At 43.7% G+C, this 57,671-nt stretch carries 54 protein-coding genes and 3 pseudogenes (2 of these 57 cut by a window edge); 32 read left to right on the top strand and 25 right to left on the bottom strand.

All coding sequences use genetic code 11. The features are described from left to right. Positions 1 to 875, bottom strand: the 5' portion of a protein-coding gene (locus tag F6K64_RS13420; protein ID WP_131827151.1) for a hypothetical protein. The gene continues 37 nt to the left of window position 1, outside the view; the window shows 875 of its 912 coding nt (coding positions 1-875); it begins with the start codon at positions 873 to 875; its stop codon lies off the left edge, out of view. Between the two features lie 311 nt (positions 876 to 1,186). Next, positions 1,187 to 2,716, bottom strand: a complete 1,530-nt coding sequence (locus tag F6K64_RS13425; protein WP_161603164.1) for an LbetaH domain-containing protein — start codon at positions 2,714 to 2,716, stop codon at positions 1,187 to 1,189. A 648-nt stretch (positions 2,717 to 3,364) separates the two neighbouring features. On the opposite strand from F6K64_RS13425, the gene F6K64_RS13430 reads away from it, so the two are divergent. Next, positions 3,365 to 3,985: a class I SAM-dependent methyltransferase gene (locus F6K64_RS13430; protein WP_008184241.1), complete on the top strand. Its 621-nt coding sequence runs from the start codon at positions 3,365 to 3,367 to the stop codon at positions 3,983 to 3,985. A 713-nt stretch (positions 3,986 to 4,698) separates the two neighbouring features. Here the strand turns inward: F6K64_RS13430 and F6K64_RS13435 are convergent. Next, complete coding sequence (locus tag F6K64_RS13435) at positions 4,699 to 4,899, bottom strand: hypothetical protein (RefSeq protein WP_287265577.1); 201 nt, start codon at positions 4,897 to 4,899, stop codon at positions 4,699 to 4,701. 119 nt (positions 4,900 to 5,018) lie between these two features. Here F6K64_RS13435 and F6K64_RS13440 point away from each other — a divergent pair, with 119 nt between their 5' ends. From F6K64_RS13440 to F6K64_RS13495, 12 genes are all read left to right on the top strand, one after another. Further along, positions 5,019 to 5,195, top strand: coding sequence for a hypothetical protein (locus F6K64_RS13440; RefSeq protein ID WP_008184244.1), 177 nt, complete (start codon positions 5,019 to 5,021; stop codon positions 5,193 to 5,195). A gap of 513 nt (positions 5,196 to 5,708) precedes the next feature. After that, positions 5,709 to 6,503, top strand: coding sequence for a hypothetical protein (locus tag F6K64_RS13445; protein ID WP_008184254.1), 795 nt, complete (start codon positions 5,709 to 5,711; stop codon positions 6,501 to 6,503). A gap of 974 nt (positions 6,504 to 7,477) precedes the next feature. Then, positions 7,478 to 7,657 (top strand): hypothetical protein, encoded by a 180-nt coding sequence (locus F6K64_RS13450; protein ID WP_008184255.1) that lies wholly within the window; start codon positions 7,478 to 7,480, stop codon positions 7,655 to 7,657. A 168-nt stretch (positions 7,658 to 7,825) separates the two neighbouring features. Then, positions 7,826 to 7,957, top strand: a complete 132-nt coding sequence (locus tag F6K64_RS13455) for a hypothetical protein (protein ID WP_267872029.1) — start codon at positions 7,826 to 7,828, stop codon at positions 7,955 to 7,957. A gap of 167 nt (positions 7,958 to 8,124) precedes the next feature. Next, positions 8,125 to 8,481, top strand: a complete 357-nt coding sequence (locus F6K64_RS13460; RefSeq protein WP_008184256.1) for an SH3 domain-containing protein — start codon at positions 8,125 to 8,127, stop codon at positions 8,479 to 8,481. Positions 8,482 to 8,591: 110 nt separating this feature from the next. Continuing rightward, a complete protein-coding gene (locus F6K64_RS13465) occupies positions 8,592 to 8,774 on the top strand; it encodes a hypothetical protein (protein WP_008184257.1) in 183 nt (60 codons plus the stop codon). Between the two features lie 258 nt (positions 8,775 to 9,032). Next, positions 9,033 to 9,206 carry a hypothetical protein gene (locus tag F6K64_RS13470; RefSeq protein ID WP_271968696.1) on the top strand — a complete coding sequence of 58 codons (174 nt, stop codon included), beginning with the start codon at positions 9,033 to 9,035 and terminating at the stop codon, positions 9,204 to 9,206. 349 nt (positions 9,207 to 9,555) lie between these two features. Next, the gene (locus tag F6K64_RS13475; protein WP_008184276.1) at positions 9,556 to 9,729 is read left to right on the top strand and encodes a hypothetical protein; all 174 of its coding nucleotides are present in this window, start codon (positions 9,556 to 9,558) and stop codon (positions 9,727 to 9,729) included. 254 nt (positions 9,730 to 9,983) lie between these two features. Further along, positions 9,984 to 10,157 (top strand): hypothetical protein, encoded by a 174-nt coding sequence (locus F6K64_RS13480; RefSeq protein WP_193431502.1) that lies wholly within the window; start codon positions 9,984 to 9,986, stop codon positions 10,155 to 10,157. Positions 10,158 to 10,411: 254 nt separating this feature from the next. Beyond that, a complete protein-coding gene (locus F6K64_RS13485; protein WP_193431500.1) occupies positions 10,412 to 10,585 on the top strand; it encodes a hypothetical protein in 174 nt (57 codons plus the stop codon). 651 nt (positions 10,586 to 11,236) lie between these two features. Beyond that, the gene (locus F6K64_RS13490; protein ID WP_008184279.1) at positions 11,237 to 11,983 is read left to right on the top strand and encodes a hypothetical protein; all 747 of its coding nucleotides are present in this window, start codon (positions 11,237 to 11,239) and stop codon (positions 11,981 to 11,983) included. Positions 11,984 to 12,025: 42 nt separating this feature from the next. Further along, positions 12,026 to 12,247 carry a hypothetical protein gene (locus F6K64_RS13495; protein WP_044493157.1) on the top strand — a complete coding sequence of 74 codons (222 nt, stop codon included), beginning with the start codon at positions 12,026 to 12,028 and terminating at the stop codon, positions 12,245 to 12,247. On the opposite strand, the gene F6K64_RS13500 is transcribed toward F6K64_RS13495, so the two are convergent. Then, complete coding sequence (locus F6K64_RS13500; RefSeq protein WP_008184284.1) at positions 12,244 to 13,629, bottom strand: aldehyde dehydrogenase; 1,386 nt, start codon at positions 13,627 to 13,629, stop codon at positions 12,244 to 12,246. The genes F6K64_RS13495 and F6K64_RS13500 overlap by 4 nt on opposite strands. 264 nt (positions 13,630 to 13,893) lie before the next feature. Between F6K64_RS13500 and F6K64_RS13505 the strand changes: the two genes are divergently transcribed. Both F6K64_RS13505 and F6K64_RS13510 read left to right on the top strand, forming a co-directional pair. After that, the gene (locus tag F6K64_RS13505) at positions 13,894 to 15,570 is read left to right on the top strand and encodes an ABC transporter permease (protein ID WP_287265579.1); all 1,677 of its coding nucleotides are present in this window, start codon (positions 13,894 to 13,896) and stop codon (positions 15,568 to 15,570) included. A gap of 2 nt (positions 15,571 to 15,572) precedes the next feature. Next, positions 15,573 to 15,734 (top strand): hypothetical protein, encoded by a 162-nt coding sequence (locus tag F6K64_RS13510; RefSeq protein WP_008184289.1) that lies wholly within the window; start codon positions 15,573 to 15,575, stop codon positions 15,732 to 15,734. A 207-nt stretch (positions 15,735 to 15,941) separates the two neighbouring features. Here F6K64_RS13510 and F6K64_RS13515 read toward each other — a convergent pair whose 3' ends face one another. Next, the gene (locus F6K64_RS13515) at positions 15,942 to 16,997 is read right to left on the bottom strand and encodes a Fe(3+) ABC transporter substrate-binding protein (RefSeq protein WP_287253617.1); all 1,056 of its coding nucleotides are present in this window, start codon (positions 16,995 to 16,997) and stop codon (positions 15,942 to 15,944) included. A 759-nt stretch (positions 16,998 to 17,756) separates the two neighbouring features. Then, a complete protein-coding gene (locus tag F6K64_RS13520) occupies positions 17,757 to 17,924 on the bottom strand; it encodes a hypothetical protein (protein WP_165691862.1) in 168 nt (55 codons plus the stop codon). Between the two features lie 63 nt (positions 17,925 to 17,987). Between F6K64_RS13520 and F6K64_RS13525 the strand changes: the two genes are divergently transcribed. Next, entirely contained in the window at positions 17,988 to 19,325 is a 1,338-nt protein-coding gene (locus F6K64_RS13525) for an RNA-guided endonuclease InsQ/TnpB family protein (RefSeq protein ID WP_287262986.1), read from the top strand. A 189-nt stretch (positions 19,326 to 19,514) separates the two neighbouring features. Here the strand turns inward: F6K64_RS13525 and F6K64_RS13530 are convergent. From F6K64_RS13530 to F6K64_RS13540, 3 genes and pseudogenes are all read right to left on the bottom strand, one after another. Further along, a pseudogene (locus tag F6K64_RS13530) lies at positions 19,515 to 19,847 on the bottom strand (zinc-binding dehydrogenase); the annotation flags it as partial. A 437-nt stretch (positions 19,848 to 20,284) separates the two neighbouring features. After that, positions 20,285 to 20,896, bottom strand: a pseudogene (locus F6K64_RS13535) (alcohol dehydrogenase catalytic domain-containing protein); the annotation flags it as partial. Between the two features lie 442 nt (positions 20,897 to 21,338). After that, the gene (locus F6K64_RS13540; RefSeq protein ID WP_044494259.1) at positions 21,339 to 22,238 is read right to left on the bottom strand and encodes an Npun_R2479 family HD domain-containing metalloprotein; all 900 of its coding nucleotides are present in this window, start codon (positions 22,236 to 22,238) and stop codon (positions 21,339 to 21,341) included. Between the two features lie 828 nt (positions 22,239 to 23,066). Between F6K64_RS13540 and F6K64_RS13545 the strand changes: the two genes are divergently transcribed. The 3 genes from F6K64_RS13545 (at position 23,067) to F6K64_RS13555 (ending at position 27,891) form a co-directional block, all read left to right on the top strand. Then, on the top strand, positions 23,067 to 24,482 hold the full coding sequence (locus F6K64_RS13545) for an AAA-like domain-containing protein (RefSeq protein WP_008187846.1): 1,416 nt from the start codon (positions 23,067 to 23,069) through the stop codon (positions 24,480 to 24,482). 209 nt (positions 24,483 to 24,691) lie between these two features. Further along, positions 24,692 to 24,880: a hypothetical protein gene (locus F6K64_RS13550; RefSeq protein ID WP_131827224.1), complete on the top strand. Its 189-nt coding sequence runs from the start codon at positions 24,692 to 24,694 to the stop codon at positions 24,878 to 24,880. 8 nt (positions 24,881 to 24,888) lie between these two features. Continuing rightward, positions 24,889 to 27,891 (top strand): AAA-like domain-containing protein, encoded by a 3,003-nt coding sequence (locus F6K64_RS13555; RefSeq protein ID WP_008187848.1) that lies wholly within the window; start codon positions 24,889 to 24,891, stop codon positions 27,889 to 27,891. A 212-nt stretch (positions 27,892 to 28,103) separates the two neighbouring features. On the opposite strand, the gene F6K64_RS13560 is transcribed toward F6K64_RS13555, so the two are convergent. The 5 genes from F6K64_RS13560 to F6K64_RS13580 form a co-directional block, all read right to left on the bottom strand. Next, a complete protein-coding gene (locus F6K64_RS13560) occupies positions 28,104 to 28,439 on the bottom strand; it encodes a hypothetical protein (protein WP_008187850.1) in 336 nt (111 codons plus the stop codon). Between the two features lie 105 nt (positions 28,440 to 28,544). Next, positions 28,545 to 28,748: a hypothetical protein gene (locus F6K64_RS13565; RefSeq protein WP_131827223.1), complete on the bottom strand. Its 204-nt coding sequence runs from the start codon at positions 28,746 to 28,748 to the stop codon at positions 28,545 to 28,547. Positions 28,749 to 29,229: 481 nt separating this feature from the next. Further along, entirely contained in the window at positions 29,230 to 29,559 is a 330-nt protein-coding gene (locus F6K64_RS13570; RefSeq protein WP_008187854.1) for a hypothetical protein, read from the bottom strand. A gap of 311 nt (positions 29,560 to 29,870) precedes the next feature. Further along, on the bottom strand, positions 29,871 to 30,638 hold the full coding sequence (locus tag F6K64_RS13575) for a class I SAM-dependent methyltransferase (protein WP_008187856.1): 768 nt from the start codon (positions 30,636 to 30,638) through the stop codon (positions 29,871 to 29,873). Between the two features lie 83 nt (positions 30,639 to 30,721). Continuing rightward, the gene (locus tag F6K64_RS13580) at positions 30,722 to 33,271 is read right to left on the bottom strand and encodes a penicillin-binding protein 1C (protein WP_502707912.1); all 2,550 of its coding nucleotides are present in this window, start codon (positions 33,269 to 33,271) and stop codon (positions 30,722 to 30,724) included. Between the two features lie 179 nt (positions 33,272 to 33,450). Here F6K64_RS13580 and F6K64_RS13585 point away from each other — a divergent pair, with 179 nt between their 5' ends. Then, the gene (locus tag F6K64_RS13585; protein ID WP_008187864.1) at positions 33,451 to 33,762 is read left to right on the top strand and encodes a DUF2288 domain-containing protein; all 312 of its coding nucleotides are present in this window, start codon (positions 33,451 to 33,453) and stop codon (positions 33,760 to 33,762) included. A gap of 405 nt (positions 33,763 to 34,167) precedes the next feature. Here the strand turns inward: F6K64_RS13585 and F6K64_RS13590 are convergent, their stop codons facing one another. From F6K64_RS13590 to hemW, 3 genes are all read right to left on the bottom strand, one after another. Continuing rightward, a complete protein-coding gene (locus F6K64_RS13590) occupies positions 34,168 to 34,764 on the bottom strand; it encodes a YdcF family protein (RefSeq protein ID WP_008187866.1) in 597 nt (198 codons plus the stop codon). A 218-nt stretch (positions 34,765 to 34,982) separates the two neighbouring features. Then, entirely contained in the window at positions 34,983 to 35,834 is an 852-nt protein-coding gene (gene rsmI, locus F6K64_RS13595) for a 16S rRNA (cytidine(1402)-2'-O)-methyltransferase (protein WP_008187868.1), read from the bottom strand. Positions 35,835 to 35,895: 61 nt separating this feature from the next. Then, entirely contained in the window at positions 35,896 to 37,158 is a 1,263-nt protein-coding gene (gene hemW, locus F6K64_RS13600) for a radical SAM family heme chaperone HemW (RefSeq protein ID WP_044494242.1), read from the bottom strand. A 390-nt stretch (positions 37,159 to 37,548) separates the two neighbouring features. Between hemW and F6K64_RS13605 the strand changes: the two genes are divergently transcribed. The 4 genes from F6K64_RS13605 (at position 37,549) to glyS (ending at position 44,874) form a co-directional block, all read left to right on the top strand. Next, positions 37,549 to 38,628, top strand: coding sequence for a PIN/TRAM domain-containing protein (locus F6K64_RS13605; RefSeq protein ID WP_044494244.1), 1,080 nt, complete (start codon positions 37,549 to 37,551; stop codon positions 38,626 to 38,628). Between the two features lie 325 nt (positions 38,629 to 38,953). Continuing rightward, a complete protein-coding gene (locus tag F6K64_RS13610; protein WP_008187875.1) occupies positions 38,954 to 40,126 on the top strand; it encodes a tetratricopeptide repeat protein in 1,173 nt (390 codons plus the stop codon). A gap of 1,196 nt (positions 40,127 to 41,322) precedes the next feature. After that, positions 41,323 to 42,426 (top strand): calcium-binding protein, encoded by a 1,104-nt coding sequence (locus F6K64_RS13615; protein ID WP_008187879.1) that lies wholly within the window; start codon positions 41,323 to 41,325, stop codon positions 42,424 to 42,426. Positions 42,427 to 42,711: 285 nt separating this feature from the next. Further along, complete coding sequence (gene glyS, locus F6K64_RS13620; RefSeq protein WP_044494267.1) at positions 42,712 to 44,874, top strand: glycine--tRNA ligase subunit beta; 2,163 nt, start codon at positions 42,712 to 42,714, stop codon at positions 44,872 to 44,874. 165 nt (positions 44,875 to 45,039) lie between these two features. Here the strand turns inward: glyS and F6K64_RS38220 are convergent, their stop codons facing one another. After that, positions 45,040 to 45,162, bottom strand: a complete 123-nt coding sequence (locus F6K64_RS38220; protein WP_353737184.1) for a hypothetical protein — start codon at positions 45,160 to 45,162, stop codon at positions 45,040 to 45,042. Further along, a pseudogene (locus F6K64_RS38225) lies at positions 45,123 to 45,275 on the bottom strand (hypothetical protein); the annotation flags it as partial. The gene F6K64_RS38220 and the pseudogene F6K64_RS38225, both read right to left, overlap by 40 nt. On the opposite strand from F6K64_RS38225, the gene F6K64_RS13630 reads away from it, so the two are divergent. Further along, on the top strand, positions 45,261 to 45,824 hold the full coding sequence (locus F6K64_RS13630; protein ID WP_324616702.1) for a sll1618 family protein: 564 nt from the start codon (positions 45,261 to 45,263) through the stop codon (positions 45,822 to 45,824). The pseudogene F6K64_RS38225 and the gene F6K64_RS13630 overlap by 15 nt on opposite strands. A gap of 179 nt (positions 45,825 to 46,003) precedes the next feature. On the opposite strand, the gene F6K64_RS13635 is transcribed toward F6K64_RS13630, so the two are convergent. Beyond that, positions 46,004 to 46,174: a hypothetical protein gene (locus F6K64_RS13635; RefSeq protein WP_044494246.1), complete on the bottom strand. Its 171-nt coding sequence runs from the start codon at positions 46,172 to 46,174 to the stop codon at positions 46,004 to 46,006. Here F6K64_RS13635 and sbcD point away from each other — a divergent pair. Continuing rightward, complete coding sequence (gene sbcD, locus F6K64_RS13640; RefSeq protein ID WP_008187888.1) at positions 46,167 to 47,390, top strand: exonuclease subunit SbcD; 1,224 nt, start codon at positions 46,167 to 46,169, stop codon at positions 47,388 to 47,390. The two genes, F6K64_RS13635 and sbcD, sit on opposite strands and share 8 nt — an antisense overlap. Positions 47,391 to 47,401: 11 nt before the next feature. Here sbcD and F6K64_RS13645 read toward each other — a convergent pair whose 3' ends face one another. Then, entirely contained in the window at positions 47,402 to 48,718 is a 1,317-nt protein-coding gene (locus F6K64_RS13645; RefSeq protein WP_044494271.1) for an RNA-guided endonuclease InsQ/TnpB family protein, read from the bottom strand. 408 nt (positions 48,719 to 49,126) lie between these two features. After that, complete coding sequence (locus F6K64_RS13650) at positions 49,127 to 49,558, bottom strand: helix-turn-helix domain-containing protein (protein WP_008187894.1); 432 nt, start codon at positions 49,556 to 49,558, stop codon at positions 49,127 to 49,129. Positions 49,559 to 49,993: 435 nt separating this feature from the next. On the opposite strand from F6K64_RS13650, the gene F6K64_RS13655 reads away from it, so the two are divergent. From F6K64_RS13655 to argH, 3 genes are all read left to right on the top strand, one after another. Further along, positions 49,994 to 51,454 carry a GAF domain-containing SpoIIE family protein phosphatase gene (locus F6K64_RS13655; RefSeq protein WP_287251918.1) on the top strand — a complete coding sequence of 487 codons (1,461 nt, stop codon included), beginning with the start codon at positions 49,994 to 49,996 and terminating at the stop codon, positions 51,452 to 51,454. Between the two features lie 28 nt (positions 51,455 to 51,482). Further along, positions 51,483 to 51,734: a hypothetical protein gene (locus tag F6K64_RS13660; protein WP_287251917.1), complete on the top strand. Its 252-nt coding sequence runs from the start codon at positions 51,483 to 51,485 to the stop codon at positions 51,732 to 51,734. Positions 51,735 to 52,047: 313 nt separating this feature from the next. Next, the gene (gene argH, locus F6K64_RS13665; RefSeq protein WP_287251915.1) at positions 52,048 to 53,442 is read left to right on the top strand and encodes an argininosuccinate lyase; all 1,395 of its coding nucleotides are present in this window, start codon (positions 52,048 to 52,050) and stop codon (positions 53,440 to 53,442) included. Between the two features lie 579 nt (positions 53,443 to 54,021). Here the strand turns inward: argH and F6K64_RS13670 are convergent. Beyond that, complete coding sequence (locus F6K64_RS13670) at positions 54,022 to 54,219, bottom strand: Asl3888 family RNA-binding protein (protein WP_008187899.1); 198 nt, start codon at positions 54,217 to 54,219, stop codon at positions 54,022 to 54,024. 683 nt (positions 54,220 to 54,902) lie between these two features. Then, entirely contained in the window at positions 54,903 to 55,193 is a 291-nt protein-coding gene (gene rbp, locus F6K64_RS13675) for an RNA-binding regulator (RefSeq protein ID WP_287265581.1), read from the bottom strand. 380 nt (positions 55,194 to 55,573) lie between these two features. On the opposite strand from rbp, the gene F6K64_RS13680 reads away from it, so the two are divergent. After that, positions 55,574 to 56,029, top strand: coding sequence for an NUDIX hydrolase (locus F6K64_RS13680; protein ID WP_008187901.1), 456 nt, complete (start codon positions 55,574 to 55,576; stop codon positions 56,027 to 56,029). 32 nt (positions 56,030 to 56,061) lie between these two features. On the opposite strand, the gene F6K64_RS13685 is transcribed toward F6K64_RS13680, so the two are convergent. Beyond that, on the bottom strand, positions 56,062 to 56,859 hold the full coding sequence (locus F6K64_RS13685) for a pantothenate kinase (RefSeq protein ID WP_287265582.1): 798 nt from the start codon (positions 56,857 to 56,859) through the stop codon (positions 56,062 to 56,064). A 298-nt stretch (positions 56,860 to 57,157) separates the two neighbouring features. Between F6K64_RS13685 and F6K64_RS13690 the strand changes: the two genes are divergently transcribed. Together F6K64_RS13690 and F6K64_RS13695 are read left to right on the top strand one after the other, a co-directional pair. Further along, complete coding sequence (locus F6K64_RS13690) at positions 57,158 to 57,415, top strand: hypothetical protein (RefSeq protein ID WP_287265583.1); 258 nt, start codon at positions 57,158 to 57,160, stop codon at positions 57,413 to 57,415. 24 nt (positions 57,416 to 57,439) lie between these two features. Continuing rightward, positions 57,440 to 57,671 carry the 5' end (the start) of a trifunctional serine/threonine-protein kinase/ATP-binding protein/sensor histidine kinase gene (locus F6K64_RS13695; protein WP_287265585.1) on the top strand. The gene runs 5,384 nt beyond the window's last position, so 232 of the gene's 5,616 nt are visible here — the first part of the coding sequence; the start codon lies at positions 57,440 to 57,442; its stop codon lies off the right edge, out of view.

The following is a 57,671-nucleotide window of genomic DNA, read 5'->3' on the forward strand; positions in this document are numbered from 1 at the left end:
AAATTCCATTCCAGCTGCATGTGCAAGACAGTGCCAGGAGGACGACCAGCCACCAGTGGTACAGGAACAGCACCATATAAAATATGATCCGAGTGCAGGTGAGTGATGATTGATAATAGCCTGTTACCATCAATCCCTTTCTTAGCAGCCTCAGGAGGACAGAAATTCAATTGTCTGCTAAAAACCGCATTTCCTCGACTATTGGTGACGTAAGCATTTGGTACTCCACCAAATGGTTGCGGGAATATATTGCCATCGGCAGTATACCACATCGCCCAGACCGTGTACACCCGATTCGGGATCAGATTGTTTAGTCGGACTCTGACCCTGTTGTTTCCCCTAGAATCGCAATTAATTTGCATTTGTCCAGAAGCCTTAAACCAATCCGCTACAGTAATCGGATTTGGAGATTCCGGATTAGACTGAGAGCGAGAAACTACCGGAGCATCTAATTGAAATGGCAGTGGAGTTCGTACGGAGAGATCTCCTGAAACCCAGGTATCGATTTGACGCAGAGGTACGTTGACAGCCCCAGGGTCAGTGGTTTCAAGGTCAAAAACTGGGAAAATTGTTTCCAAGAAAGGATCCACGATTGATGCCAAAACAGCATCCTTTCGTGTCGAAGCAGTCAGAGGCAGAGGCTCCTTACCATTGGGGTTGTAGATACCCATTGTTGTTGCTCCTGCCAAGTTCAGGGGAGCAGACAAGAAGTCCCACCGATATCTTGGTTTTCCAAAAAGCCGATTCCAGCCTGTTACCACCTCTGCCTCGATAGTAACGTTAGTGTTTCTCCTCCTCTGTGCTTCAGCTGGGTTAACCTGTGATAAAAAGGCAAAAAGGCTCAAAAAAAACAGAATTCCAAACTTTTTCATCACGGATTTCTTCTCCTAATTAAAAGACCTGTTGCAAACGTCAACTTTTGCCAGGTTGCTGTAGTTGCTATCCTAGTTATCAGCTTGTTTTTCAAAAGTTATGCAAAACCAGCGCTAAAAAATTAAAAATTTGCTCAGCAACCAACAAGCTGCCTTGAGGCGTTGCGTCAGTCTTTTCATGAATAGGAGTAGAGTGGGCATCCTGCCCGCCCCAAAAGATCAAGGGACAGGCAAGATGCCTATTCCACCTCACTCTTAAAATCATTCCATTATTAAGCAACGCCCGAAAAACAACATAGATCAAGGCAAAGACTTCAACCTAAAGTACTGATCTGAACCAGAGCACCAACGCCACACCCGCAGTCGCATCCAGCCGCTTGGGCACGCCCCCACTGGGATAGCATTGAATTTGAATGGGGTAGAGTAATCCGTGCGCTGCGAGACGGTGCCGATGGTGCAATCAAGAACTCATTCCCTGGTGCCACTACAATGGCATCGTCCGGGATATCTTCCGTGACCTCCACCGGTCCAAACACCAGCACCCTAGCACCAATCTTCACCCCCTTACGCACTGTCGGTCCAAACAACACAGTGCCGTTGCCAATGGTAACGTCATCCTCGATTTCCAGTGGACCATGGAGAACTACCCGATCACCGATAACGCATCTAGCTCCTACTCGGCAAGAGGTGAACGTTAGCTGATGAAGGCTTGAGTTTTTACCAATAGTGGTGCCTTTACCAACTGACACAGTGGGAGCCACATCACCGAGAATATAGCTCCCCTTACCAACCACTACTCCTGATGCCAACTGGCACCCTCCCAGGACAATAGCATCTTTATCGATCAGTTCGGGGGACTTTACCACAGGGACAACGAACCTTGCACCAGCTTCAGGACTGTTTGAGGGCGGTGCATTCAAGCCCACTCCCCCAGCATCGTCCGCTGGCGTGCTTGGAGTTGGTACTGGTGTTAGAGGTTCAAAGCGCTCAAAACCCAAGTCTCCCAGAGTCGCTTGACGTGCTGGGATGACTCCGGTCCCACGTCTATAAATACTTGGTGGAGCAACCGATAGCTTTCCAAAGGCTTGATCTAAATTAGGAAAGTCCTCCCCAGGATTGCGAGGATTGCCAGCAACATCAGAAAATGGGATGGTGCGTGCAGCGGCACGATAAAGTAAGTTGAATCCTCGGGCTAGTACTAAGTTTTCTTCATCGACATCAGCAAAGAATAGTGAAAATGGAGCAGGTACCGGAATGATATTGGGTTTAACATCAAGTTGGCTATAGATCCGTGCTCCAAACAACACTAGACTTGCTGGCGGAATCTTGATGGGTCGTCTCGGATTCTCTCCCAGAATCTGTGCTGCCAAACCAGTAAAGCTCGCGTCACCAATGTCGGCATTTTGAACGATCGCATTGATGCCCGTACCACAGGCTTGTCCGATCCGAACCCTTCCGACGAAGGTGACTCCATGGGCGGTGAAGGTTCCATCCCCCAATTCTAGGTTACCTCGACCCAAGGAGCGACCACGGAAGTTGAGCAATCGGGTATTGTCTTGCAAGTTAACAGCGTTACCAATTTTGGCAGAGGCACCCTTGAGGGTAACAAAAGCATCAATCAGGCTAGCGGCTCCCATCTTAAAGTTCCTAGTACCCACGACTGCACTGGGATGGATGAAACTGGTAAAGCCCACTGGTCCTACTGAGGATTTAGCCTGCTGTGCAGCAACTCCTTTCATCCCGCCTGGAATTACTGAGCCCACCGTGGCTGCTGTCGCACCTCCAAGTGCAGCTATCAGTAAATCCCGTCGCGAACAACTGAATCTAGTTAAATTATTGGTCATGCTACCCATGTATTAGCTTAAATCCCTGTCTTTTCAAAACTCGGGGGATGGTTGAATATAGAACACCTTTGTTCTGATCTGTTCTCATTCATGGTCACGGGTCAACTTGAATCGGTTTGACTGACGTCATTCTCAAACCGAAATCATGGTGCCCACTATGCATCCTGATCCGAATTATTGCCTGAGCTACTGACTTTTGGCGGAACTGATGTATGAGACCGGATTAATGTTAACCACACCACCAACCGCCCTTGGTCTCAGCTATGTATTAACTTTTAGCACACTTTATAAAGACACCGGTTAACGAGTTAAAATAACTTAACGTTAATCATTTTTAACAGAAAAGGTACCCTCAAGGGTACTGTCAAGCCAGGGGATGATCTGATAATTGCTACAATAGCAAAGGGAGCAGGGAGTAGGGAGCAGGGAGTAGGGAACAGGAAACAAAAATTTTCACAATTCATTTAGTAAGCCTAAATAAGGATTTGATCAAACCAAGTAATTACCCGATTTATGTGTATCCTATAGATAATAGGATTTGCAAAATTTGGGGTCAATATTTGTTGAAATATAGTAAAATAAAAAAGTAAATCAACTAGCTAATAATTATCGCTAAATAGCTAGTTATAATGTTAATAATTACCAGCTATGCTTGAAATCTTGAAAGGAATACAGAATACATGGCAAGATCTAGTCTTACCTGTAGATAAAAGAACAGATTGTTGGACAGTTAGCCAACAATTCCGTGATCATGTCAAACAATTTTTACCGAAAAAACAATATTCCTTATTAGAGGTGGGATGTTACAAGGGGCTGACGGCAAAGCACTTATCCGATCACTTTACTAAATATCTAGGTTTAGATGTTAACGATAGGTACCTCAGAGTAGCAAGATTAAACAATATTTTTAATTACCATGTCAAATTCCAAAGATTTGATGTGTATACTTCTGATTGGAATCAGTTAACCTTTCCTGCTGATGTGGTTTTAATAGATGCACGTCATAAATACGAGTATATCAAACAAGATATTGATAACTGTTTAAAGCGATTTAATAATGCATTGATAATTTTTGATGATTATGGAGCATGGGAAAGCGTCTATAGGGCAGTTAATGAAGCGATCGATGACGGTAAGTTAGAGGTAGTTAAAGAAATTGGAGTTGAGAAAGGTCAACAACTGTGGCCAGATCAAAATAATCCATACTCTTACACACATTTTGGATCAGAAGGATTGATTTGCCGTAGTAGTAGAGCGGTTTTCAATTAGGTTAGTTTTTGAGGGAGTAGGGAGTAGGGAGTAGGGAAGTCAGATTAGCTGCACCTAACATTCGACTCTAGGGTAGAGTAATATTTGTTCTCTACTTCGTTTATTCTGGTAGCGGCTTAGAGCATTGCTTTAGTGTGAGAGGGTAATGATGTGATCCCATTCCAGTTGAGATGGTAATCATGCGATCGCATTCCAGTTGAGATGGTAATCATGCGATCGCATTCCAGTTGAGATGGTAATTATGCGATCGCATTCCAGTTGAGATGGTAATTATGCGATCGCATTCCAGTTGAGATGGTAATCATGCGATCGCATTCCAGTTGAGATGGTAATCATGCGATCGCATTCCAGTTGAGATGGTAATCATGCGATCGCATTCCAGTTGAGATGGTAATCATGCGATCGCATTCCAGTTGAGATGGTAATCATGCGATCGCATTCCAGTTGAGATGGTAATTATGCGATCGCATTCCAGTTGAGATGGTAATCATGCGATCGCATTCCAGTTGAGATGGTAATCATGCGATCGCATTCCAGTTGAGATGGTAATCATGCGATCGCATTCCAGTTGAGATGGTAATCATGCGATCGCGTTACTGTTGACAGGGAAATTATGCGTTCGCGTAGCGGCTCTTTCAGAGAATCGTGTAGCAGATCCATTGGAGTTACCCCAGCCAAGCTGCGTGATCAAACCAAACGTGATTCAAGCATCTCTAACAACCTGCGAGAGCTCCTCGATTTTTGGCATTGCTGAGGGGCGGAATGAATATGAGTGGGGTGGTCATCCTGCCCGCGCGAAAATGAAACGGGCAAGATGCCCATTCCACCAAGATGCCCATTCCACCAAGATGCCCATTCCACCAAGATGCCCGTTCCACGGCAAGATGCCCGTTCCACAAAACTATTAAAATCATTCCATTATTAAGCAACGCCCAAAAAAAAAGGTACCCTCAAGGGTACTGTGAAGCCAGAGTTAGATCTGACATTCTAGAAATGTGTTGATTGAAATGAATTGCACCAAGAGGTAAAACCCATGCCTTACAAATACTATAACCCCTGTGTGTTCCAAGTTCCGATCAAATTAGAAGTACCCATTGTTCTCGACATCGCTGTCGCTGCTAAGCGTAAGTGTTTTGATAAATATGAGGAAATGGAGATCGAAGAGAACGGAGCGGCTACTGATCAGTCCCCCGAACCAGTTACCAGTTAGTCTCTTTAGGCATCTTTGAAAGGAATCTTTGACGGCTGGCTTTGAATTAGTTCATTTTTATTAATTTCTGCAATACCCCTAGGCTGATCAAGCCAGGTTTTTTTTAACAGCGTTGCTGAGTATGGGTATGATTTCGCCCCCCTAATATCAAGTCTGGTTGAATACCCATAATTAAGGAGAGGGTGGGAGGTGTGGGGAGATAGGGAGATTTTTATTAAGGGTAATTATCCTGACATGATATAACCCCCCAACTTTGGGTGGAACGAAACTCTCTTTCGTCCCCCAATTTTGGGGGATAATTGGGGCAGTAGCCAAATAATACCAAGAAATTCATACTTAAATTCAGCACCCAATTGAAAACTGCTATAATTTTTAATTATGCCCTTTGTAAGTAATCGGCATTAAATTTATCAGTATAAAAATTTGGTATTATTGAGCTTAAACATTGAGTAAAACCTATAGCATTATATATCAATATTTAGGCTATATAAAAACTATATATTAGTATTAAAAATGATACCAATTGTCCCCCCTACAGTTGAAGTATTAAAAGATATTGTCCTCGGTTTAATAGAAAATATTTATTCTAGATATGAGGTAAAAGAATGGATCATCGGCATGCAAAAAGAGCATTCTATAATCTTCCCTGGTTGCATGAGCTTCGGGATTAAAAATAGATTTGCTGAATTTGTGATGTTTGCTTTGTTCTGCATTAATGAGGTCGGGGTTGGAAAATTTGATAGTCCTGGTGAACAGTTTATTCGAGATGTAGATCTTGAAGAATATCTAGCTTGCTTAAACGAAGAAGATTGCACAGAAAGATCTGGAAATATTGTGAGACTCAGACCCCATCAGATCCAACCAGTTAAAAAAGTATACAATACTCTTGTGGGTATAGATTGTGGGAATGGGCAATTACTAAAAGATATAGGCGTTTTTCTAAATAGAGGTTATTTTCTTGATCTCAACGATTATCGAGAAGAAGCCTTAGTGGAATATTGTGGCTCACATTTTGTTTTATCTTACTCGCACAATAGAAATAACAATGATTTATATATCGAGGCCTTTGAAGGTGAAAAAGAAACTGTGGCGAAGCTATTAGTAGAACTTAATATATTACCTAATATGATTAAATGGGTCAATGACTTAATTGATAATGAAGTATGTAGATTGTGTAGGGTAGATGATAACAATAATACATTTGTTATGAAAACGTTTAGTTCTTATATTGAGGCTGAAATTGAGAGATATTCATATCAAAAAAAAGGACATAAACAAACCTATTATTTGGAGCGATATTATACCTAAAAACTTATTGGTAAACCGTTGGGATCTGGATAAAAAATACGGGCGTTGCTTAATTAAGGTCTGAAAAGATAACGATCAGGACCTGGAACATCCCAGAATCGGAGATAGTGAATCAGGAAACGAATGGAATATTTTAGCATTTCCTGGAATTTTGAAGTAAGCATTCAGCTATCAGCATTCAGCTATCAGCTTATGGGCTATGGGCACCCTTTGCGAACACCTGTTGAATAAAAGAGGTAAACATTTGTTTAATCTGAGTTAAGTCTGCTGACGGCTGACAACTGACGGCACCTCAAGCAGCGTGCGCGTAGCGCATATGCTTACATTTTCAATAACAAAGACTCTTGGGTTGTAGTCGCTCTAAATAATGTCTGATCTTTGGATTTTATCCTTCAATTATGGTCAGATAAGTCTGGCTTATTATCTAATACCCCTCATCACTAATATCAAGTCAGGTTGAATACCCATAATTAGAGGGAGGGTGGGAAGTCTGGGGAGATGGTCAGATGGTCAGATGGTCAGATGGGGGAGATTTTTATTAAGGGTAATTATCCCGACATGATATAAGTTAACTTTGCTTAAATTCTGGCCTAGGGTGGGTTAGGCGGCAAGTATTTTGAAAGCTCACCTTGTCTTGATGCAATAGCGAGTGGTTTTGGGTCTGTGTGGGTCACCTGCGGGAGCACCGCTGTTTGCCCCGTGGAAACCACGGCAGTTGCTCATGGGGGGAACCCCCTTTGGCCTCACTGCCTCCCCTTTGGCCAACTGCATCGCTTTAAGAGAGCTGTCCGCCGTAACCCACCAATAGTCAGCGACTTAAGCGGTGATTAGATTCACTCTGATAAACAGTCTCTTAGGCCATGAGCTGATCAGCTCAAAAAAAAGGTACCCTCAAGGGTACTGTGAAGCCAGAGTTAGATCTGACATTCTAGAAATGTGTTGATTGAAATGAATTGCACCAAGAGGTAAAACCCATGCCTTACAAATACTCTAACCCCTGTGTGTTCCAAGTTCCGATCAAATTAGAAGTACCCATTGTTCTCGACATCGCTGTCGCTGCTAAGCGCAAGTGCTTTGACAAATATGAGGAAATGGAGATCGAAGAGGCGGAAGGTAACGAAACTACTGAGTCACCCGCACCTCCTACCACTTAGTCCCTTTAGGCATCTTTGAAAGGAATCTTTAACGGCTGGCTTTGAATTAGTTCATAGTAATTAATCCCTGAAACCCCCCTAGGCTGATCAAGCCAGGGGATTTTTTTTGCCAGTCTCGTGCTTGCTTTTAGGGATCACGGAGGAGGGAGCAGGCAGCAGGTAGCAGCGATGCAGCGAGATCTTAGTGGTTTTCACGCCAGTTGCTCATCTCCCCATCTCCCCATCTCCCCATCTCCCCATCTCCCTACTCCCTATTCCCTATTCCCTATTCCCTATTCCCCGCCCACAAGACCACCATAGACCAGTTTCTCAACTGTCTGTACTATAAACAGTGCTAACTATGGAAAAATAAGGTTTTATTGCTGTCAGCTTTAGGACTACTTATAAAGTGGCACTGTCTCCAATCACTCCAACTGTTATTTCTATTTTACTAGTAAATAAGAAACCTTGATGATTGGAGAAAACAAATGAAAAAAGCAATCTTCTTATTAGCTACAGCTGCTGCAGTTACCGTCCCTACAACTGAGGCTTTTGCTCAGCATACTTTTCCTAGTGAGCGTTCCCACTGTCTAGCCACCCTAACTGCTAGCAACCCCGATTCTCGGATCACCTTACGTTCTGGACCAGGAACTAATTATAGAAGCTTGGGTTATGGTTTAGTGGGTGATAATGTCTACGTGCTGACAGGCACTCCTCCAGAGCCAGATTACAAAATAGACAGCTTTGGCTATGGTTGGCACAGAGTAGGTTTTCCAGTAAGTGGTGCCAAAGGATGGATTCGCGACGATTTACTCAAAGTCGAATGTGCTCCCATTAATGATTAAGTAGGTCTATAGGGAAAAAAGGTACCCTCAAGGGTACTGTAAAGCCAGGGTTAGATTTGACATTATATAAATGTGTTGATTGAAATTAATTGCACCAAGAGGTAAACCCCATGCCTTACAAATACCATAAACCCTGTGTGTTCCAAGTTCCGATCAAATTAGAAGTACCCATTGTGCTCGATCTAGCTGTAGGTGCTAAGCGTAAGTGCTTTACTAAATATGAGGAAATGGAGATCGAAGAGAACGGAGCGGGTACTGAGCCAGCCGAACCAGTTGCCACTTTGTATCCTTAGGAATCTTTGAAATGATTTTTTTACGGCTGGCTTTAAAATTCTGGGCATAAATTAATTCCTATCTCTCCTCTATATCCTCCCTCCTGAGCTCAGGAGGGAGGAGTTTTATTGTAGACCAAAACCTATATCCCCCCTAAGTTAGGCCAGACTATCATCAGTTGAAAAAAAGGTACCCTCAAGGGTACTGCCAAGCCAGGGTTAGATTTGACATTATATAAATGTGTTGATTGAAATTAATTACAGCAAGAGGTAAAACCCATGCCTTACAAATACCATAAACCCTGTGTGTTCCAAGTTCCGATCAAATTAGAGGTACCGATTGTGCTCGACCTAGCTGTAGGTGCTAAGCGTAAGTGCTTTACTAAGTATGAGGAAATGGAGATCGAAGAGAACGGAGCGGGTACTGATCCAGCCGAACCAGTTACCACTTAATCTCTTTAGCAATCTTTGACAGCTGGCTTTTAAATTCTGGGCATAAATTAAGTCCTATATCTCCTCCCTCCTGAGCTCAGGAGGGAGGAGTTTTATTGTAGACCTTAAGCGATAATCATGCCCACCAATACTGAACCAGATAAAAATCGTAGGGTGGGCATTGATCAGGAAGATTAAAATTAGTGAGCCTATAAATGAAATGGGCAATGCCCACCAATACCGAGGCTAAGTTATGGGAGACTATCATCAGCTCATAAAAGGTACCCTCAAGGGTACTGCCAAGCCAGAGTTAGATTTGACATTATATAAATGTGTTGATTGAAATTAATTAAAGCAAGAGGTAAAACCCATGCCTTACAAATACCATAAACCCTGTGTGTTCCAAGTTCCGATCAAATTAGAAGTACCGATTGTGCTCGACCTAGCTGTAGGTGCTAAGCGTAAGTGCTTTACTAAGTATGAGGAAATGGAGATCGAAGAGAACGGAGCGGGTACTGAGCCAGCCGAACCAGTTACCACTTAATCTCTTTAGCAATCTTTGACAGCTGGCTTTTAAATTCTGGGCATAAATTAATTCCTATCTCTCCTCTATATCCTCCCTCCTGAGCTCAGGAGGGAGGAGTTTTATTGTAGACCAAAACCTATATCCTCCCTAAGTTAGGCCAGACTATCATCAGTTGAAAAAAAGGTACCCTCAAGGGTACTGCCAAGCCAGGGTTAGATTTGACATTATATAAATGTGTTGATTGAAATTAATTAAAGCAAGAGGTAAAACCCATGCCTTACAAATACTCTAACCCCTGTGTGTTCCAAGTTCCGATCAAATTAGAGGTACCGATTGTGCTCGACCTAGCTGTAGGTGCTAAGCGTAAGTGCTTTACTAAGTATGAGGAAATGGAGATCGAAGAGAACGGAGCGGGTACTGAGCCAGCCGAACCAGTTACCACTTAATCTCTTTAGCAATCTTTGACAGCTGGCTTTTAAATTCTGGGCATAAATTAATTCCTATCTCTCCTCTATATCCTCCCTCCTGAGCTCAGGAGGGAGGAGTTTTATTGTAGACCAAAACCTATATCCTCCCTAAGTTAGGCCAGACTATCATCAGTTGAAAAAAAGGTACCCTCAAGGGTACTGCCAAGCCAGGGTTAGATTTGACATTATATAAATGTGTTGATTGAAATTAATTAAAGCAAGAGGTAAAACCCATGCCTTACAAATACTCTAACCCCTGTGTGTTCCAAGTTCCGATCAAATTAGAAGTACCGATTGTGCTCGACCTAGCTGTAGGTGCTAAGCGTAAGTGCTTTACTAAGTATGAGGAAATGGAGATCGAAGAGAACGGAGCGCCTACTGAGCCAGCGGAACCGGTTAGCACTTAGTCTCTTTAGCAATCTCTGACAAGAATCTTTGACGGCTGGCTTTAAATTAGTTCATAGAAATTAGTTCCTCAAATCCCCCTAGGCTTATCAAGTCAGGGGGGTTTTCTTAACCAGTCTCCTGCTAAGCTTAACGTAAGCATATGCCCTACGCGCACGCTACTTGAGGTGCCGTCAGCTGTCAGCCGTCAGCTTAAAATAAACCTCCCACGCTACTTGAGGTGCTTTCTGTAACTCAGCATTATTCGAATGCTGACCTGTTTTATTCTTAACGGTTTCCTCCTTAACCCTGCCGATAGCGCATACGGCGGTTTGCATAACTATCAGGTGCGCTTTCCGCATCTAATTATTAAATTCGCCACGGGTCGCACCTCAGGTACACAGGATTGTTTTCCCACTTCCGACTTCCGACTTCCCTGTTCTCTCTTCCCTGTTCCGGTGATCCGCTGTTCCCTGTTCCCTAAAATTCAGAAATTTGTACCTAACTGAATTGCAAACCGCTGATAGCTGATAGCTGATAGCTGATAACTGATAGCTGAATGCTTACAAGTTAACTAAAAGGTACCCTTAAGGGTACCGCAACTTGTTAGTAAATTATGAGACCATTGGGAGAGATTAAGACTACCTGCCAAACTACCTGATGGAGGGCAAATCATGCCTGACGAAAATATCCACGAATCCTCTTACAACTGTGAATTTGAGATTCCGATCAATTTTTTAGTTCCCTTCTCATTCAAGCCCACATTTGCTCCACAAAAGTGTACCTTCCAACTTTGCAATCACCCTGGTGCTAGTGCCAGTCCGCCACCCTATGGCTTGCGTCTTGATGGACTGCTCACTGGTAATGCCAGAGATATCTATACCTTTGATTTTGAGTACGAGGGCGCAGAGGTATTCCTCGACTACACCAGCACAGGTGAGATCCACATCTACGGAAAAGCCTTCGGTGGACAAAAAGAAGGGAAGAATTACAAAAAAAGGACAACTGACTACTGGGATATCGACTTTACCTACAAAGTTGTGGGACATAAAGACAACGATGCCTATGTCACCGAGAAAGCCTATGGCACATACAAGATTGGCATGGGTAAGGGGACAATCAAGTCTAAGAAGTTCAAGTCCTTTGATCTAGTAGACTACTTCGGTAATCATGAATACTCTTTCCGATTTGGTGATGATACGGAGCACCGGGGCCATAAAGGTATCTCTGGCTGGGGCTGGCTGAATCATAGTGATAGTGGTGCCAAAGATCGTATCTATAAGCACCTAGATTACTCTGACTGGCTATTCGTTGCTAAGATTCCTAAACTATCCATGGCTAAATGGAAGATGATCTGCTGGAGTGGCTTAGCCAGTGCAGTCTGGTGTGAGGATGATCCTAAGAAGTCCGAGCATGATTAGCGATTGGTTATAGCGCCGCGCGCAGTGTTGGGAGATGGGGAGATGGGGAGATGTAAGTGTGGTAAGTGTGGTAAGTGTGGGGGCGCGGGGAGATGGGGAGATGGGGAGATGAAGAGATGGGGAGATGAAGAGATGAGCAACTGGCTACCCAAGACGGCGCTAGCTCCGAAGCTCCCGACTCCCGACTCCCGACTCCCGTTCCCCTCCTGGGAGGGGTTAGGGGTGGGTACCGACTCCCGACTCCCTAAAACGAAGAATGACTAACCACTAATAAATTTCTTGATCTGTTCGAGTTTGTCTTTGTAGGGAGCATAGCGCAACTGCAAATCCAGCCAGAAGGATTTCTTAAGCACGCTTTTTTGGTGAGAAAAGGTATCAAAACCAGCTTTCCCATGATAAGCACCCATGCCACTATCACCAACCCCACCAAATGGTAGGGAAGGAACATTTAGATGCATAACTGTTTCATTCAAGCAAACACCACCAGCAGAGGTCTGTTGCAAAACCTGCTGTTGCTTTGCTTTGTCTCTGGAGAAAAAATATAGCGCTAATGGTTTTGGTCTTTGGTTAACTATCCCAATGGCTTCATCTAAATTACTGTATTCAATCACAGGTAGAATCGGACCAAAGATTTCCTCTTCCATCACTTTATCCTCTAAGGAAATATTGTCGATGACCGTGGGAGCAATATAGCGGTCTTCTGGATTAGTTTGTCCACCAATTATGATGTCACCATCGTTGAGTAAGCTACTCAAACGCTGATAATGCTTATCACTGATAATCCGAGCATAATCTGGACTTTTGGCGGGATCGTCTCCATAAAATTTATGGATACAGGCTTTGATTTCCTGGAGTAAATCAGATTTAATCTCCCGATTGACCAGCAGATAGTCTGGTGCAACGCAGGTTTGACCGGCATTGAGAAACTTACCCCAAACAATTCGTTTTGCTGTAGTCTCTATCGGCACATCTGTCTCCACAATGCAGGGACTTTTACCCCCCAACTCTAGGGTGACGGGGGTTAGGTGTTTGGCAGCAGCAGTCATGATAATTCTGCCAACTTGGGTGCTGCCGGTGAACAAGATATGGTCGAATTTTTCTGCTAACAGTTCCTGACTAGTTTCTACTCCCCCTTCCACTACAGTAATATAGCTAGGGTCAAAGTTTTTCTGGATAATCTCTGCGATCGCACCAGAGGTGTGAGGGGAGATTTCAGAAGGTTTGATAACGCAACAGTTTCCCGCTGCGATCGCACCCACTAAAGGCGCAATGGCTAGAGCAAATGGATAGTTCCAGGGACTGATAATCAGTACTACTCCCAAGGGTTCGGGATAAATTTGACCCGAGCCTGGAAAATTTGCCATTGAGACCGGGACTCTTTTCGGCTTGACCCAGGATTTAATATGCTTGAGGGTGTGATCAATTTCCTGCACCAGGATAATTTCGGTAGCATAAGATTCAAATTCCGCCTTGTGCAGGTCGGCTTTCAAGCCTTCTAAAATGGCAGTATCATTTTCTAAAATAACTTGCTTGAGGCGCTTGAGTTGGGCGATCCGGAATGCCACATCTTTGGTTTTACCGGTGCTGAAAAAATTGCGCTGCTGAGCCAAAATATCCTTGACTTGACTGGTTTGTAGTTCAAGCATCTTAAAATTTAATCCCTGAACGGAAAAAAAAAATCATTTTGTTCTGGTTCAAGGTTAGCAATTATTTGATAGGATAGTTTATTGCTAAATACTTGCAAGAGTTTAGCGTAGGGTGGGTTAGGCGGCGAGTACTTTAAAAGCTCACCTTTGAAGAGATCTGTCCGCCGTAACCCACCAATATTCAGCGACTAATCGCTGTCTATACATTTACTTTATAAACAGCCTCTGAGTTCAGCTCCCTGAAAACATTCCTGAAAACTCCCGATGCCACTAAAAATTTCAGCACTATTGAGCGGTAACAAACCATGGCATCGTCTGGGTTTGCCTGGTTGGACAGTCTCCGTAATTGCGATCGCACTCCTGATTTGCGCACCAGTCCTATCTGTGCTGGGCAGTATGTTCTCCGATTCTTCGGAAGTATGGAGTCATTTAGTCTCCACTGTCTTAGGCAGTTACATTGTCAACTCCCTGTGGTTAATTATAGGTGTAGGTAGTGGAGTATTAATCCTTGGGGTTTCAACAGCATGGCTAGTAACCATGTGTCGCTTCTGGGGAAGCCGGGTGTTTGAATGGGCTTTACTACTGCCTCTGGCAGCACCAGCCTATTTACTTGCCTATACTTACACCAATATGCTGGACTTTTTTGGACCCGTACAGACCTGGCTGCGGCAGCTGTTTGGCTGGACTAGCGTGCAGGATTATTGGTTTCCCAATGTCCGGTCTCTGTGGGGTGCGATCGCAATGTTGTCTCTGGTGCTCTATCCCTACGTTTACCTAATCACCAGGGTAGCGTTCCTAGAGCAATCCGTCCGTACCCTAGAAGCTGCTCGTTCCCTCGGATGTAACCCTTGGCGTGGCTTCTTCACCGTCGCTCTACCCCTAGCCAGACCAGGGATCATGGCAGGTTTGGCCTTAGCACTGATGGAAACCCTAAGCGACTTTGGCACAGTAAAGTATTTCGGTGTCAGTACTTTCACTACAGGCATATATCGTACCTGGTTAGACATGGGTGAGAGGTCAGCTGCTGCTCAACTAGCCGCCTGTTTGCTACTATTTGTAATTATTTTAATTCTACTAGAACGCTGGTCTCGTAAGCAATCTCGCTATTATGAGACTAGCAGTAGTTACCAGGGAATCAAGCCATTTCCACTAACTGGGATCAGAGCCATACTCGCGTTTGTAGCCTGTTTCCTTCCCACTGCTCTTGGATTTTTAGCACCTGCAGCATTTTTGCTGCACATGACCATTAAAAATGCCGAGGAAACCTTAGATGATAATTTTTTGCAGCTAGCTACAAATAGTTTACTATTAGCAATTACAACAGCTGCGATTGCTATGGTCTTAGCATTAGTCATGGCTTATGGGCAACGTCTAGTGCCCAAACTAGGGATGCGCTTAGCAGTACGCACTGCTGCCATGGGTTACGCTATCCCTGGTTCAGTGATTGCAGTTGGTGTCTTGATGCCCTTAGGTCAGTTGGACAATATCATTGACAGCTGGATGCGGGATAACTTGGGCATATCCACCGGTTTAATTTTTAGTGGCACCATCATTGCTCTAGTATACGCCTATCTTGTGCGCTTCCTAGCAATTTCATTCAATACCGTTGAATCCAGCCTAGGTAAGATTAAGCCTAGTTTAGATGATGCCTCTCGCAGTCTCGGTTATGGACCTACGCTGACCCTAATCAAAGTTCACGCCCCATTAATGTGGGGAGGATTGTTGACAGCAGCCATGTTGGTGTTTGTGGATGTGATGAAAGAGTTACCAGCAACTCTGATCATGCGACCGTTTAATTTTGACACCCTGGCAGTACGAGTTTACCAGTATGCCTCCGATGAACGATTAATACAGGCATCAGCACCAGCCTTAGCGATTGTTTTAGTAGGGATTATTCCAGTAATTTTATTAAGTTTGAAGATTGCTAAATCTCAGGGATAATAATGCAGAAGGCAGAAGGCAGAAGGCAGAAGGCAGAAGGCAGAATACAGAAGGCAGAAGGCAGAAGGCAGAATACAGAAGGCAGAATACAGAAGGCAGAAGGCAGAAGGCAGAAGGCAGAAGGCAGAATGAAGCATGAAGAAGGCATAATTCTTAATTCTTAATTCTTAATTCTTAATTCTTAATTCTTAATTCTTCATGGTGTTGGAATCAAAAAAAAGGGAACAGGGAACAGGGAAAAGAGGAGTTTTTGCTTTCTCGGCGCTACTCCCTACTCCCTCGGTGCGCTTTCCGTAGGCGAATTTAATTCGCCACGGGTCGCACCGCTCCCTACTCCCTAAAACGACAGTACTTGATCTAATTTATAACTGTTATACCCAACCAGCAATATCCATAAGTTGAACTGCTGTAGCACTATTGGGACCATATTGGGAAACACTGGTTGGATCTTCCTTGAAGGGAAAACCAAAGCCCGCAAGTACCGGATCAATCGGTGTTCCAGAAACCACTGGATATTCGCTATTAGCTTGAGCAAAGAAGGTCTGAGCCGTAGGGCTAGTTAGATACTCTAAGAACTTGATACCATTTTCTCGATTAGGAGCTGTTTTAACCAAGCCGCCACCACTGATATTAATGTGGGCACCCCGGTTTTGCTGATTAGGGAAAAATACACCAACTTTCTTGAAGATCCCCTGCTTGGCAGGGTCATCGGATTTAATATAGCGAGGTAGATAATAGGTATTTGCGATCGCAATATCCGCAATCCCAGCCGCAACGGCTTCAATTTGGGCTCGATCATTACCCTGAGGCTTGCGAGCAAAGTTACCCACAAAGCTCTCGACCCATGCTTTTACTGCTGGTACACCCAGGCTGGCAATCAGTGAGGCAACCAGAGACTGATTATAGATATTGCTCGATGAGCGGATAGCAATGCGACCTTGCCATTTGGGATCAGCCAGATTTTCGTAAGTTGACAGTTCAGCAGGGTTGACTCTGTCTTTGTTATACATAATCACCCGCGCTCGCTTAGTGAAGCCAAACCAGTGATTGTCAGGGTGTCGCAGGTTAGCGGGAATATTGGAGTTGAGTTCCGATGAATTAACCGGGGCAAAAATACCAGCCTGGTCAGCTTTCCAAAGACGACCAGCGTCAACAGTAATTAAGACATCAGCAGGGCTATTGGCCCCCTCACTTTTAATCCGTTCTATTAATGGATTTGCTTTCCCCTCAATCAGATTCACTTTAATACCAGTGATGCGGGTGAAGTTATCGTACAAGTCATCATCCGTCTTGTAGTGACGAGAGGAGTAGACATTGACTACCCGATTCTGGGCGACTGCTCTACGAGGTTTACCCAGTTCACCCAAGGTGTAAGCCGCCATGGCTGTACCACCTGCTAGTAAGATATTTCTTCTATTGATGTTCATCAGCAACTACTACTTTCTCTCCTTAGGGTTGTCGCTAAATTTATGCAGTAGGTATGTTAATCCAGCACCTGAGTTACCATACCTACTGCTATCGCTATAAATTATCGATTAGTTTGTAGATTTTGTAAACTACCTCAGGCGGTCGGATCGCAAATAAATCCTTTCAATTACCTGATTTGACTATATACTTGACCCTATAGTAGATGTAATGGTCAGTGTGTAGAAGAGGAACTTTACTCAGTATACTATTATTTTTTTAATAGCTTATCAGAAATTTATCTAAAAATTTTCCAGAGGAATAGAGCTGAAAGTTATAGGGCTGCGCCCAGGGCTAGGGAACTTCCGCCCTTAGGAAACAGGCACTGGAAAAGCTTGTCATATAAAGGGTTTAGCAATTATTGCGTCCTTGAATTTGGAAACACCTTTACCAGCATTACTACAATTGATAAGATTTTGCGGCTACTGACTACTGAGCGAGTCGGGAGTCGGGAGTCGGGAGTCGGGAGTCGGGAGTCGGGAGTCGGGAGTCGGGAGTCGGGGGTCGGGAGTCGGGAGTCGGGAGTCGGGAGCAGGGAGTAGGGAGTCGGGAGGCGGGAGGCGGGAGTCGGGAGTGGTGTCGCCGGCGTCGGAGATCGGGAGGGCNACCCGTGGCGAATTAAATTCGCCACGGGTCGCACCTCTTTTATGCATAGCTGACTAACCATAAAGGCTCCACTCTCCTTAGGTTTCGTCTCCAGGGATGAATTTCCCCTCAAGTATTTAAGGGAGTAAGCCAGTCTTCCCCAAAGCTTCCAAATACTCAGATAGTGTTAGACCTGCCCTGTCTGCCATCTCTTTTAGGCCGTCCCAGGCAGCATCTGTAGTTCTAACGGTATGTGATTTTTTCGCTTCTCCGTGTATTGGAGGGCGTCCAGTTCTTTTTCCCATGTTCAAGACATCAGCATTCCTAAAAGCTATAATTAATATAGCATGGATAAATAGGTCGAAACAATGCAGTTCGGGTACAGGTACAAACTCAAGCCAAGCCGACAACAAAAAGCCACAATGAATAGGTGGTTGGATATGTTGCGATCGCAGTATAATTACTTACTTAGAGATAGAATTGAATCTTTTGATCAAGCTAAAGCTCCTAGGTTAGGCAATTACTGTGATCTAAAAAGTAAGAGTGAAGTGTGCCCGTTGACCTGTTCGGTTAGCAAATCTCACTCTGTTGGTTACCCATGGAAGAGTAATAAAAAGAACCCTAGAAGAACTGCTTACGAAGCTCAAAGTTCAAATTTGCCAATCCTTAAAAAGGAGAGACCTTGGTACAAGACTATTAACTCAACTGTTTTGCAACAGGCGCTAAGACAGTTGGATGTGGCTTTTTCTAAGTTCTTCAAAGGCGAATCTGGATATCCTAAGCCTAAGAGAATATCTAGATTCAGAAGTTTTAAATATTCCCCTGGGCAGGTCAAGGTAGATGGGAATCGGATTTACTTGCCAGGTATCGGATGGATGGGTTTCTTTAATTATCGTCCAATTCCCGAAGGGTTTAATGTTAAATCTGTCACTGTTCGGCGTAAAGCTCGTGGATGGTTCGTAAGTCTTCAGATTGAAGACAATTCAATTCCAGTCCCTCCATTAAAAGCCAGGGATGAGATTAATCCTGAGCGAGTTAAAGGTTGTGACTTGGGGATTAAAAAGCTAATCAGCATTTCCACTGGGAAAATGATAGCTAACCCGGCACGGACAAAGTCTTTTAAGCGTAGAGAAAGGCGTCTGAAGCTAAGACAAAGAGCTGCCAGCAGAAAAAAGAAAGGGTCTAAGAATAGAAGCAGGTCCTACTCCAAGGTGGCATCTCTCCATGAACGCATTACTAATAATCGTAATGCCTACCATTGGGAGACTGCCAATAAGTTAGTAGATGGTGCAGACGCTCTAATCTTTGAAGATTTAAACATCAGAGCGATGAAGTCTCGTTGCAAGCCTAAACCCAATGAAAATGGTGGGTACGATTCGGCAAAGCCGACGCTACGCGAACGCAATGGACAATCCGCAAAAAGAGGCTTAAATCGTTCAATATCTAATGCAGCTTGGGGAGAATTGGTCAATAAGATTGAGGCCGTGGCTGCAAAGTCAGGTATTCCAGTAATCAAAATAAATCCCAAGCATACGTCTCAAAGGTGTCCAAAATGTCACCACACGAGTAAAGAGAACAGAAAAAAAGAAAAATTCCTTTGCACTAACTGTGGTCATTACAACGACGCAGATGTAAATGGTGCAGTAAATATAAAAATTCGGGGTCTCAAAAAACTGGGAATTGACCCCACAAGACGCGCGCCTTAGAACAAGGCAGCCTTATTACAACAACCTAGAACCTTTTACCCATAACCCTTTAACTATAAAGGCTGCCTTGTTCTTACGGTAACTTCAAACTCAGCTACCTCCGGTGCGGGGGAAAGTTACGCCCATGGAGTTAACAGTGACTTAGTTGCTGTGCCTGGGAATCCCCATCCCTGAGGCGGGTGGGGAGGTTCAATGGATAATTAGTGCTACCTTACCTGTCATAGAACCGGCTTCGATAGCGTTGTGAGCAGCAGCAGCTTCTTTGAGGGGAAACCGTTGGCTGAGGTGAATTTTCAGTTTACCTTGATCAATCCAATTAGCACACTGCTGGAGAATCTCGGTTTGGTGCTGTTGAGCTGTAGTGAGCCCTTTCAAGGCTGGGGTGAGCATGAGTTCTAGACTGATGCGCAAATTATGCGATCGCGCTGTCTTCAAATTACCTTCGGCTGGGTCTGGTTGGAGGATAGTCACAATATCGCCATATACCCGCACTGCTTCACAGGTGTCATAAAAGGTTTTACCAAAAATTTTGGGTTTAAAGCCCCGTCCTTATAGGACGGCTTTCTTTTTAAGTTAAAACTTGACAGTTTTATCACTGCTTGTTATTATAAAATTATAAACAAAAAAAAATAGATAAATACTATCTAATGATAAGTAGACAACGTAAAAAATATGTATCAGATACATATTGCGTAATTTGGTCTAACGACTTAAGCGATGCAGCGCGGTCTTGGGGGTTTCCCCCATGAGCGACTGCATCAAGACAACGTCTATGAAAAAAAATTAGATAAAAAAAGTATCTATCTATATAAAAAAAGGTACGGTGGGGCACACCGAAACCTAAATCTTTGATTTAAACGCTTAGGTCGAATTGCCCTCTACTTTTTCTGGTTCCGACCTGCTATACGCAAGACAGCTCGTTGAAGTAAGAATCCCCGTCCTTAAAGGACGGGGAGTGTCAAAAAGCTAGTTTGTTTGTAAAGGATAGGATAGTCAGCACCTAACTGACGCACTAATCTAGCTTTTTCTTGAGAACCGACAGTAGTACAAACCTCAGCACCTTTGAGCTTAGCTAGCTGAATAGCAACGTGACCAACACCACCAGCACCTGCCTGAATCAGCACCTTTTGTCCTGCTTGCAACCGTCCTCGGTCATACAATGATTCCCAGGCAGTGATCAGTACTAGAGGAGCAGCAGCGGCTTCAGGGAAGGAGAGGGATTTAGGCTTGTGGGCAACTAAGGACTGATCAACAACAGCTAGTTCGGCATAGTTACCCGTACCAGATAATCCTAATCCCCCAGCACAGAAATATACCTCATCACCGACCTGGAATTTATCGACACCAGCACCAACAGCTTCTACCACACCAGCACCATCGCAGCCTAGGATAGCTGGCATTTGGTCACGGTAAAAGGTACCTCTACGCCGCAGTTTGGTGTCAATGGGATTAACACCAGCAGCGTGAAGACGCACCAGGATTTCTGTGTCGTTTTTAATTGTGGGGTCTGGTACATCCTGAAGTTGCAGCACTTCAGGTGTACCAGCAGCGGTCATTAAAATGGCTTTCATTGGTCATTTGTTAATTGTTAATTGTTAATTGTCAATGGTTAATGGTCAATGGTCAATGATCAATTTTCAATTAACTTTGCACAAATAACTTTGAACAAAATCGCCATTTGATGATTTGCCTTGATGATGTCCGATACTTTTTAGCTACCAGAATCTACCAAAGGTAAACTCTAGCTCGCCAATGCAAGATGCTCTCGCATCCAGGGGGTATCTCCCAAAGCCCTCAGGAATATCCCGCGAGCGCCATAAAAATGTCAAAAAAGTTCGTTCCACCGGGATTACAGCGCAACTATTAAACCCTTGGTTTTCGGCTTTAATTTAAGTTACATAATAATCCCTGTCGGTGTTACCCTAATTTAATTCTAACAAATAATAAGAGTTTTTGGTAGACTCTGCAACATTTTCTCTAGCTGTTTACTAACCCTTTTAGATCCATGCCTAATCATGCTGTACATAGTTGTGCTGTCGTTTGACTATAGCGACAGGGATGGCTGAAGAGTGCTTTAGGCTGGGATTGGTGTTCTGCTCGAAAGACATTGGCATCGAGATTAGCCAGGATTTGTTTACCAGAAAGGCTTCGCTCTAGGTAGGGCAATGCGGGTTTGATATAAGGATAGACAACATTCCAGTAAAAGTTTGGGTAGTTCCGGCGTAAATCACCGGGATTACGATAGCCTAAAATCTGATTTTTCCCGATTTCTTCAAACTCGTAGAACAAGGCACTAATTTTTTGTAAGTAGCGGGGATCAGCCAGCTGACCAATCAAATCTGCTGCTCTGACTAAACCAGGATAGTTAACCGTGTCTTGATGATCCTGATCAGCAGGTACTGGGAAACGGGTTAATTCAATATTGTGCTTAATCTGCTCAGTATCAATCAGCAGGTGATTACCAAAGTGTTCATCAATAAACTGCTTACCCCGGTCTACATGGTAGGGAGTAAGGCTGGCATCAGTTGCACCTGTAGGGAGAGTAATCATGAAATTGTCTATTCCTGTGGCATACAATCCTTGGTCTGGTTGGTCTTGACGACAGATGCCTTTGATATAGCCAATGTCATGGCACAACAAAGAGATAATCACGTGCAACCAGTCTTCACAGGAGACGCTCCCTTCGCAGATGTGCTTACCCCACAAGATTTCCTGTCCAACTAGGGTGACTAGGAAGGTGTGTTCAATGTTGTGATAGAGAGCGTCACTATTAGCAATATTTTCCAGAGCCATGTGGGTAGCCCAAGTAATCAGCTCACAGTAGTCTGATTTAAGGTTGCCGTAAGTGCTGTGGAAACCTGTCTCTAGATTTTTAACACAGGTATCAATGATTATCTCGGTAGGATTAAACATCATGGTAGGCATATCAGCAACTCCTGATTTAGATTTAAGCTCATCCCCACGGTCACATCCGGGGGATTTCAGGTTAGGGGTTAGGGGTTAGGGGTTAGTTAATTGGTCTGGCATTGCTTAATTATGCAATGATTTTAAGAATTTTTTGGAATGAGCATCAGGCGTGGAACGGGCATCTTGCCCGTTTCATTTCCCAGGCAGGATGCCCACCCCACTCATATTAATTCGAAGATTCAGCAATGCCATTGGTCTGACTAACTACTAACGACGTTTTGTTTGGCAGCTTTCAATCCCTATATCTAGATAAACGCTAGATCAAAGTTCTCACCATTCGCCCTGAGGCACTTAGCTTTGTTAGGTCCGGCACAAGGGGCGAGGTATTAACCTTATGTTTGTCAAGTTTTCACCCACTTCGGATCAGGTATCTACCAAGCTGATAGCTGATAGCTAAAAGCTGATCGCTTTATCAACACAACCCATCAAGCTCCCAATTTTGGGCAATACAAGTGCAACAGGGAGTGATATGATATGACCAGTACTCAGTGCCATCAGACGCAGGGTTTTAGCTTGAGGGAAAAGGCAAGAGATTACTGAGACATCTATAACCTCGTATAGGTTTGATTGCCATTAATCAAACTATAGCCTGTGTTTAAGACATCAGGGTAATTTGTGGAAAAAGGCTCACAAGCCACGTCTAATCCATAATTTGTGTGAAAATCTTCACAAACTCATGGCTAGCTCAGCTTTTCGATAAGCTAGTTAGGATGGGTTTAAAATTAGCAGAAATACTATCTTTTTTTGGTGCATCTTGATAACCACCTAAACGCTATGTCTAGGGGAAAAAACCGATTATTCAAAATCTCTATCGGCAAGACTGAGATGTTCTTAGAAAAATTGAATCAACTAGATTTGACTGTAGCATTTGATCAGCTAACACCTCGTAAACGAGAGGTCTTGAAGAAAATGTTAGCGGGCCAAAGCGATCAAGCGATCGCTAAGTCCCTACACATCACAGAAGCTACTGTCAGAAAACATGTGCAGCAGCTGTGCGAGAAATTTGAGCTGAGGAATGCACCAGGTGAACACTACTCACTCCGAAATCAGTTAATTGACTTATTTAGTGAATATCAGCCTAAGTTAGTCAATCCAGAGTTATTAAGTAAATATAAATCTTTCATCGTCCCACCGATGCCAGAGTCAGAAGGGCAACAAAAGCCAGTTCCTCTCTATGCTGACTTTTATGTCAAGCGCATTCCTTATGAAGATCAGTTGTTAGAGGCAATTGTCAAGCCTGGTGCTCTAATTCGGATCAAAGCACCCCAGCAGATGGGTAAAACCTCCCTGATTGAACGAGTTCTGGCTGAGCTCAGGCAGCAAGGTTATCAAGCTGTGACCTTAAGCTTTGAGTTAGCCGATAGTACCGTCTATAGGGACCTCGGCAAATTCTCACGGTGGTTCTGTGCCAGAGTTGGTCAGACTCTAGGGCTGTCAAATAAGTTGGATGAGTATTGGGATGATATTTTTGGATGTAATAGTAACACCACAGATTACTTTCAGGAGTATTTATTGGCAGAAATTGAAAGCCAGATAGTACTCGTTATAGATAAAGTTGATCTGGTGTTTGAACACCCCTTTATTGCTGATGATTTTTGTCGCCTTCTCCGTGGTTGGTATGACATCGCTAGGCGGGGCGATCGCAGTAGCGCTATCTGGAAAAAACTCCGGTTGGTGATAGTACATTCTACAGAAATTTATAGCTCCTTGGATATCAATCACTCACCACTGGCTAATGTCGGATTGGAAATTGAGTTGCCAGAGTTTAGCACAGAGCAAGTACAGGAGTTAGTCAGACGTTATGGACTGGATGGGAATCCCAGAGAAGTGGAGGAACTGATGGCGATGGTGGGAGGACATCCTTATCTGTTGCGCAAAGGTTTAGCTTATATTAAATATGATCAGATTACCCTAGCGCAACTGTTAGAGGTGGCACCCACAGAAGCCGGACCATTCAGTGACCATCTGCGACGCCACCTAGGAAATCTCAAACAGTCTCCAGAATTGGAAACTGCGTTGGAGAAAGTGGTTCAAGCACACAGCTGGGTAACTATCCCATCGGAGCAAGCCTTTAAGTTATATAGCATGGGGTTAGTAAAGTTGCAAGGGAATAGCGTCATGCCTCGCTGTGATTTATATCACAAGTATTTTTGCGATCGCCTTTGCCAGCGGCTTGAGCCTGAGTGCTGAGTGGGTCAGTTCAGAATCCATACTTCATATAACCTTAAACCTTAAACCTACCCTATACCGAATGCCTAGGGCGAACAACCTAACCGAAGGGAACGCCTAAGGCCAACAACCTTGGCCAATAGGCCACGCTACGCGAACAACCTTAAATTTTAAACCTTAAACCTTAAACCTTAAACCTACCCTAAACCGAACGCCAAAGGCGAACAACCTTGGCCTATTGGCCACGCTACGCGAACAACCTTGGCCTATTGGCCACGCTACGCGAACAACCTTGGCCAATAGGCCACGCTACGCGAACAACTGTCAACATTCAACTGTCAACCTACCCTAAACCGAACGCCAAAGGCGAACAACTGTCAACCTTGGCCAATAGGCCACGCTACGCGAACAAAAGTTAACAACTAAAATGACCTACGAATATATATACTCAGGGACTTTACCAGCCGATGCTCTTACCTATGTGAAGCGACAAGCAGATAATGATTTATATGAAGGATTGAAGGCTGGACAGTTTTGTTATGTATTGAACTCAAGACAGACTGGAAAATCTAGCTTACGAGTGCAAGTAATGCGTCGGCTTGAAGCAGATGGGGTTGCCTGTGCAGTAATTGATTTATCCATGGATGGTACTCAGCATGTCACTCTCGATCAATGGTATGCCAATATTGTCCGCTCTCTGGCTAGAGACTTCGACCTAGATATTAATTTACGCACTTGGTGGCGTGAGCGAGAAATGATATTTGCGGTGCGGCGATTGAGAGAATTTCTTGAAGAGGTTTTGCTCCAGCAAGTTACTCAAAATATTGTAATTTTTATTGATGAAATTGATAGCGTTCTTAGCCTCGATTTCCCCACTGATGATTTTTTCGCTTTTATTCGTGCCTGCTATAACCAACGTGTGGATAAGTCAGACTACCAACGCCTTACGTTTGCGCTACTTGGAGTAGCAACACCATCAGATTTAATTCAAGATAAAAAACGCACACCCTTTAATATTGGTCAGGCGATTCAGCTATATGGCTTTCAGTTGCACGAAGCACAGGGATTAGCGCAAGGATTACAAGGAAAAATTAGTAATCCCCAAGATGTCCTGAAACAGGTCTTGTACTGGAGTGGAGGTCAACCTTTTCTGACCCAAAAGCTTTGTAAACTCTTGTTGGATTCTGTATCTACTATCCCAACAGGTGGTGAGGCAGAGTGGGTTGACCAATTAGTGCGATCGCAAGTGATTGATGATTGGAAATCCCATGATAATCCGGAGCATCTTAAAACTATTCGCGATCGTCTTATTAAGAATGAGCAACGGGCTGGGCGATTACTGGGATTGTATCAGCAAATTCTGCAACGGGGAGAAATTGCTTCTGATGACAGTTATGAACAAATAGAATTGCGGCTATCGGGATTAGTGGTTGAGCAGCAAGGAAAATTAAGGATTTATAACCGTATTTATCAAGCTGTTTTTAACCAAAATTGGGTAGATAAAGAATTAGCAAATTTGCGACCGTATAGTAATGAAATTGCTGCTTGGTTAGACTCCGATTGTCAGGATACATCCTGTCTTCTGCGAGGACAACAGTTACAGGATGCATTAAGATGGGCCCTGGGTAAAAGCTTAAGCCATCAAGATTATCAGTTTTTGACCACTAGCCAAGAATGGGAAAAGCGAGAATTTAAAAAGGCGTTAGAAGAAATTCAACGGTATTCAGAAGCCAGACGACAAGGGAAACTTAATCCAGCCCTAGCGGCTACCACTAAGGAAACTATCTATGAGTCTCTTGAACACCTGACCCCAGAAAGTTTCAAATATATTGTTTCCAACCTTGAATTGGACTTAGGAGTTTTTAATCAAACCTTATCCATGATGGATACTCTGCTAGACCGAGAAGGGTTTGATTCCATTTTCAATGAAATGTTACGGTCTATCACCTTCAAAACTGGCGAGATACTACAGGCAGATCGCACGACTATTTTTTTATTAGATGAAGCCAAAAATGAACTCTGGTCAATTGTGGCAAAGGGTGAAGGAGGAGACTCAGAAGAGATTCGGATGCCTGCGGATAAAGGGATTGCTGGTTATGTTGCTCAAACTAAGAAAACTGTCAATATTCCTTACGATTTATATAACGATACCCGTTCTAATACTGCTAAGGAATGGGATACCAAAACTGGATACCGTACTTATACCATGCTGGCTTTACCCTTACTAGATGATAAAGGAGATTTAGTGGCTGTTGTCCAATTACTAAATAAGTTAAAACAACCGCCAGTTTTAGACGCGCCCTTAGCTGATAAAATTGATTTAAAAGGCTTTACACCAGAGGATGAAAAACTTTTTGCGCAATTCGCCCGCTCGATTCAAATGATTCTTAAATCCTCTCGGTTATTTTATAAAGCAGCTCAGAAACAACGAATAGCTTCAGCATTGATAAATGCGACACAATCTCTGGGTAAAAGTAGCTTGGATCTAGAAGAAACTTTGAATAAAGTAATGAATCAGGCTCAAGAGCTAATGTCTGCTGATCGCAGCACAGTCTGGATGTTAGATGAGGAACAGGATGAATTATGGACAAAAATTACGGTTGCTGATGGCACATTAAAAGAAATTCGGATTCCCAAAGGAGCTGGCTTTGCTGGTCAAGTTGTTACCACTAAACAGCCACTGATAATTCCGTTTGATCTCTATGACCATCCCAATTCAGAAACTGCCAAACAAACTGATAGTCAAACCGGTTATCGCACCTGTAGTTTGTTAGGGATGCCTGTGTTTAATGTTGATAATCAATTAATTGCTGTTACCCAATTAGTCAATAAAAAGAAACAGGGCAATTTTCCCCCATACAATCCCGCCGATTGGCCAAACCCTCCCGATTGCTGGAAGGCAAGTTTTGATCGCAGGGATCAAGACTTGATGGAAGCATTTAATATTCAAGCGGGTGTAGCGCTCCAAAATGCCAAGCTATTTAGTAAAGTCAAGCAACAACAGCTAGAGCAGCGAGATTTGGTCTTTAATGTATCCAGTGGTGTAATTTTTACCAATAAAACTGGTCAGATTATTCTTGCCAATGATCACGCTAAGGATTTCATTGGTTTGAAAGATATTGAGGAGAAGTCTTTACGGGACTTGCTCCACATTAAAGAGGGCAATTTTTCCCAATGGTTCGATGTAGCATTAGCTGCCAAGACTGAAGAAGAACGTCGGCAAGATTATTCAGCTCAAACCTTAGTATCCCATAATACTCAAGCAGAACACAGTGTAAATCTATGTATTATCTCTTGTCCTGATGCTTCTGATGTTAATCAGATTTCTACTATCCTAGTAATTATTAATGATAGTGGTGATGAGAAACAAAAACAGGATCAGCAAAAGCTAGTGCGTAGTGTGTCTAGGGTCAGCAATCTTTATGGTTGAAATTATTTCATAATTAGAAATGATGTGGGTTGAATTAAGTGATGACTTTGGACTAGGACCTAATGATTTAAGGTAAGGGTTATGTTCTATGATACAACTGTAGATGCAAAACTCCTGAATTAAAAATGTCCATATTTATTGATTCAAATATTGATGAAACTGTAGATGCAAAACTCCTGAAAAGACAAATTATGACCAATTTAAAATCAATATTATGAGATACTTAAGCGTTTTTCTTCTTTTTTTATAAACTCCTTGATTCCTTCTAATTTATAAAAATCCTTGACTTTTTTTCCGTCGTTATCAAGAACTTTATACCGATATAGACCTGGGGGGCCAATACAACCATCATTTTCCATAACTAAATCATAGCCAAGTTCTTTGAGTTTATCATAACAGCTGTTATGCTCTTCAACATCAATTTTGTTATAATCAACATTACACTTAAATTTTGGCTTGACCTCAGCCTCTACTTTATCAGCTTTCTGAGCAATTTTTTCCTCTAGAGATTTTACCCTTGATTTAATATCGTTTAAGTCTTCTTGCATGTACTTATTCCTCCGGAATTGAATTTCATTCATTCAATGTAAATAGAGTTTCAGTAAGTGTTTGTGATATAAATCAACTTTTGCTCTGATCTTTATCACTGGAGTTTAGACTAATTCTCGTTCACCAGAAACTTGGCTTCCCTGCATCTCATATTTGAAAATTTTGCGTAGCGATGCAGCGCGGTCTTGGGGGTTTCCCCCATGAGCGACTGCATCAAGACAGGGTGTGTTAGGGGAGCCTTCATTTTTCGCCTCGTAGTCAGGGTTTGGATAGCCCGCCCCGTAACGCACCACCGTGTCAAACAGCAAAAATGAGATGCACCCCTTGGCTTCCCTTGAGTAGTCACATTGACTTACTCAACTGAAACCCTTGATAAATAGTTATTACAACAATTTTTAAACCACTTGTGCTCAGGCAGTGCTATGATGGAATTTTGTGTACACAAGACGAGTTGAAAAGTTTCGATAACGCAGCCCTAATCCAAACTCGGCAAAAAAGACAAATAATTAAATCGCTCAAGACTATCTCAAACACTCTTTGGTGCTTGAGGCATTGGTTTCTATTCCTAATTACTTTTTATCAAGTTTCGTTAAAACCCAAAATTTACTCTAAAGTCCAGTGAATTAAAAATGTCCGTATTTCTTGATTAAACTCTTGATGAAACTGTAGATGCAAAACCCCTGAATCAAAAATGTCAGTATTTCTTGATTAAACTCTTGATGAAACTGTAGATGCAAAACTCCTGAAACGATAAATTATCACCAATTTAAAATCAAGATTATCCGATGCTTAAGCCTTTTTAGGTTGTTTCTCTAAATAGTCCTTGACTCCTTTTAATGTATAAAATTCAGCGACTTTATTTTCGTCGTTATCAAGAACTTTATACCGATATAGATTGGGGGCTCCAATACAACCATCATTTTCTACAATCAACTGCTTATAGCCAAGTTCTTTTACTTTGTCATAACAGCTGTTATGCTCTTTAACATTAATGTTGTTATGATCAACATTACACTTAAATTTTGGCTTTACCCCAGCCTCGACTTTATCAGCTATCTGATCAACTTTTTCACCTATATCTTTTAGAGTTGATTTAATCTCGTTTAACTTTTCTAGCACCTACTTATTCCTCCGGAATTTAATTTCATTCATTTCATTCAATGTAAATAGAGTTTCAGTAAGTTATTGTGATCTGAATCAACTTCTGGTCTGATTTTTATCACCGACATTCCATTAACACAAAAACCTTGTTACTCGCAAGATAAGCTATAGGATTTTTCTTTTTGTGAAAAAAATCTCTTAAGAAAAGGCAAGAGGCAAGACGCAATAGTTAATCAACTAGCTATGTATTACCACTACCTACTACCTACTGCCTACTGTCTACTGGCTAAAATTTACTTATAGTCAATACCTCAACGAATTTAAAACCGCTATAATGACTTGTCACTAACTTGAAACACCATCAAATGTTGGCTGGGTAAATCATTATTGGTTTCTTGCCAAATTAAATTAATGGATTCCATATCTTTTTTAACTTGCTTCTGAGTCATTTTATGCAAGCCCTTAATAGGAATAAGTGGGTTTTCCTTGCGATATTCTACTAGCACAACTCTTCCCTCTGTTTTAAGAGCTTTAACAATCGATTCCATCATTTCTCGGGGATATTCAAGCTCATGGTAAACATCTACCATTAAGGCTAAATCAATGCTATTTTCAGGAAGTTTAGGGTCAGTCAAACTTCCTAATATTGTCTCGACGTTATTAACATTGTTGTCTTCTGTTAAAAAGTCAATAACGTCGATCATTTCTGGCTGAATGTCTACTGCTAATACTTTTCCTTCAGGTACCAACGGAGCGATTCGAAAGCTAAAATAACCAGTGCCTGCTCCAATATCTGCAACAGTATCTGTAGGTCTTAAATTAAGAGCATCAATAACTACAGAAGGTTGCTCTTGGGATTCCCTGCTAGGGCGTTCCAGCCATAACATTTCCTGATGTCCCATTACTTTAGCAATTTCTCGACCCATATAGAATTTGCCAATGCCATCTTTGCTATGAAAAGAGCGGATTTTGTAAACTTCACTAGCATTGATGTTTGATTTTAGTTCCCCAGTATAGGTATAATTCGTTAGCACTAAAAATGGGATGAGTAAGACAGCGATCGCAACTGCCAAGATATATTTCGTGAAGTTTGCCATAGAAAATCGAACCAGTGAAAGTCCTGGGTATAACCGATGAATGCACGTAGATTATAAATTAACTATTTACAATTAACAAATCACTAAGGACCAGCAATAGAAAACCCCCGGCGAGTTGGTGGGTTTTCTGCTAACTGCACCTTGAAAGTGACGCGATCGCTAATGTCACCGCTTTTTACTTCCAATGTCCAATCCCCAGGACCGAGAGGCCAAAAGAAGGAATTGGATGAGTTGGTAGTTAGCTTTTCACCATTCAACCACCACTCGACCGACTCAGACTTTACCCCAGCCACCTTGAACTCTAGCCGTTGAACAGCACTATTGCTATCTTGATCCGATTCAGTAGGGTAGAGCATGTACAAATCCCCCTCCCGAGGAGACAAAATTTTCAGTTTTCCTGGCGCTAGATTTCCTTGGGGTTGTCTTGCTAACCACTCGTTGTATTCATCAGGTAAATTAACGATGTACTGGGGCGATTGCTGATTAGCTCCAACACTGGTCATCTGATAAAACGTATCGGATTGACGTTCGTAATCCTGGAGGTCGTCTGGATAGAAGTATTCCTGGACAACAGTTGGACAAGCAGGAGTGGGACGCAAACCGGAAAGGGCACACACTGGACGTTGGACTAAACCGGGAGGAGCTTGAAACGGAGCAGGTTCTTGAGATTGATGCAGGTGTAACATAATCCGATGCCAGAGGGGAGCAGCACCAATCACCCCAGACACTTGTTCCATGGGCTCACCATTAAAATTGCCTACCCAAGTGGCAACGGTATAGTTTTTCGTGAATCCCACAGTCCAAGTATCTCGGAAATTAGAAGAGGTGCCAGTTTTAACGGCAGCGGGAAAAGGTAAATTCAGTACTGAATCGACACCAAACCCCTGAGCACGAGCTTGAGGGTCACTCAGTATATCTGTGATTAATGCCCAGGTTGAAAGGGTTGAATGTTGTTCGCGTAGCGTGGCCTTTTGGCCAAGGTTAGGAGGTTGAAGGTTAGGAGGTTGAAGGTTAGGAGGTTGGAGGTTATTTGGTTTAAGGTTGAATAGTGGGCTTTGCGTACTTGGGGGATGATCTGACAATTGTTTGCTTCGCGCCATTCCTGCTCTTCCGTAAACCGACAAATCATCCCTATTTGGCGAGGGGCTAGATAGCTTAGTGACAAGGGATGTGGGTTTTCCAAGTCGTGCTAGGGTGAGGTAGGCGCGAGCTAGTTCCCAAAGACTGACTTCGCCACTACCTAGGGTTAATCCTAATCCATAATGTTCTGGAGACTGGGTTAGGTGTTCAAAGCCTAGTTGATGTAAGTGCAACAGAAAGTTTGATACTCCAACTTTTTCCAATACCCTAACTGCTGGGATATTAAGGGAATTGGCTAGAGCAATACGAATGCGAACTGGTCCGAGGAAGGTTTCGCTGTAATCGGTGGGACTGTAGAGTCTAGCTCCGGGAATCGGGTAATAGGTGGGGATGTCAGCTAAGACGGTGTTAGGACGAATAATTCGTTGCTCTAGGGCTAATTGATATAAAAAAGGCTTGAGGGTGGAACCGGGTTGACGTAGGGCTTGGACTCCGTCATTGCGTCCTAATTCAGCTTCGGAAAAGTAATCGGGAGAGCCGACATAGGCGTATACTTCACCGGATTGATTCTCAATGACTATAGCAGCAGCGTGATGGACATTTTTATGGGCAAGGTCGCGAACTACTTGCTGCACTTGGGCTTCAACAAATTCCTGTAGGGGACGGTCGATAGTAGTACGAATTTGGGAGGGATGTTCTGATGGTAATTGGTTGGCAACCAAGAATAAAAAGTGTGGCGCGGCAATTATTCCTTGCTGTCGAGGTAGTAGGGAAATGGCTTCTTCATAGGCTTGGTCTGCTTGAGTAGCGGTGATATAGCCATCTTCTACCATGCGCTTGAGCACATAGATTTGCCGCCGTTTGGCAGCATCCCAGTAATAATAAGGATTGAGATAATTAGGATTATTGGGTAGACCAGCTAATAGGCTGGCTTGAGCAACATTGAGTTCACTGGCGGGCATGCCAAAATAAATCCGAGCAGCAGCTTCTAAGCCATAGATATTGCCACCCATGGGGAGTCGGTTGATATAGGCTGCCAAGATTTCATCTTTACTCATCCCTGCTGCTAATCGCCAGGATAGCCAAATTTCTTGGAATTTGGCAGGTAGAGTGCGGGGGTTGGGTTCCAGCATCCGTGCCAGTTGCATGGTGATGGTGGAAGCACCACTGACAATGCGTTTCGCCTCAATGGCTTCAATTAGCGATCGCATAATTGCCCGCATCTCTAATGCCCCATGGTGATAAAACTCTCCATCTTCTGCGGCGAGAATAGCATGGATAAAGTGCTGGGAAATTTGATCGAGAGGGACAACCGCAGTATGGTCTTGGTCTCGACTGAGGATAGTGCCTAGGGATAAACCATTGCGATCACGAAATTCTACCGCTAGGTCATCTTGAACTAAATCTTTAGCACGAATGGGAGCGAGATAGGGAAGCGTACGCACCGTGATGCCAAGCAGCGCCAAGCCAAGGAATAGTTTTACAGCACGCCGATGTTTGGGATTCAGCCTCAACCACATTTTCTGTTTGATGATGTTAATCGAATTTCTCATCAGGGAAACAATCTTGTGTAGCTCATTACTATGAGAACCGTTATAACTCAATGGTTAGAGGAAGGCTGAGGTGGAAACCTGAGGTGATTAGAGCTTTGATCAAATAGTTAAATCAAACAAAGCATCGGAGCAATTTTACTGTATGTTTAAAGAACTATTAAGAAAACCTTGAATTAAACATGGATTTAAGAGTACAATTGGCGGAATCTCTGGATGAGACAACCTGGGACTTACTGATTCCTCATGTGAAACGAGATGCAGTATTGGTGGTGAATGAGGGACTGGATTTGTTGGATGTTGGGGTAGCGATCGCAAATGATGATGTGCTATCTGTCCAACATTGGATCAGTGAGCAGCTAATGCACAAGCCTTTACTTGAGCAACTCTCTAATTGGAACAGCAACCAGAACAAGCGGTTTCAGGCTCTGATTGTACAACCCTACGTACTGGTGCAAGAACTCTCAACGGACTTTACCAAAAAATTTGGGTAATCGCGCCCCGTCCTTATAGGACGGCTTTTTTTTAAACAATGGCCTTGACAGTTTGTACTAGGTGTGCTATTTTAAAAGTCTATAACAATAAACTAAAAAACTAGATAGATACTATCTAACCATAAGTAGGCAACGTAAAAAATATGTCTGTGATACATATTGCGTAATTTGGTCTAACGACTTAAAGGTCTATGAAAAATTTAGATAAAAAAAAGTATCTATCTATCTATATATAAAAAAGGTACGGTGGGGCACACCGAAACCTAGATCCATGATCAAGCACGCTTAGGTCGAATTGTCCTCTACTTTTTTTGGTTCCGACCTGCTATACGCAAGACAGCTCGTTGTTCGCGTAGCGTGGCCTACGGCCAAGTAAGAATCCCCGTTATTCTAGGACGGGGAGTGTCAATTGATTAACCTTTTCGAGGCTTGGCCTAATTCAGCCCCTGTATGACCTGTCGTCAACCACAGCAACGCCCTAGCCCCATCTCGCAAAGCTTTTTCAAAGGGTTCAGGAGACTTTCCGGAAGGAACAGGTAACGGCTTGAGAACAATTCCTCTACTGCCAAGCACGATATCACCAATCAAGCGAGCACGGCGCATATGATAGTCAGAAGTAATCAAATAGACACTATCGATGTCCTGAGCTTCTAACTGATCCACTAACGTGGTAAAGTTAGTCACCGTATCCACCGCTTTGTAGTCTAGGTGGAGGCGACTGACCTCAATTCCTTCCCGGGTAAATAACCGTTTAGCATATCCCTTCGGGCTGCCGGAAGATACCCAAATGTTGAGGTCTGGGTGCTTTATGGCAAATTTGGCAGCATATCTCTCCCGCGATTCAGATCCCCCTAAAACTAAGGCAACTTTTGGTTGCACTAAATAGCTTTCAATCCTTTTGTAACCAAACATCAGAGTCATTGCTAAAACGAGTGTCACCCATGGTATTAATTTAGCTTTATAGTTAGGGGCTGATGAGTGGGAGTGAATCCTGAAAATCATAACTCGAATGGATGTCGAATAGATAGATGGCGTTGTTTAACTCAAAGCGCAAGGAAAGCAGCTTTCTTTAGGGATTAGTCATTACTTGCTACTTGCTACTTGTTACTTGCTACTTGTTACTTGCTACTTGTTACTTGTTGATTGTTACTTGCTACTTGTTACTTGCTACTTGTTAATCAACAAAAACTAAAAAATTTAGAAAGATTTACCAATCAAGCTTAGTCTTGGTCCTTGACCGGAAAAACTGATGAAGGAATTGTCAACGCTAGCTGATAGAGTTGACGTCGGGGGAGTTGAGTTAGCTTAGCTAACTGACGACTCGCTTGGGATCGCGATACTCCCTGAGCCATAATCTCTGTCAATTGAGCTTCTAGTTCAGCTTTTGATAACATAGGCTTTTGTTGGGAAGCTCCACCAATTACTAGGGTAAACTCTCCCTTGGGTTCTAGCTGAGTAAAATGAGCGATCGCCTCCCCAATAGTTCCCCGCCAAAACTCCTCATGCAGTTTGGTTAATTCCCTAGCTAATACAATTCTACGATTTTCTCCCAAACAGTTTGCCAAATCTCGCAACGTATTAAGCACACGGTGAGGCCCTTCATACAAAATCAACGTTCTTGGTTCCCCCTTGAGAGAGTCTAAACGTTTTTTTCGACTTTGACCCTTGGTGGGTAAAAAGCCTTCAAACACAAATCGGTCTGTCGGTAGTCCCGCAGCACTTAATGCCGTAATTCCAGCAGTAGCACCTGGTATTGGCACTACCGATATCCCCTCCTCAATAACAGCCTTCACCAATTTATAGCCAGGGTCAGAAATGCCTGGCATCCCAGCATCCGTCACCAACGCAATGGTATTTCCTTGACCCAGGCGATTCAACAACTCGGGTAAACGCTGGTCGTGATTGTGTTCGTGGTAACTCACTTGCGGCGTTTTAATTTGAAAATGCTGCAATAGCTTCCCGGTATGGCGCGTATCTTCCGCAGCAATCAAATCCACCGATTGCAGAATTTCCACTGCCCGAAACGTCATATCCTGCAAATTACCAATTGGTGTTCCCACCACATAAAGCATTCCCACTTGTCTTCTTCGCCATCCCTTACGTCTTTGCGGTTAATCAACAAATCACGGGCTCCTACCCCAAAAGATGAAACAAGTCAGCCAGAATGGTATTCGAGAACAAAAACCCTTCCGGGTCAGTTAATCTCAACCCTCCCGCCACTGGTAACCTCTGACCATAGGTTAAATTAACCCTTTCGCCATTATCTCCCACAACCTCTACCCAGTTACAACCGTAGTATGGCAGCAAACCCATCCAAATCTGTTCCAGAATTTTTTCCCCAAACCTCTGAGCTAGCATAGATAGACTCAACCCCTCTGCCAAGCGTAGACCTAGCATTAGGGTTTCTAACAACACATCCTCTGAAGTCGTGGGTGAGCCATCCCAAACCCCACCCGCTTCTAGTAACTGTTCCACCCAAGCATCATACTCCCGCCTCGTGCGTGGTCTAGTGAACCGATATCCTTGAGTATAGCTAGCCGCACCCATGCCAAAACCGTAATAAGGGCGGTTTTCCCAATAGACCCGATTGTGACGGCATTGATGACCAGGCAAGGCATAGTTAGAAATTTCATAATGTTCGTACCCCACACTAGTAAACACCTGCTGTGCTAAGCGGTACATCATGACAGTGGTTTCATCAGTCGGTAACGGCTTAGTTCCAGAGGTGTACTGGCGGCCAAAGGCAGTCACAGGCTCAAGGACTAGGTCATAGCTGGAAATGTGGGTAGGGGCAATCTTGACCGTTATTTCCAGAGACTCCTGCCATTGTTCTAGGGTTTGAGCCGGTAGACCAGAGATTAAATCAAGACTAAATTCGGGAACCTCTACTTGATGGATCAGTTCGATAGCAGTGACTATATCTTTAGAGTCATGGGTACGGCCACAATTGCTCAATAATTTATCTTGAAATGCCTGAACCCCTAAGCTGACTCGATTGACCCCCAAATCTCGGTATCCCGTTAACTGATCCTTGTTGAAGGTTCCTGGATCCATCTCCATGGAAATCTCGGCATCAGCTGCAATTCCAAAGCGCCTGTCCAAGGTGTCGAGGATTTTGGCTAGTTGTTCAACTGTCAGCAGAGAGGGGGTTCCACCTCCAAAGAAAACTGTGTCTAAACTGCTTGTGGTCGGTGGAGTGATATTAATTTCCTGACATAACACCTCGACATACTGGTCAATCATGCTAGAGGTACTCTGTGTGGCCTTATCCCCTACCACAGAGACTGGAAAATCACAGTAATAGCATCGGCGTCGGCAAAAGGGAATATGAACATAGGCGGCACTGACTCTTAAAGAATCGCAATCTTTCTCAGAATTATGTAATAAATTGACCACGGGCTTTTTACGGTAATACTTCAATCAGGTAAGCCAATCCGACCGTTGGGATGAACAGTTATTAATTAAATAAATTTTTTATTAGTTTTGTGATCATCTTTTGGCTAACCTCAATCTCCTCCGGAGCGAGATTCCCCCCTTAAGAAGAGTCAACAGTAGGAAACCTGTAACTCCCTTGAGCAGATAACTCCAGCGAATATAATTGCCCAAGCTATCCCTCGGTTAGCCTAGGCAATTCAACGGTTTAATGAAGCTAAGTCGGATCAGAGAATACAGCGATATAAAGGATATACTAAATAGTGTTGTTGACTATCACGTTGACGACAGTTTATGCAATCGTTTAAAAAGTTTTCCTAAAAAAACAACTACAAAACCAATTGGAAAGGAAGAATGCTTGACTTCGTCATTATACTTTTATTTATCATAGCAGCAGCAAGCATAGGCTTCGACAGTGTGGAATTGCTACCCGGTCATGTGCAAGATCAAGTCAGCAATTTGACAGCGTTACGCTCGACTACTGCATGCTTTGGTGCCATTATCGGACTAGCACTAGGGTTAATGGCCCAAGTAAGTTACCGTCGGGTAGAAGCCCAAGTGCGAAAAATGCCAATGGAGGTGATTTTAACCAGGTCTATTGGTCTGATCCTGGGACTGCTGTTAGCTAATTTGATGCTAGCGCCGATTTTCTTACTCCCCATCCCCTCGGAATTTTCCTTCATCAAACCCCTGACTGCCATTTTAGGAAGTGTGATGTTTTCGTTCTTGGGGGTTAGTCTAGCCGATACCCATGGTCGCACCTTCTTGCAGCTGATCAATCCTAACAGCCTGGAATCAGTTTTAGTGGCAGAAGGCACCCTCAAATCAGCCTCAAGTAAAATTATAGATACTAGCAGTATCATTGATGGTCGGATCGAAGCACTGCTTGAGACGGGTTTTATCGAAGGTCAAATTCTGGTTTCCCAGTTTGTCTTACTAGAATTGCAGCAACTTGCCGATGCTGCCAATGATCAGAAGCGCACTCGGGGACGACGGGGCCTAGATATCCTAAATCGGATGCAAGCCGTTTATCCAGAACGCTTGGTGATTCATTCGGCTGATTACGATGACCTACAAACTGTAGATACCAAATTGGTACGTTTTGCCCAGGAAATTAATGGCACTCTTTTAACCAATGATTACAACTTGAGTAAAGTGGCTAACCTCCAAAAGGTGCCAGTGTTGAATGTCAATGATTTAGCCCAAGCCGTGCGTCCTCTGTATCTACCAGGTGACATCCTAGAGCTGAAAATCCTTAAGGGGGGTAAAGAACCTACCCAGGGAGTTGGTTATCTAGATGATGGCACAATGGTAGTGGTGGAAGAAGGGTATAAACACATGGGTGTTGAACTGCCAGTGATTGTTACCTCAGCGTTGCAGACTTCAGCAGGTAGGATGATTTTTGCTCGACCTAAAGCTTCGGTTACGGTTTGATATTGGTGTTTTATAGGTTGGCAGGTTGGCAGGTTGGCAGGTTGGCAGGTTGAAGGTTGCAGGTTACAGGTTGCAGGTTGGCAGGTTGAAGGTTGCAGGTTGTTTGCCCTTGGCGTCCCTTGTAGCTTACCTTACAGCTTGAATGTTATAAATCCAGGTTTGCTCTTCTTAAGCCTCTAATCCTCAACAACCGTCTCACCATCAACCGTCTCACCATCGACCGTCTAACCGTCAATCATCAACCGCCTAACCTTCAACCTCCTAACCTTCAACTGGCTAACCTTAAACCTCCTAACCAATGACTAATGCCATGCTTAGCCTATGCATGATTGTTAAAGATGAGGAAGAATCATTACCACAATGTTTGAGTAGTGTCAAGGATGTAGTGGATGAGATGGTCGTCCTAGACACAGGTTCAACGGATCGAACGATTGAGGTGGCGCAAAGCTATGGTGCTAGAGTTTATCAGTTTGAATGGTGTAATGATTTTGCAGCTGCTCGCAATCAGGCATTGAAGTATGTGCAAGGGGAATGGGTGCTGGTGTTGGATGCTGATGAAGTGTTGAAACCGGAAGTTGTACCGGAAATTAAGCAGGCAATCCAAAATAGTTCCTATCTAGTTATTAATCTAGTCCGGCAAGAAGTGGGTGCAACTCAATCTCCCTATTCTCTGGTGTCCCGTTTGTTTCGCTATCACCCAGAGATTCGCTTTTCTCGCCCCTATCATGCTATGGTGGATGATACTGTAGCGCAAATGTTACAACGAGAACCCCAATGGCAGGTGGTGTCTCTATCCCAGGTGGCAATCTTACACTACGGTTATAGCGATGATGCGATCGCATCACGGGATAAGTTGACTAGAGCGCTTACGGCGATGGAAGGCTATCTGGCTAGTCATCCGTTTGATGCTTATGTGTGTAGTAAACTCGGGGCGCTTTATATTCAAAATAATCAAGTAGACCAGGGTCTGGAGTTACTCAAGCGTGGTTTAACTGGCACTGAGCTAGAGCCAGCGGTATTATTTGAACTGCACTACCATCTGGGGAATGCTTATACTCGCCAAGGAGAGCTTAATTCAGGAGCAATACATTACCAACAAGCGATCCAACAACCGATTTTGCCCCAGTTGAAATTAGGAGCTTACAATAACTTGGGCAGTTTGTTGTTACAAGCAGGGGAGTTGAATCACGCCAAAACCGCCTATGAAATGGCAGTGAAGATAGACCCAAGTTTTGCCCTTGGACATAATAATCTGGGCATGACTTGGAAGGCTTTGGGTCAGATGGAAAATGCGATCGCATCCTATCAGCAAGCGATTCAACTCAACCCAGAGTATGGAGAGGCTTATCAAAACTTGGGAGTGGTTTGGCTTAAACTGGGCAAGGTTGATCAGAGTTTATCAGCCTTTAAAAAAGCGATCGCACTTCACGAAACCGATAACCCAGCTGAAGCTCAGCGTCTTCGTCAGGGACTTCAGGCTATGGGATTTCAGGTTTAATCTTATTAAGTATTAGGGAACAGGGAACAGCGGATCACCGGAACAGGGAACAGAGAACAGTAGAAAAGAAATACGAGATTTTTTTGGTGTTATGCCAGGGCTGTTTCATTATTTGGAATAAATTGTCAGGTCAATCGGGTGAAAGGGAGGTGGGGTGCTGGGGAGAGGGTTTTTTTAATAAAAATACCTTTTTATTAAAAAAAATTCCCCGACGGTGCTTCGCACCGCTATCTCCCGTTTCTCCCGTTTCTCCCCACCTCCTATCCAAAGGTGCGACCCGAAGGCGCGACCCTAGGCCGGGTTCCCCGGCCTAGGAGGCGCGGGCCTTGAGGGAATTTAATTCTGAATGCGGGAACGAAGTTACCGCATTCAGAGGGTCGCCTTTATGGGTTACTGGCTATAGGTAAAAGGGTTAAAACTTTTGTAATAAGGCCTCAGATGAAACCTTAGACAGGCTCGCCAATGAGCGTCGGCAGGCTATGCATAAAAGGGTTAAAACTCGTGGAATAAAGCGAGCCTGTCTTACGGTAACTTCAAACCACTCTTCAAGGTTTTGTCTCCGGAAAGCGCACCTATCACATTTTAGTCGGACCCAAGAAACAGCCCTGGGGTTAGGGGGGATTCCTGTTCCCTAAAATCCCAAAATTGTGTACCTCACCAAATTGAAAACCGCTATACAAGTAATCAAACCTATTGTGAATGAATCGATGCTGCTGACTTTGGCAGTGTTACGATCCCTGAAATCTGTGAAGATTCCCCGGATAACTGATGGTATCTAGTTTATGGGCGTTACCTAGCTAACTGTGATTCCCTAATTTTAACTAAAACTTGAACAAGTTTAGTCTTAACTTTACGAATACTTTAAATAAAAGTATTTTTCTTTAAAAAAAGAATTGATAAATTGATAAATAGTCAAGTCAAGCAAAATATAAAAATTTTCAGGGTAAAAAAATAAGACACCTTAAGGTATTTGAATTTTTCATGAATACTCCAACATTTAAACGTTGATTTAAAGGGGAATCTACGAAAACTTTATCGGTTTTACGAGTCTGAATTAGGGTGTATCAACTGGTGTATCAACTGGTGTATCAACTGGTGTATCAACTTATGATGCCTTGAGGTGAGCTTAGTCAAAATTTGTTTGTCTGCAATGACCTTCTTGTGTCAATAATTTAATCTACCAAAGACAAAATATGATGACTACTATTTTTGGATTTGAGACTGGCGACTTCATAAATTGGAACACTATCGGCGATGCCAGCATTGAGACAGCGGCATTTGGCAGTATCCCTTCTCAGGGAAAATTTCAGGCTTTAATTACTAATGATGTGGGTTCTGTAAGTGATAGCGAACTTGAAAACCTCTTGGGTTTGAACCCAGGCACTATAGATGGTTTTGGCAATGGGGATGCCAAAGAAGGATCCGCTCTCAAGCTAAAACCTATTACAGTCAACGCTGGAGATGTTTTGAGCTTCGACTTTAACTTCCTCACTGATGAGCTTACCCCTGACTCCACCTTCAAGGATTTTGCCTTTGTCTCCATCACCCCAAACGTTTTATTTAACCTCGCAGATACAAATAGTTCATTTCTCCTGTCTCCTACAGGATTTCGTCAGGAAACAGACTACAATACCTTTACCTACAAATTCCCAACTTCTGGTACTTATCTAGTAGGTATGGCAGTGGTGGATGTAGAAGATGAGTTATTGGAATCCGCCCTACTAGTGGATAACTTGAAAGTTGTGCCGAAAGATGAAGTAATTGTAGGCACAAGCAACGATGAAACTCTTTTCGGTACTGCTGATAATGACACAATCTACGGTCAAGGTGGTAATGACACAATCTTTGGCAGTGAGGGAGTAAACATTCTCTATGGTGGTGCTGGAGATGACCTGATTTTCGGCGGTTCCAACTCTGACAACATTTATGGCGGCACTGGTAATGACCGGATATTCTCCTCCGGAGGCAGTAACTCAGTTTATGGGGGTATCGGTAATGACTTCATAGACACTGGCACTGGTAATGATTTCGTTGTTGGTGGCTTTGGCAACGATACGATCAGGCTTGGGGGTGGTCAGGATATTGTTGTCCTAGAAGCACGCAAAGGAACTGATACTATCATTAACTTTGAGGCTGGTAAGATGTTCCTGGGTCTGTCTGGTGCCTTGACTTTTAGTAACTTGACGTTTAACCAAAGTGGTGGTGATGTGGAAATCTCTGCTAACAGTGAAGTCTTAGCAGTTGTGAATAATGCACAAGTTAGCACTATTGCCAGCGCTAGCAACTTTCTGACGATTTAGTTATCTGATTTAGCTTGATCTGTGAGTGTAACTCTGAGTCAACCTGTTTTTTCCCGACGGTTTCTAACTCAGCATTTACGCAATAACTATACTTTTAGGGGCGCACGTCGTACGCCCCTACTACTGATGCTAACTACATAAGGGCGTTTGAGGTCGAGTTTGGCGACAGTCGCTGTAACTCTGGTTTTTCTGTGAAAACTATCATAACCAGGTCTAGAATCTCAAGAGGTACACTGGGGGAATTGGTAGTTAAAGATTATGGTTTTGATTAGTAATCAGTTCCCTATGTCTACATTTTTATTAGAAGTCGGTACAGAAGAATTACCCGCAGATTTTGTGGATAGTGCGATCGCACAGTGGCAATCGAGAATTCCCCAAACCCTGGATGAGTACTTTCTTACTCCAGAAGGAATTGAGATTTACGGCACCCCTCGCCGCTTAGCAGTTATCATTAAAGGATTACCTCAAAAGCAACCCGACCGAGAAGAAGAGGTTAAAGGACCACCAGCTAAGGCAGCGTTTAAGGATGGCCAACCTACTAAAGCAGCGATTGGGTTTGCCCGTAAACAGGGGGTAGAGGTAGATAATCTATTCCTCAGAGATACGGCTAAAGGCGAATTTGTCTTTGTTCAGAAACAGATATCCGGTCGCCCCGCTACGGAAATTTTAACGGAACTGATTCCCCAATGGATATTTGGATTGGAAGGAAGACGGTTCATGCGCTGGGCCAATGGAGATTTAAAGTTTCCCCGTCCGATTCGCTGGCTAGTCACACTTTTGGATGATGTAGTGCTACCGGTAGAGTTAGATAATAATGCCGAGATTATAAAAAGCGATCGCATTTCCAGTGGTCATCGGATCTTGTCTCCCAAACCAGTAGAGATTCCCCAAGCAACAGATTATCAGTCCTATTTGCGCAATGCTTATGTAGAGGTCAACCCTGAAGCACGTCGCGAGACAATCAAATCACAAGTGGAATCAGCCGCTAAACAATTAGGTGGTTATACCCCTCTGTACCCTGAGTTATGGGAAGAAGTCACTAATTTAGTGGAATGGCCGACAGCAGTAGTAGGTAAATTTTCCTCAGAATTCTTGAATTTACCTCAAGAAGTGGTCACCACAGAGATGGTGTCTCATCAGCGCTACTTCCCAGTATTCAAAACCGAAGCGGCTACTGAACTTATCCCCTATTTTATTACTATTGGTAACGGTGACCCGGCTAAATCCGAAATTATTGCTACTGGGAACGAGCGGGTAATCCGAGCCAGGCTAGCCGATGGACAGTTTTTCTACAAAACCGATATCGACTCACCCTTGGAAAGCTATTTACCCCAACTGGAGAAGGTCACTTTTCAGAAAGATTTGGGTTCAGTACGCCAAAAGGTCGGTAGAATAGAAAAGATAGCGAGTCAAATTACTGACCAGTTACGTCAACACTCTCCTAATCTAATCTCACCAGAGGCGATTACTCAGATTCAAAGAGCGGCCTTACTGTGTAAAGCCGACTTGGTTACCCAGATGGTCTATGAATTTCCTGAATTACAAGGGGTAATGGGACAAAAGTATGCCGTTACTAGTGGGGAATCTGAGCAAGTCGCAACAGCAATTTTTGAGCATTATTTACCCAGAGGTGCAGGGGATGCTCTACCTCAAACCCTGACCGGGCAAGTGGTAGGATTAGCAGACAGGCTAGATACTTTAGTCAGTATCTTTGGTTTAGGCATGTTACCCACAGGCTCTTCTGACCCCTTTGCTCTACGTCGTGCGGCTAATGGTATTATCAACATTACCTGGGATGCCAACTTACCGATTAATCTCCAACAGTTGCTACAAGATATTGCTGCAGATTTTGTAGCTGCTTATCCAGACAAAAACTCACCAATAGAGTCATTACAAGAATTTTTCTTACAACGGATTCGGACTCTGCTCCAAGAAGAAAATAAAATTGACTATGATTTAGTGAATGCTGTGTTAGGAGAAGATGATCCCGAGTATCAAAACAGGGCATTAATTGATGTGTTAGATGTACGCGATCGCGCTTTGTTTCTTCAGTCTATCCGAGATAATGGTACGCTGGATAAAATCTATGAAACTGTCAACCGTTCAGCTCGTTTAGCTAAACAAGGGGATTTAGATACCAAAGAGTTACAACCAACAACAGTAGTGACTCCGGAATACTTCCAGAAATCTTGTGAGCAAGCATTTTATGATGCCCTAGTGGAATTAGTGCCGAAAATTAAAGCGTCTCAGGAAGAGCGAGATTATCAGAAATTAGTGGAAGCACTAGAACAGATTGCTCCTACAGTTAGCACTTTCTTTGATGGTGACCAGAGTGTGTTGGTGATGGATCCTGACCCCAATATTCGCAGTAATCGGTTGAATTTGTTGGGATTGTTGCGGAATCATGCTCGTGTGTTAGCAGATTTTGGAGCAATTGTCAAGAGTTAGGGTTTGGTTTGTCAGCAATTAGCTATCAGCTATCAGTAATCAGTAATCAGTAATCAGTAAGCAGTAAGCAGTAATCAGTAATCAGTAATCAGTAATTAGCTATCAGCTATCAGCTATAATAAATCAGTAATCAGCAATCAGCAATCAGCAATCAGTAATCAGTAATCAGCTAAAGGCCAAGGCCAACGGCTGACGGCTGATCGCTGACCGCTGACCGCTGATCGCTGACCGCTGACCGCTGACCACTGACCACTGACCACTGACCACTGACCACTGACCGCTGACCACTGACCGCTGACCGCTGACCGCTGACCGCTGACCGCTGATAACTTTGGGGGATTGATCGTAAAAGCTCTATCTGCGGTTCTACTAAAATTGTGGTCAAATTGAAACTGACCCACTATGGAACTAGCCTCAGAACTGCCATGGAGATTTTGGAAACCGTAACGTTTGATGATGCGATCGCATTCACCGAATCGATAATGACCAAAATGGTAACAGGGGAACTAACATCGCCAGAAATTACCGAAGCGATCGCATCCTTAGTCAAGAGCAAGAATGGTGCTAGAGGTTTCTTTGTCACCTACCTTACCAGTGACAGCACCTTAGCTGACAATCCCTCACCAGAGGTGATCACAGCCCTAGAGTCATCCCCCGAAATCGTAGCCGAACTGTTAGTCAAAAATTTAGCTATGTCAGCGGCAATGGCATTGAACCATCGCCGCAATGGCAAAGAAGACATGGCTCAAGGATCAGACCGAGTGCGATCGCGTAGTGCTAATCTCATTAAACAACTAAACATGCCAAGCCTGTTTGACATTGCCCAACAGTTAAGGCAAAGCGCCCTTACTGGAGTTGGCAACTACCAAGAATTTCTCAAGCGCTGGAAATACGATTCTGATCAAAAACAGGTCATTCATGAAGCTTTATCTGACATTCTTGACCAATAATCAAAGGGATGTTTCCAAAAATCAAAAACTGACTATAGCAATTAATAGGAAAATAGCAATTTAAAAAATGTTAATTGCTATTTCCTAATCTCATCATGTCTACTTTCTAATAGTATAGCACTACCCATTCAAATGTTTGACGCTGCATCGCTCCTAAACTCCAAAACGTAAGTAATCGCTTACTTTTGACTTCTGACTTCTGACTTTTGACTTTTGACTTTTGACTTTTGACTTCTGACTTCTGACTTCTGACTTTTGACTTCTGACTTCTGACTTCTGACTTCTGACTTCTGACTTCTGACTTCTGACTTCTGACTTGCGCGTAGCGCTATATCATGGCTAATGATCAAAATTCTTCACCTATCTGATATCCACATGGGTAGTGGTTTCTCCCATGGACGAATCAACCCTGCTACTGGAATCAATACACGTTTAGAAGATTTTGTCAATACCCTAGCTAAATGTATTGACCGAGCCATTACCGAACCTGTGGATTTAGTTCTTTTTGGCGGTGATGCCTTTCCCGATGCCACACCACCACCTTATGTTCAACAAGCTTTTGCTAATCAATTTCGCCGCTTAGTAGATGTAAACATTCCTACCGTTTTACTAGTAGGAAATCACGACCAACACTCCCAAGGACAAGGAGGTGCTAGCTTATGTATTTATCGCACCTTAGGCGTGCCTGGATTTGTAGTAGGGGATAGCATCGAAACTCATAAGATTCAAACCGACAATGGTCGAGTACAGGTGATTACTCTACCGTGGCTAACCAACTCCACCCTTCTCAGTCGCCCAGACACCGAAGGTCTAACCCTAGCCGAGGTTAACCAACTCCTGATCTCACGGCTTGAGCCAATCTTAGAAGCAGAAATTCGTCAACTAGACCCAAACCTGCCAACGGTCTTGTTAGGTCATTTAATGGCAGACCAAGCTAGATTTGGTGCAGAACGCTTCCTAGCCGTTGGTAAAGGTTTTACTATTCCGCTCTCGCTGCTGACTCGACCCTGCTTTGATTATGTAGCTTTAGGACACATCCACCAACACCAGAATCTCAACCACTCCAATGACCCGCCAGTCATTTACCCTGGCAGCATTGAGCGGGTCGATTTCAGTGAAGAGAAGGAAGACAAAGGTTATGTCATGATTGAGCTGTCCAAAGGTCATGTTCAGTGGGAATTTTGTCCCTTGTCAGTGCGTCCCTTCCGTACCATTGAGGTCAACCTTGCTGAAGCAGATGATCCCCAAAGTACTTTACTAAACGCTATTGGTAACGAAATTATTAAAAACGCTATAGTCCGGCTGATTTACAAGCTACGTTCTGAGCAGCTCGACCTAATTGACAATAGTGCCATACATGAATCCTTGAGGGCAGCCCACCACTATACCATTCGTCCAGAATTAGTCAGCCAGCTAGCCCGTCCCCGCTTGCCGGAACTTGGTATAGGTAACAGTATTGACCCCATAGATGCGTTATCGACATATCTAGAGAATCGGCAAGACCTCAGAGATATTGCTGCAGATATGCTAGAAGCTGCAGAATGCCTATTAGAGAAAAATCGTTGACACTCCCCGCCCTATAAGGACGGGGATTCTTCGCTCAACGACCCGACTTGCTGTTCCTGGCCGGAACCAAGAACAGTAGAGGCCAGATCTCCCGAAGCGTTCTGATCTATGATCCAGGTTCCGGTGTGCCCCACCGTACCCAAGGCTCTTTTTAGGATATTGATTGCGGCGTTGTGGTCACGGTCTAATTCACAACCGCATTCACAGACGTGAGTTCTAGTTGATAGTGACTTCTTGACCACTTCGCCACATTCTGAGCAATTCTGGCTTGTATAGGCAGGATTGACTGGAACAGTGACTCTGCCAAACTTTTCGCCAAAGTGCTCTAACCATTTTCTAAATTGATACCAACCAGCATCATTAATAGACTTAGCAAGGCAATGGTTTTTAACCAAATTCTTGACTCTTAAATCTTCATAGGCAACCAGGTCGTTAGACCGGATTACGCAACGCGCCGGAGACGAAACCTTAGATAGTGGAGCCTTTATGGGTGTTCGGCTTTGCATAAAAGGGTTAAATCTTTTGTAATAAGGCTCCACTATCTTACGGTAACTTCTAACCAGTCTCTTGGCATGTTCTTCACGCTGCCTACTTATTTTAAGGTGTTGTCTGCCTAATCTATTAATGGCTTTCTTACGGTTAGATGAGCCTTTATTTTTCCGAGATACTCGGCGTTGATAAAATTTTAGACGCTTCTCTCCTGCCCTATAGAAGCGAGGATGAGGTTCAGTGTTTCCCCTAGAATCGGTATAGAACTCTTTTAGTCCTACATCTAAGCCTAGAGTGGTATCAGCTGGGTCTAATTGCTCTTTTACATCAACAGAGACGCAAAACTGAACGTAGTACCCATCAGCCCTTGTGACAATGCGAACCCGTTTGATCAATTTTTTATCGAAGCGCCACAAGTCCCAGGTACCCTTGAGTTTCAGCTTTCCTATTCCTTTCTTGTCACTGAAAGTGATTGACTTTTTATCAGGGGAAAGTTTCCATCCTGATTGTTTGTACTCAACAGATCTACAGTGTTTTTGAAAACGGGGAAAACCTTTCTTTCCTGGTACTTTTTTCTTGCAATTGTCATAGAAGCGAGTAATTGATGACCAGGCTCTCTCAGCCGCAGCCTGTCGAGCCGTTGAATTCAGTTCATTGGCAAAGGGAAACTCTTTGGCAAGTATTTTACTATACTTGCTGAGGTCATATTTTCCTGTGCCCTTATTATCCATCCACAGACGAATACAACTATTTCGGATAAACTTTACTGTCCGAATTGCTTCGTCAATAGCTTGATATTGGCACGATTTTCCGTAGGCTTTGAATTCAATTATGATCATCATAAATCGACCTCTTATGTATACAATTACGCTAACACATATAGCGTAATTATACAACTATGATTCAATATCTTTTCAAGGCGAATAAACTCGCTAAGCACTTTCATCCCGGAGACGAAACCTTAGAATAAGGAAGCCTTAATCATAAAGTTTTCACCCTTTACTCATAGCCGACCAACCATAAAGGCTTCCTTATTCTTGCGGTAACTTCTGACCGGCTCTAAAGAGACGGAGCTTTCAGTGTTGGGATTCCTAGTAATTGGTAATTAGCGACTAGCAGGAAAACTGCCACCAGCGATGCAGCGCGGTCTTGGGGAGGCAGTGCGGTCTTGGGGGTTTCCCCCATGAGCAACTGCCGTGGTCTCCCCCATGAGCGACTGCCGTGGTTTCCCCCACTCGCGCTTTGCATCAAGAAATGAAGTGAACATCACTGAAGGTTTCGATCCACAAACGAGCGCCACAATCGAGTGGGTGATCTGGCTGATAGACAATCCGACATGGGCCGAGGATTTCTACTTGGTTGCCGTATAGATTGTTGCCACTTCGTTTTACTGAAATCACTGGCTTCCGGTCTTTGGGACTTTTGTGCATATTCGAGCCAATGTGATTGCGGTTGACATTGATCTTAGCTAGAGCCGGAGGACGATTTTTAAGCCACTTACCCTTTGGGCCACGTCTGCCTTTGGTAATTTGAGGCAGATAGTTAAACAGGGGAATAATCCAGAATTTACCGCTTTTATAAGCACCTCTGACCCGGCCAGAGCTTAGGAGTTGTCGCAATCGTCTAGAAGAAATTCCTAACAGAGATGCCGCTTCAGTAGTACCAACGCACTTGTTCATCAGTTGACTCCTTAAACTATTCCGATAAAACTAGTATAACAGAAAAATTTGTGAAACGTGGAATCATCGGGTGCTATTAATTAATGCATTAAACTTCAGCACTCAGAAGATTCCCTGAATAACATTGAGTGTAATTAGGGCTATCATTAGACAAATCAGGTCAGTTGGAATGATTGGTTGGGACTTCTGGAATAGCTAAAAATGGCAATCAGTGCTACTGTAGGATGCCATACTGTTGCGCTAGTTATCCTACATGGTTGAATCAATACCTAAGCAAAACTACCGTGAAGATCCAGGGTCAGCCATCGTAGGCTTCACAGGTCAACAGTGTCAGCAACAGCTGCTTGACAAAACCTGAGTAGACATCTGTTCTAACTCCTGATTAACCTGATGGTTTGTGCAGCATAACTGGTAACGCTCCTAACACCTGATGCAATGACAGCACTGCCCATTCCCCACCAACCCTCAAGTTCAACGAATAGCACCAGCTCCTATGCTGCTGCTAAGAAAAACCCTGTGTCCACCCTCAAAGAACTGGTGGCACGTCTTTATCGAGAACAGCACAAGGTTCAAGATTTGTTAAGTTCATTGGGGTTTGCCTTACGCAGCTTCAACAATCTCAATCAGTTTTTAGAGTTAATTCCTCTAATGGCAGCACGGGTGAGTGATGCCGATGGGGGAGCTTTAATCTTGTTCAATCGAGATGGTCAGGTACAACGATCTGACCTACACTACCAGAACCCTCAGGTGGTTCAGACTATTCGTAAAGCGATAGAAAAGACCACCCACCAAGTGACAAGTCCTAATGGCCAAGGGGGGAATGATCAGCACACACCAACCTCTTTGAAACTGGTTCAGGCATCCTTTGATAAACTCTTGAGGGATTATCTTGAACCCAATATCAAACTGTTTAGTCTTCCGATTCTGGTTAAAAATGTTGAACAAGGACATTTGTATATCTTTAGCCATGACCCACAATATAACTGGACAGCAACACGACAGAAGTTGGTAAGGTTAGTGGCTGACCAAACTGCAGTAGCGATCGCTAATGATGAACTGAAAGTTGAGCTACGCCATAAAGAACGCTTAGATCGAGAGTTAGAAATTGGTGCCGATATCCAAATCCGCCTACTACCGCGCCAATGCCCTGAAATTGAAGGGGTGGAATTAGCGGCTTTCTGTAAAACCGCTAACCGTGTCGGAGGTGACTACTACGATTTCATTCCCACCAACTACGACCAGCTCGGACCGAAAAACTCCGGGGATGGTCATCTCACTGATGACCACAGTGCTTATTTACCTTGGAGCATTGTGATTGGTGATGTGATGGGAAAAGGGGTTCCGGCTGGGTTGATTATGACTATGACCAGGGGAATGCTGCGAGCAGAAGTACTAAACGGTCACTCCCCTGCACGCATTCTCGAACACCTGAACCGGGTTATGTATCCTGACTTGGAAAATTCCCATCGGTTCGTCACCCTGTTTTATTCTGAGTACGACCCCAAAACCAAGATTTTGTCCTATAGTAATGCCGCTCACAATCCCCCCTTGTTGTGGCAGGCATCAACCGGTTCTATCAAACCCTTGGATACCGCAGGAGGGATGCTGATTGGTTTAGAAATTGATTCTCAATACGAAGACTCTCAAGTGCAGCTCGATTCAGGGGACACCATTATTTACTACACTGATGGGGTGACCGAGGCAGCGAATCTCAATGGCAATCGCTTTGATGAGGAAAATCTAACCCAAAGCTTCCAGTGGGCCTGTGAACATAGTTATAGTGCTCAGGAAATTTTAGATTACCTATTTCAGCAAGTCCAGCAGTTTACTGGTACAACAACTAACGGAGATGATATGACACTGGTCGTAATGCAGGTAAAATCAAGGCTTGACTAATAGATTTAACGTATAGGAAAGCATAGCAATGGTGATTGTAGGCATACAAACAGTAATAGTTCCGTTAGATAGCATTAGCGATTGGACTGATGTCTTGGGATGGCTGAACTCTCAGTTACCCATCGATGGGCTAGTTTTGGCTCAAACTATTGAAGATCCAGATGTACTTGGTCAAATCAAGACGGCCTGGCAAAACTTTATTGATTCTGGTCAGGCTGCAGCGCTGGTGATTGGCTTAGTTGTTGGTTACTTATTCAGAAATCTAACTTCGTTTAACTAAATCGTCAGCTGTCAGCCGTCAGCTGTCAGCCGTCAGCTTAAGATACATCTTCCGTAGCCTGTGCGGTTCGCTTAGTCTACACCTATGCCCATTGCACAATGCCCAAACGGTAAAATTTAATAGTTCCAAATTTTATAGAATTGAAAGTCTGGGGATTTGCCCTTCTTAGCTTATGCTCTACGCGCCTAAGCTGATAGCTGATAGCTGATAGCTGATAGCTGATAGCTGATAGCTGAATGCTTATACTAAATCTAACTTCGTTTAACGAGTCTTTTGTGCTTTATCTTTTGTCCTTTATCTTGTTTCCAAAACTGTGACTGAGCAAAAAACCTGGAGTCAGAGATTTGAATCAGCGTTACATCCAGCAATTGCTTGCTTCAATGCCAGTATCGGCTTTGACATAGAACTGATTGAGTATGACATTACTGGTTCTGTGGCTCATGTCAAGATGCTTGCCCATACTGGCATTATTTCTGAGTCGGAAGCTCAGCAGCTAGTAGCTGGCTTAGAACAAATCCGTTCAGAATACCACCAAGGAAAATTTAACCCTGGTGTTGATGCTGAAGATGTACACTTAGCTGTAGAATGCCGCCTAACTGAACTTGTGGGTGATGTTGGCAAGAAGCTACATACAGGGCGATCGCGTAATGACCAAGTTGGTACGGATACCCGACTCTACCTCCGGGAGCAGATTGATCAGATTCGTAGCCAGTTACGTAACTTCCAACAGGTCTTGCTCAATCTGGCCAAAGCTCATGTTGAAACCCTGATTCCTGGCTATACTCACCTGCAACGGGCTCAGCCAGTCAGTTTAGCCCATCACCTGTTAGCTTACGTAGAAATGCTAGAGCGGGACTGGCAGCGTTTAGGGGAAATCCGACGACGGGTGAATATCTCACCCCTGGGTTGTGGAGCCTTAGCAGGGACAACCTTCCCCATTGACCGACATCATACCGCCAAAACCTTGCATTTTGAAGGAATTTATGGTAATAGCCTCGATGGAGTAAGCGATCGCGACTTTGCCATTGAATTCCTCTGTGCTGCCAGTTTGATCATGGTACATCTGAGCCGATTGTCAGAGGAAATCATTCTCTGGGCATCTCAGGAATTTGGCTTTGTTACTCTCATCGATAGTTGTGCTACTGGTTCGAGCATCATGCCCCAAAAGAAAAATCCTGATGTTCCGGAACTGGTACGAGGTAAGACTGGTCGTGTCTTTGGTCATCTGCAAGGGTTGTTGGTATTGATGAAAGGGCTACCTTTGGCTTACAACAAAGACCTGCAAGAAGACAAAGAAGCACTGTTTGATAGCGTTAACACTATCAAAGCCTGTCTCGAAGCCATGACCATTCTCTGGCAGGAAGGGTTAGAATTTCGTACCGAACGTTTGGCATCAGCAGTTACTGAAGATTTCTCTAACGCTACCGATGTCGCTGACTATTTAGCCTCAAAAGGAGTTCCGTTTCGGGAAGCCTACAATCTGGTGGGTAAGGTGGTCAGAAGTTGTTTGGCATCCGGGAAGTTACTGAAGGATTTGAGCCTCGAACACTGGCAAACTTTGCACCCAGCCTTTGAGGAGGATATTTATCAAGCCATTGCCCCTACTCAAGTAGTAGCTCGTCGGAATAGTTATGGTGGCACTGGTTTTGACCAGGTTAGGCGAGGGATTCAGGATGCATGCGATCGCTTAAATTCCAATCATGATTGATCGCTAATTTATCGTAAGCATATGCGCTACGCGCACTCTACGCGAACAGCTATCAGCTGTCAGCCGTCAGCTATCATGCAGACGTAACTCAGATTAAACAAATGCTTACCTGTTTTATTCAAAAGCACCATCTGTAGCCCATAAGCACCTCACCTCAAGTAGCGTGCGCGTAGCGCATAAGCTGATAGCAGCATCTGTAGCAACATCTGTAGCCCATAAGCACCTCAAGTAGCGTGCGCGTAGCGCATAAGCTGATAGCTGACGGCTGAATGCTTACAATTTATCTCTAATTTAGATCTTGTCGATCTTGCACCAGTACAAAAATACTTAATAATCTTAATAATAGGGAAGTTCGGATCGGGAAACTTCGGATCAGAAGTAAGGATTTTTAGTTAGTTTTTGGCTTAAAAGATACTTTGACTTTTGTTTATTCCAATCACATAACCTTGACTTATTCTGACTCGAAGCTCCTGACTCGATACTCCTAAGTTTTCTACATCAACAGTAGTTAATCAACTGGGGTAGCTGCCTGATCGGATGTAAGGAGTCAGCTATGACAGTCAGCTGATAGCTGACTCCTTACATCGCACCAGTACCACCTTGGTAATTATCCTCGTTGTTAGTTTCTGCTGTTGTTTCCTCCGACTTAGGAGGTTTGCTACCGTACCGTCTATTTTTGGAAAAACGGCCCGTATTACGCTTGGATTTCCGAAACTTACGGGCGTAAGCTTGATTCCGCTGCGCCTTTTCCTTTTTTAGATTGCGGCGCTTTGCCATGTCTACCTCATTGATAAAAAAACAAAAACACTATCAAACCCAAGTCTTAGACTAGATTCAGCTTGGTTTATTTAAGTTACCCATTTGACACTCCCCGCCCTGGAAGGACGGGGATTCTTAGTTCTTCGACATGCCTTAAAATTAGTTATCCGCCAAAGGCAATATTTAAGCCAAATATCCGTTAAAAACCAAATATTGAGCTTAATTTAACTAACCCCAGTGGGCTTATCTCCCTAAGCGTTGAGTTTCCTCAGTTTCCGTGTGCCGGAGACGAAACCTTAGAAGAGTGGAGCCTTTATGGTTAGTCGTCTATGGGTAAAAGGGTTAAAACTTTGCCGATTTTGGCTCCACTCTTCTTACGGTAACTTCTAACCCCACGGTACTTTCATCTTTTAAGATTTGCTTTACTGGTTGTCGGTATCCGCGCTTGATCCATACGTTTTTAATGAGGTTTTTCGCGCCTCATGTACTAGCATCGCTTTACGTCGTTAGTTTGTTGACAGTACCGACGAATCCTGTCTGTGCTAGGCTACCTTTTTATTATACCACAGTGAACAAAAGCCCTCCTAGAAGGACGGGGCTTGAGACCCACTTTTTCGGTCACCCACGGCAAAGGAAAATGGTTAGTTTTCCACAACATACTTCTTGATTGTCCTCGAAGCCTACTGTTGTTATAACTTATTCTAGAACCCACTGCGACTACGATTTCCTCGATTGTTGTCGTTGTCGTTAGTCTTTGGTCTAGCTTTGCGGACGCGCATATAACGCCCCATCCATTCTGCACCATCTAGCTCAGCAATGGCAGAATCTTCCTGATCTGTTGTCCCCATATCAACAAAAGCGAATCCACGCCCTTGACCTGTTTCCCTATCTTTAGGAACTACTACTTTTGATACTGTACCATAATCCTGAAATACTTCCTGTAAGTTTTCAGAGGTAACCTGATAATCTAGGTTGCCAATGTATATAGTCATTTAGAGTTGTCCATCTGATCGAAAATGTTCAGATGAAGGTCGGTGAGAGGGCAAAGCACTGGTGCATATCTACCCAGGTTATGACAGCGATGCAGCGAGGTAGCGCGGTCTTGGGGATCACCCCCCATGAGCGACTACCGGTGCGGTCAAAGGAGGCCCCCCACTCGCGCTTTGCATCAAGACAGAGATTTAACCACAAGTGATTTGCCTGTAACCGGTTAGGTATTCCTTAGGCTCCTAGCTGTTAACTACTCAGACGTTCAACGTTGAATTGCATCACAATGGACTTTTCAATCACTGACGTTACCGAACTTGCATCCATAATGTCTATCATAGCAGTCAGTAAAAGCAACACACACAATCAACAGCCCTATCATCACATGAGAAGATTATGGCAATTTGTCCAAACAGTTCTGGGGATTATATTTCGACATCCTATTACCGGTACGAGCATCATTCCACTCTTGCCGGATGGGCGAATTGTGCTAGTTCGACGTCGTGACAATGGTAAGTGGGCTCTACCAGGAGGGATGGTTAACTGGGGTCAAGATATTCCAACGACTATCGAACGGGAATTATTTGAGGAAACCGGACTTGAGTTGCTCAAGATTCGCCAGTTAGTTGGGGTTTACTCAGCACCAGGAAGAGATCCCAGAGTCCATTCTATCTGTATTCTGGTAGAAGCTGATGTGACTGGAACCATGGAGGTACAGGACGTATTGGAAATTAGTGAAGTCAAGGCGTTTGAACTGGAAGCTATCCCTAAGGGAAACCTCAGCCATGACCATGACCGTCAGTTACAGGACTATTTTGAGGGTAATATCACCGTTGCTTAATTCCCCATTCCCCACAAAAGTCACCGCAGCAACTAACTACCAACGACTGACAACATTCCCCAAAAGATTAAGTAAGGATCAACAATAATCTGAGCTGCTATTCCAGGAAATTGAGATTGGAGATAAGTAACTAACTGCTCAGAGTCGCCACCAGTCAGAGCAATCGGACTGTTGGGAAACTCCCTTTGCCAATCCTCAATAAAATCCCGGATACTAGCTAATACTGTATAGACCACACCACTTGCCATGGCTCCTGATGTTTCGAGTGACCAACGCTTTGGTAACTGAGCTGGTAGTTCAATGGCGGGTAATGCTCCAGTTTTTTGTGCTAGAGACTGTAACTGTAATCCTAATCCTGGCAAGATAGCCCCTCCGATTAGCTGTAGGTTTTGGTTAGCACCAGTAAAGGTTAGAGCAGTACCAGCATCAATAACCAAAATTGGATAACTATACCTGTGACCAGCACCAAATAACGCCAAGGCGCGGTCAATGCCTAGGGTGGGATATAGTCCGGAAAGGGGTAAATCTTCCAGGGTCAATATTGTAGTATCGGAATAGTTTTGCCAGAGTGCTGTTTGGGCAGGTACTACTGAAGCGATGTAAAGGGGTAATGGCTTGGATGTGTCTGTACCCTGAGCTGCTAACTGGGGTGGGAAAATTTCCGCTGACATGACACTAGACGTCCAGTCCTCGATTAACTGCTCTACAGTTGCTGGGGTTAGATGGTTGGTATCCCAGGCTTTTTTCAGGGTGTTATCCACAAACCAAGCCCAATGTAGCCGGGAATTGCCAATCACTAATCCTAAAAAGCTGTTTGCCTTAGTTGTCATATATAGTTTTTTCAAACGATTTGTAAATTCATAGATTGTCGAAAAAGGCAAGAGGCAAGAGGCAAGAGGCAAGAGGCAAGAGGTGCAAGAGATACAGAGTTTTATAGAAAACTCAAAAAAGACCTTATAAGTTTACATCTCAAATAGAAATGCTACTATAGCAGTTATCAATTCGGTGAGGTACTTTCGTTTTGGGTTGCGCGGGAGTAGGGAGTAGGGAGTAGGGAGTCGGGAGTCGGGAGTCGGGAGTCGGGAGTCGGGAGTCGGGAGTCGGGAGTAGCGAGTACGGGAAATAATTTTGCCTATTGCCTATTGCCTATTGCCTATTGCCTATTGCCTATTGCCTATTGCCTATTGCCTATTGCCTTTTGCCTATTGCCTATTGCCTATTGCCTTTTGCCTATTGCCTTTTGCCTATTGCCTATTGCCTATTGCCTTTTGCCTTTTCTTTTGCCTGATCGATTCTAGATTGATGTTTTTGGGAAGACTAGTCACAGTGGGAAAAAATCCCTGTACCGGAAGAGAAATCATCTCAAACTTCTCATCCGGTACCTGAACCTGTGATGAAGACTAGATGAATATGAGCAGCACTATGGTGACACTGACTGGCTATCAAATGACCGAGATTATCTATTCCGATGCTAGAACCTTAGTGTATCAAGGAATTCGTGAGTCAGACCAAAAACCAGTTGTGATCAAACTGCTTTTGAGTGAATATCCCAGCTTTGGTGAACTGGTGCAGTTTCGTAATCAATATACTATTGCCAAAAACCTTGATCTACCTGGCATCGTCAAACCCTACAGTTTAAAAC

The organism is Moorena sp. SIO3A2 (genome assembly GCF_010672265.1).
Taxonomy (GTDB): Bacteria; Cyanobacteriota; Cyanobacteriia; order Cyanobacteriales; family Coleofasciculaceae; genus Moorena; species Moorena producens.

Bases quoted from the DNA above. Each gene is read 5' to 3' on its own strand.
- F6K64_RS13555 (WP_008187848.1), top strand. From the start codon at position 24,889: ATGACCTACGAATATATATACTCAGGGACTTTACCAGCCGATGCTCTT.
- F6K64_RS13470 (WP_271968696.1), top strand. From the start codon at position 9,033: ATGCCTTACAAATACCATAAACCCTGTGTGTTCCAAGTTCCGATCAAA.
- F6K64_RS13475 (WP_008184276.1), top strand. From the start codon at position 9,556: ATGCCTTACAAATACCATAAACCCTGTGTGTTCCAAGTTCCGATCAAA.
- F6K64_RS13460 (WP_008184256.1), top strand. From the start codon at position 8,125: ATGAAAAAAGCAATCTTCTTATTAGCTACAGCTGCTGCAGTTACCGTC.
- F6K64_RS13680 (WP_008187901.1), top strand. From the start codon at position 55,574: ATGAGAAGATTATGGCAATTTGTCCAAACAGTTCTGGGGATTATATTT.
- glyS (WP_044494267.1), top strand. From the start codon at position 42,712: ATGTCTACATTTTTATTAGAAGTCGGTACAGAAGAATTACCCGCAGAT.
- F6K64_RS13540 (WP_044494259.1), bottom strand. From the start codon at position 22,238: ATGTTTAATCCTACCGAGATAATCATTGATACCTGTGTTAAAAATCTA.
- F6K64_RS13510 (WP_008184289.1), top strand. From the start codon at position 15,573: ATGCAGAAGGCAGAAGGCAGAAGGCAGAAGGCAGAAGGCAGAATACAG.
- F6K64_RS13440 (WP_008184244.1), top strand. From the start codon at position 5,019: ATGCCTTACAAATACTATAACCCCTGTGTGTTCCAAGTTCCGATCAAA.
- F6K64_RS13685 (WP_287265582.1), bottom strand. From the start codon at position 56,859: ATGACAACTAAGGCAAACAGCTTTTTAGGATTAGTGATTGGCAATTCC.
- F6K64_RS13660 (WP_287251917.1), top strand. From the start codon at position 51,483: ATGGTGATTGTAGGCATACAAACAGTAATAGTTCCGTTAGATAGCATT.
- F6K64_RS13610 (WP_008187875.1), top strand. From the start codon at position 38,954: ATGATTGTTAAAGATGAGGAAGAATCATTACCACAATGTTTGAGTAGT.
- F6K64_RS13505 (WP_287265579.1), top strand. From the start codon at position 13,894: ATGCCACTAAAAATTTCAGCACTATTGAGCGGTAACAAACCATGGCAT.
- F6K64_RS13585 (WP_008187864.1), top strand. From the start codon at position 33,451: ATGGATTTAAGAGTACAATTGGCGGAATCTCTGGATGAGACAACCTGG.
- F6K64_RS13615 (WP_008187879.1), top strand. From the start codon at position 41,323: ATGACTACTATTTTTGGATTTGAGACTGGCGACTTCATAAATTGGAAC.
- F6K64_RS13490 (WP_008184279.1), top strand. From the start codon at position 11,237: ATGCCTGACGAAAATATCCACGAATCCTCTTACAACTGTGAATTTGAG.
- F6K64_RS13655 (WP_287251918.1), top strand. From the start codon at position 49,994: ATGACAGCACTGCCCATTCCCCACCAACCCTCAAGTTCAACGAATAGC.
- F6K64_RS13480 (WP_193431502.1), top strand. From the start codon at position 9,984: ATGCCTTACAAATACTCTAACCCCTGTGTGTTCCAAGTTCCGATCAAA.
- sbcD (WP_008187888.1), top strand. From the start codon at position 46,167: ATGATCAAAATTCTTCACCTATCTGATATCCACATGGGTAGTGGTTTC.
- F6K64_RS13545 (WP_008187846.1), top strand. From the start codon at position 23,067: ATGTCTAGGGGAAAAAACCGATTATTCAAAATCTCTATCGGCAAGACT.
- F6K64_RS13425 (WP_161603164.1), bottom strand. From the start codon at position 2,716: ATGACCAATAATTTAACTAGATTCAGTTGTTCGCGACGGGATTTACTG.
- F6K64_RS13495 (WP_044493157.1), top strand. From the start codon at position 12,026: ATGGGGAGATGTAAGTGTGGTAAGTGTGGTAAGTGTGGGGGCGCGGGG.
- F6K64_RS13525 (WP_287262986.1), top strand. From the start codon at position 17,988: ATGCAGTTCGGGTACAGGTACAAACTCAAGCCAAGCCGACAACAAAAA.
- F6K64_RS13450 (WP_008184255.1), top strand. From the start codon at position 7,478: ATGCCTTACAAATACTCTAACCCCTGTGTGTTCCAAGTTCCGATCAAA.
- F6K64_RS13485 (WP_193431500.1), top strand. From the start codon at position 10,412: ATGCCTTACAAATACTCTAACCCCTGTGTGTTCCAAGTTCCGATCAAA.
- F6K64_RS13435 (WP_287265577.1), bottom strand. From the start codon at position 4,899: ATGATTTTAATAGTTTTGTGGAACGGGCATCTTGCCGTGGAACGGGCA.
- F6K64_RS13455 (WP_267872029.1), top strand. From the start codon at position 7,826: ATGCAGCGAGATCTTAGTGGTTTTCACGCCAGTTGCTCATCTCCCCAT.
- rsmI (WP_008187868.1), bottom strand. From the start codon at position 35,834: ATGCTTTATGTGGTGGGAACACCAATTGGTAATTTGCAGGATATGACG.
- F6K64_RS13670 (WP_008187899.1), bottom strand. From the start codon at position 54,219: ATGGCAAAGCGCCGCAATCTAAAAAAGGAAAAGGCGCAGCGGAATCAA.
- F6K64_RS13580 (WP_502707912.1), bottom strand. From the start codon at position 33,271: ATGAGAAATTCGATTAACATCATCAAACAGAAAATGTGGTTGAGGCTG.
- F6K64_RS13445 (WP_008184254.1), top strand. From the start codon at position 5,709: ATGATACCAATTGTCCCCCCTACAGTTGAAGTATTAAAAGATATTGTC.
- F6K64_RS13605 (WP_044494244.1), top strand. From the start codon at position 37,549: ATGCTTGACTTCGTCATTATACTTTTATTTATCATAGCAGCAGCAAGC.
- F6K64_RS13560 (WP_008187850.1), bottom strand. From the start codon at position 28,439: ATGCAAGAAGACTTAAACGATATTAAATCAAGGGTAAAATCTCTAGAG.
- F6K64_RS13515 (WP_287253617.1), bottom strand. From the start codon at position 16,997: ATGAACATCAATAGAAGAAATATCTTACTAGCAGGTGGTACAGCCATG.
- F6K64_RS13650 (WP_008187894.1), bottom strand. From the start codon at position 49,558: ATGAACAAGTGCGTTGGTACTACTGAAGCGGCATCTCTGTTAGGAATT.
- F6K64_RS13520 (WP_165691862.1), bottom strand. From the start codon at position 17,924: ATGGGAAAAAGAACTGGACGCCCTCCAATACACGGAGAAGCGAAAAAA.
- rbp (WP_287265581.1), bottom strand. From the start codon at position 55,193: ATGACTATATACATTGGCAACCTAGATTATCAGGTTACCTCTGAAAAC.
- F6K64_RS13590 (WP_008187866.1), bottom strand. From the start codon at position 34,764: ATGATTTTCAGGATTCACTCCCACTCATCAGCCCCTAACTATAAAGCT.
- F6K64_RS13500 (WP_008184284.1), bottom strand. From the start codon at position 13,629: ATGCTTGAACTACAAACCAGTCAAGTCAAGGATATTTTGGCTCAGCAG.
- F6K64_RS13465 (WP_008184257.1), top strand. From the start codon at position 8,592: ATGCCTTACAAATACCATAAACCCTGTGTGTTCCAAGTTCCGATCAAA.
- F6K64_RS13645 (WP_044494271.1), bottom strand. From the start codon at position 48,718: ATGATCATAATTGAATTCAAAGCCTACGGAAAATCGTGCCAATATCAA.
- F6K64_RS13430 (WP_008184241.1), top strand. From the start codon at position 3,365: ATGCTTGAAATCTTGAAAGGAATACAGAATACATGGCAAGATCTAGTC.
- F6K64_RS13575 (WP_008187856.1), bottom strand. From the start codon at position 30,638: ATGGCAAACTTCACGAAATATATCTTGGCAGTTGCGATCGCTGTCTTA.